Raw genomic sequence first — 57,671 nt, 5'->3', positions numbered from 1 at the left:
TCCGGTCGCAGTCGCGACCACCAGCGTGTCATGTCAGGCAGGCTCCTTGGCAGGCGCCCACGCGATCAGATGCGCAGGCTGGCGCGGGCCTTCAGCAGCTCGCGCATTTCGAATTTGTCAGTATCGTCCAAGCCGTGTTGTCGCTGCTTGGCGTTAAGGTCTTCGATGCGCTGGAACAGCAGCTGTTTTTCCAGTTGGCCCACCGCATCGTGCAGCTCTTCGGTCCATTTTGCTTCGTCGCCGGCCAGCGTCTGCGCCGCCAGTGTGTGCAGGGACGCCTGCTCTTCGCGGCCATCGAAGTGTTCCAGCAGCGCGCCGGTGCTGATGTCCGGGCGTTGTTCGACCAGCGCCAGCAGCTCCAGCAGCAGCTCCACGCCGGGTAGGCGCAGGCCGTGGAAATGGTGCTGTCCACCCAGCGACATCGCCAGCGAGGGCTGCTGCAGCAGGATCGCGATCGCCGCGCGGACCAGGCTGCGTTTGGCCACCGGCGTGACCGGACGGCCCGACGTCGCGCGCGGGCCCTGCTGCGGACGCTGCGCGGGTTGGCCGCCCAGCCCGGTCAGCACGCCCAGCTGCTGCTTCATCAGGTCACCGAAGGCCCCGTCGGGAATCTGCGCCAGCATCGGCTTGGCACGCTCGGCCAGCCGGGCCTTGCCATCCAGGGTGCCGAGGTTGATCTCGCGGGTCAGCTCGTCGAAGAAGAACTGCGACAGCGGCGTGGCCTGCTTCAGGCGCTCGTCGAAGGCTTCGGCGCCTTCCTTGCGCACGATGGTGTCGGGGTCCTCGCCATCGGGCAGGAACAGGAAGAAGGCCTGGCGGCCATCCTTCATGCGCGGCAGCACCGATTCCAGCGCCTTCCAGCCGGCACGCCGGCCGGCCGCATCGCCATCGAAGCAGAAGAACACATCCGGGGCGTTGCGGAACAGCAGCTCGGCATGGTCCGGCGTGGTCGCCGTGCCCAGCGTGGCCACCGCCTGGGTGACCCCGAACTGGAACAGCGACACCACGTCCATGTAGCCTTCGACCACGATCAACCGCTCGATCTTCTGGTTGGCCTGGCGCACCTGCCACAGGCCATACAGTTCGCGTCCCTTGTGGAACAGCGCGGTTTCCGGAGAGTTGAGGTACTTCGGGCCGTCGTCCTTCTCGAACACGCGGCCGCCGAAGGCGATCACCCGGCCGCGGCGGTCGAAGATCGGGAACATCACCCGGTCGCGGAACTTGTCGTAGACATGGCCGCGGTCGTTCTTGGAGAACAGGCCGGCACGGTCGAGCAGCTTCATCCGACGCTCGTCCTTGCCCAGCGCGTCGCGCAGCCCGCTGTAGCCATCCGGCGCATAGCCGATCTGGAAACGCGTGCGGTTGGCTTCGTCCACGCCACGGCCGTCCAGGTAGGTGCGGGCCTTCTCGCTGTCTTCCAGGTTCTTCTGGAAGAAGCGCGCGGCCGCATCCAGCGCCGAATACAGTTCGCGGCCTTCGTCCTGCTGCTGCGCACTGCGCGGGTTCTCGCTGCGCGGCACTTCCATGCCGACCCGCTTGGCCAGTTCGTCCACCGCATCGAGGAATTCGAGGCGGTCGTAGTTCATCAGGAAGCTGATCGCGGTGCCGTGCGCGCCGCAGCCGAAGCAGTGATAGAACTGCTTGGTGGGCGATACGGTGAACGAGGCCGAGCGTTCGTCATGGAACGGGCAACGCGCCGCGTATTCCTTGCCCTGTCGCTTCAGCGGCACGCGGCTGCCCACCACCTCGACGATGTCCGAGCGGGCCAGCAGGTCGTCGATGAAAGCGTCTGGAATGCGGGCCATGGCAACCGGCAGGGCACCGCCGGAAGGCAGTGCGGGCGAACGGGAAGTCCGCCTAGTTTACCCGTTGCCGGCGGTCGCGCCCGGCTTGGGCGGCACGATGCCGGCTGCAGCCAGGTGGTTCTGCGCGCGCAGGCGTTCGTCGATCACCGAGGTCATCAGCGCGCCGACGAAGAACACCACCATGGCGTAGTAGATCCAGACCAGCGAGATCACCAGTGCGCCCATCGAACCGTACGCGCTGCCCGGTGCGACCTGTGCGATGTACACGCCGATCCCATAGCGGCCAAGGGCGAACAGCGCCGAGGTGATGGCCCCGCCGATGAAGGCCTGGCGCCAGGCCACGCGCCGGTCCGGCAGGTAGTGGTACATGAAGGCGAAGGCCACTGTGTACAGCAGCAGCGTGCTGAGGTAACCCAGCGCCGGCAGCAACGAAGGCAGCTGCGCGAACGCGACCTGCAGCATGGTGGTGGCGGTCATCGACACCACCAGCAGCAGGCCCAGCGCCAGTACCACGCCGAAGGAAAACACGCGCTTGCGCAGCCAGGCGGCCAGCCCGTCCAGGCGCTCGCCGCTGGTGCGGAAGATCAGGTTGAGCGCGCCCTGCAACTGGGCGAACACCGCCGTGGCACCGATGAACAGCAGCAGCGTGCTCCAGATACCGGCAAGCGAGCCGATGCTGGGTTGCTGGTCGGCGTTCTTCAGCACGGTTTCGGCCACCACCGCTACGCTGTTGCCGGCGGCCGTGCCGATCTGCTCGACCAGCGCCTGCTGCGCCGGCGGGTACAGCGATGCGGTCAGCCACAACAGCAGCACCAGCAGCGGTGCCATCGACAGCAGGGCGTAGAAGGACACGGCAGCGGCCTGGCTCAGCACGTCCACTTCGATGAAGCGGTTGAGCACGGCCATCGGGAAGCTGCGGTTGAGCCGGTCCATGTACTTGCGCATGGGATGCGGGACGCCGCGGTGCGGATCGGTGGCGGCGGGGGCGGTGTTCGGATCTGGCATGCGGGCTGTTTTACCAGCCGCAGGCCGAAGAAAGGGTGAAGCGTGGGACAGGGTGGTGCCGGGACGCGCCCGGCGGCTTTGCTTCAAGGCGGTCTGCCCCTGTCCGCCGAGCGTGGCCCGGCGCTGCCGGGGCAGGTGTTCGCGTCAGCCTGCGAGCTGCTGCTTGACCAGCTTGGATACCAGGCCCATGTCCGCCTTCCCGGCGACCTTCGGCTTCAGCGCGCCCATCAGCTTGCCGATGTCGGCCGGGCTGGTCGCACCGGTTTCCGCCACGGCGGCCTGGATGGCGGCGATGATCTCGGCTTCGCCCATCTTGGCCGGCAGGTAACGCTCGATCACGACCATTTCCTCGCGCTCGATCTGCGCCAGGTCCTCACGGTTGGCTGCTTCGTACTGGCTGATTGAGTCCTTGCGCTGCTTGACCATCTTGTCCAGCACGGCGACCACGGCGGTGTCGTCCAGTTCGATGCGCTCGTCCACTTCCTTCTGCTGGACGGCGGCCTTGATCAGGCGGACCACGCCCAGGGTGTGCTTGTCGCCGCTCTTCATGGCGGCCTTCATGTCGTCGGTCAGCTTCAGCTTCATGCTCATGGGGCACCTCGTATGTCGTGGGTCAGGCTAATTGGTGGGCGCCGTGGCGGCAGCCCGGGAACGCAAAAAGCCGGCGACGCTTGCGCGTGCCGGCTTCTTCCCCACCGCGACAGGCAGAACCTGTCGCCATGAGTGCGTCCGATCAGTACAGGCGCTGACGCTTGGTGACGTCGCGCGACGAACGGCGCAGCTGACGCTTCACTGCAGCAGCAGCCTTGCGCTTACGTTCCTGGGTCGGCTTTTCGTAGAACTCGCGCTTACGGGTTTCGGCCAGCACACCGGCCTTTTCGCAAGTGCGCTTGAAGCGGCGAAGAGCAAACTCAAAAGGTTCGTTCTCGCGGACTTTGACGCTGGGCATGGAATCTCCGGACACTGTGTAGAACCGGGTCTATACCCGGCGAGCCGCACATTATAGCGGCGCTTCGACAAACTGCAAGCATCCCGGCCTGAATACGGGCCGGTTTTCTTGCATCTCAAGGGCCTGCATCGCCCCTGAGGAGCACGCAGGGGGCGCATAATACACCACATGCGAGTCCTTGGTATTGAATCATCGTGCGATGAGACCGGCGTGGCGGTGTATGACACCGACCTCACCGGCATTGAAGCCCTGCGCGCCCACGCGGTGTACAGCCAGATCGCGCTGCACGCCGAATACGGCGGCGTGGTGCCGGAACTGGCCAGCCGTGACCATGTGCGCAAGCTGCTGCCCCTGATCCGGCAGACGCTGGACGAAGCCGGCATGACCGTCGGCGACATCGACGGGGTGGCCTACACCGCCGGTCCCGGCCTGGTCGGTGCGCTGCTGGTCGGTGCCGGGGTGGCGCGTTCGCTGGCCTGGGCGCTGGAAGTGCCGGCCGTGGGCGTGCACCACATGGAAGGCCACCTGCTGGCACCGCTGATGGAAGACGACCCGCCGCAGGCGCCGTTCGTGGCCCTGCTGGTGTCCGGTGGGCATACCCAGCTGGTGGCGGTGGAGGCCATCGGCCGCTACCGGCTGCTGGGTGAGACGCTGGACGATGCCGCCGGCGAAGCCTTCGACAAGACCGCCAAGATGATGGGCCTGCCGTATCCGGGTGGCCCGCAGTTGGCCGCACTGGCCGAACAGGGCCGTCCGGGCGCCTACCGTTTCTCGCGCCCGATGACCGACCGCCCCGGGCTGGATTTCAGCTTCTCCGGGCTGAAGACCCAGGTGCTGCTGGCCTGGCGCGACAGCGACCAGAGCGAGCAGACCCGTGCCGACATCGCACGCGGCTTCGAAGATGCCGTGGTCGAGACGCTGGTGATCAAATGTGGACGCGCGCTGGAAGCGGCCGGCACCAATGTCATCGTGGTGGCCGGCGGTGTGGGCGCGAACAAGCGCCTGCGCGTGCGGCTGCAGGAAATGGCCGCCAGGCTGGGTGGCAGGGCCTGCTTCCCGCGCCCGGCACTGTGCACCGACAACGGGGCGATGATCGCTTTTGCCGGTGCACTGCGGCTGCAGGCCGGCCAGCACAATCCGCCGCGCGTGGACGTCACCCCGCGCTGGGACATGGCGACGCTGCCGGCGGTGTGATCGGCAGCGCACTGGCCATTGAATATTCTGATAGTGGCCACTCTGACGCTGGTTGATTGTTGCTTGAGTGCAATACTCGTTCATGCCTGATCGAACCGAGGAAACCTCATGCTCATTGTCCATCCGAAATTCGTCGTGACACGGCAGATGGTGCGCGATGCCAATGCTCGCTTGATAGCACGATCTTCCCTTCGCGACGCAGAGGCGCCACCGCGGTTTCCCTTGAGGTTGAGCCGCGAGATGATCGATCGCGCAGGCAGGATTGCGCTCGGGTCGTTGAAGCGCGGTTGATACGGCGATGTCCGATCGTCTGACCTTCGCAAGGCTGGTCAACGATGAGGGCGATATGGCAGGGCATGTCGCCTATGCCCTGTACATGCGTGACAAGTTGACCTTCATCGAGACCTTTCGCCTGGACAAGGGGCGGCACCCGAGAGACGACGAGCTTGATGCATTCATCGTCACCGCCAACCTTGCCCTGCGCGTGTCAGCCTATCGGTCCGAGGCTGAGCGATCACTTGAAGTGTTCGTTCAGGAGGTGCTGGAAGAGTCGACAGGGGAGATCGCACGGCTATATCAGCGAGAGCTTTACCGCCAACTTGCCCGCAGCCGGTCGTTTGTCCGCGCTGTTGCCGAGAATCTTGCGGCCAACCTGTTGGCAGCGGCCTGTGTCGCACTGCTGGCCGTGGTTCTTTACGGGTCGCGTATTGGTTTCGGCAATCTCGTGGCCGATGTATTTGGATACCACGCCCTTCCAGCGCCCAACGACCCGCCCCTAAGCCCGGGAGCCGGGAATCTCCCAGCGGTGCCCGCGAACCACTGAGCAGGGACAGCCCCGCTGTTCATCCCACGTCCCTGCACCTCGCGGCTGCTCCCGTTACCATGACGGCCTCTTTCGTGCGGCAGGCATCATGGACAAGGTATTCATCGAAGGGCTGGAGATCGACGCCCTGATCGGTATCTACGACTGGGAACGACGGATCCGCCAGACGCTGGTATTCGACCTGGAAATGGGCTTCGACAACCGTCGTCCGGCCGCCACCGACAATATCGAGCACACACTCAATTACAAGGCCGTCAGCAACCGGCTGCAGGAATACGTGCGGGCCTCGGGCTTCGGCCTGGTGGAAACCCTGGCCGAGCGCTGCGCGGAGATCGTGCTGCAGGAATTCGACGTTCAATGGCTGCGGCTGAAGCTCAGCAAGCCCGGTGCCGTGCGCGGCGCGCGCGCCGTCGGCGTGATCATCGAACGCGAACGGACCCGGTAATCCGGCAGCGCCGGCCGCGGTCGGCAACCGGAACCCAATGAACGACCTACAAGAAGGAGGCAACCTGGTGGTGGATGCGGTAGTGGTGGTGAACTGGCTGGACAGCCTGCAGGAATCTCTGGCGCCGTATCCCGGTGCCTATCTCGCGCTGATGCTGTCGGCACTGGTGATCGCCGCCGGGCTGGCCAACTGGGTCACCAAGCGCATCCTGCTGCGTGGCCTGCGGCGCCTGCTCGCCCGCCTGCCGGGGGCCGATTCCGGCCGCGGCAGCAATGTGATGCGGGTGATCTCCCGGTTGTCCAACGTGGTGCCAAGCCAGGTCATCGCCTCCGGCATCGCCTACGTTCCGGACCTGCCGGTCGGGCTGGTGGCGTTCGTCGTCGCGGCCTGCCAGGCCTGGGCCATCCTGACCGTCTCGATGGCGCTGTCGCATGCACTGGATGCCGCCAACGATCTGTACGAGCGTCGGCCGGACGCGCGCAACAAGCCGATCAAGGGCTACCTGCAGGTCGCCAAGATCGTCATTTTCGCTATTGCCGGGCTGGCGATCGTGGCGACACTCGCCGGCGTGGAAATGCGCTACCTGGTGACCGGCCTGGGCGCGGCCACGGCGGTGCTGATGTTGATTTTCCAGGACACCATCCTGTCGCTGGTGGCCAGCGTGCAGATCAGCGGGGATGGCCGGATCCGCCTGGGCGACTGGATCGAAATGCCCAGCCAGAATGCCGACGGCGATGTCATCGACATCGCCCTGCACACCGTCACCGTGCAGAACTTCGACAAGACCATCACCACCATCCCGACCAAGAAGCTGGTCACCGAATCGTTCAAGAACTGGCGCGGCATGCAGGAGTCCGGCGGCCGCCGGATCAAGCGCGCGCTGTTCCTGGACCAGCACAGCGTCGGTTTCATGGATGACCAGGCACGGGCACGGGTCGGCCAGTTCGCCCTGCTGGCTGATTACCTGCGCGACAAGGACACCGAACTGGGGCAGTGGAACGCCGAACTGCGCGCCCGCGGAGCGGGCGACATCAACAGCCGGCGCGTCACCAATCTGGGCACCTTCCGGGCGTACGTGGAGCGCTACCTGGGCAGCCACCCCGGCATCAACCCCGACATGACCCTGCTGGTACGCCAGCTGCAGCCCACCACCGAAGGCCTGCCGCTGGAGCTGTACTGCTTCACCCGCAGCACCGCCTGGGGCGAGTACGAAGGCGTGCAGTCGGACATTTTCGACCACCTGTTGGCGATCCTGCCGGCGTTCGGTCTGCGCGTGTTCCAGGCCTCCAGCGACGCCATGCTGATGGAGGCGCGGGCCGAACGTGCCCAGCAACCGCCTGCCACCCCCAGCCCCGGCATGCTTTAAGCTGACCCCGGCCGCGCTGTCGCAATCCGCGCGGACGGAAAACATGAACGCAGAAGATGCGCACTTTTGTGCCCGGTACCTTTAGAATGCCGGCACTGAAAACGTTTACATCAAGGACACCCGGTGGCTTCCGAACGTATCGAATCCCTCATTGCGCAGATGACCGTGGAAGAAAAGGTCGGTCAGCTGGGCGTGTTCGCCGACATGGTTCGTCCCTTTGCCCCGGACGTGAACCCGGAAGCCAACGTCAGCAACGCCGACCAGGTGCTGCAGCAGGTGCGTGACGGCAAGGTCGGCTCGCTGTTCAACGGCGTCGGCGCAGAGCTCGGCCGTCGCATCCAGCAGGTGGCGATCGAAGAAAGCCGCCTCGGCATCCCGGTGATCCTGGCCGCCGATGTCATCCATGGCATGCGTACCGTGTTCCCGATCCCGCTGGGCGAAGCGGCCAGCTTCGAACCCGAACTGGCGCGCCGCACCGCACGTGCCACCGCCGTGGAAGCCACCGCGGCCGGCCTGCACTGGACCTACGCGCCGGCCGTGGATATCGCCCGCGATCAGCGCTGGGGCCGTGGCGCGGAAGGCGCCGGCGAAGACGTGGTGCTGGGCTGTGCGTTCGCGGCCGCCCGCGTGCGCGGCTTCCAGGGCGATGACCTGCGTGCGCATGACGCGCTGCTGGCCACGCCCAAGCATTTCGCCGCCTACGGCGCGGTGATGGCCGGCATGGAATACAACATGGTGGACATCTCCCCGCAGACCCTGCGCGATGTGCACCTGCCGCCGTTCAAGGCCGCCTTCGATGCCGGCGCGGTCACCGTGATGTCCTCCTTCAACGACATCAACGGCGTGCCGGCCAGTGCCAACGCCGAACTGCTGACCGACATCCTGCGCGGTGAGTGGAACTTCCCCGGCGTCGTCATTTCCGATTACACCGCGGACATGGAACTGGTCGCCCACGGCTATGCCGCCGATGACCGCGATGCCACCGCCAAGGCGTTCACCGCCGGCCTGGACCTGAGCATGCAGAGCGGCTTCTATGCCGAACACCTGCCGGGCCTGGTGGAAAGTGGCGAAGTGCCGATGGCGGTGCTGGATGAAGGCGTGCGCCGCATTCTGTGGCTGAAGGAAACCATCGGCCTGTTCGATGATCCGTACCGCTCGCTGGACCCGGCACGCGAAGCCGACGACTCGCATATCGCCGCGCATGACGAGCTGTCGCGCGACGCGGCGCGGCGCTCCATCGTGCTGCTGAAGAACGAACAGTCGGCGCTGCCGCTGCGCCGCGACGGCCAGAAGATCGCGCTGATCGGTCCGTTCGTGCAGGACCGCGAGAACATCGAAGGCTGCTGGACGCTGTTCGGCGACAAGAGCCGTTACGTGGACCTGGAAACCGGCGTGCGCGCGGCCATCGGCGATCAAGCGCTGCTGGAAGTGGTGCCGGGTTGCGATCTGGAAAGCGGCATCGCCGGTGGCATCGAAGCGGCCGTGGCCGCCGCGCTGCGCGCCGATGTGGTGGTGCTGGCGCTGGGCGAACCGCAGCGTTACAGCGGCGAGGCCCAGTCGCGCGTGGAAATCACCTTGCCGCCTGCCCAGCAGGCGCTGGCCGAAGCGGTCGCGATGGCCGGCAAGCCGATGGTGGTGCTGCTGCGCAATGGGCGCGCGCTGGCCCTGCAGGGCGCGGTGCGCAATGCGCAGGCCGTGGCGATCACCTGGTACCTGGGCACCCAGACCGGGCATGCCGTGGCCGATGTGCTGTTCGGCGATTACAACCCGTCCGCACGCCTGCCGGTGAGTTTCCCGCAGGTGTCCGGGCAGCAGCCGTACTTCTACAATCATCCACGCACCGGGCGTCCGGAGCTGCCGACCATGTCCGAGTTCAAGGCGCGCTGGCGCGAGATTCCCAACGAGCCGCTGTACGCCTTCGGCCACGGCATCAGCTACACCAGCTTTGCCTACGGCGTGCCGCAGCTGAGCAGTGCCAAGCTGGGCTGGGATGACACCCTCACCATCACCACCACGCTGACCAACACCGGCAGCGTGGCCGGCGAAGAAGTGGTGCAGCTCTACATCCATGACCGCGTGGCCAGCCGCGTGCGGCCGGTGCGCGAGCTCAAGGACTTCCGCAAGGTGATGCTGCAGCCGGGTGAATCCACCGAAGTGAGCTTCACGCTGCACCGTTCGCAGCTGGCGTTCACCGGGCGCGATGGCGTGCTGCGCGCTGAAGCAGGCCTGTTCGACCTGTGGGTGTGCGCATCGGCGATCAGTGGTTCGCCGGTGCAGTTCGAGCTGCTGGCTGAGTGAGTGACGCGTCCGGCCTGTCCGGACGCGCGGGTCGTCGCCGCCACGGCTTGGCGCAGCGTCCCTGCACGCCTCATGCATGCCCGGCTCACGTTGGCCGGGCTAGGCTGGATGCCTTCGTTCCTGCCGGAGTCGTGCATGCGCCTGTCCCGTTCATTGAAGTTGCCGCTGTTGCTGGCGAGCCCGTTCTGGCTGGTCGCTTGTTCGCAGGCTGATGCGCCTGCCGCGCCTGCCGAGGCGGCACCTGCGCCGATGTCAGCCGCTGCGGGCCCGACCGACACGCCGGATGACCCGGTCACAGCACCGTCGCCGAACGGGTCGAGCGCGCCGTCCGTGCCGGCCGATGCCGACCAGGCAGCGCCGGCCGAATCCGGTCCGAACGCACCGGCCGATACCGCCGCAGCGGCCGCTGGCGATGCGCGCGGGCGGATCGAGCGCGTGCTTGGCGATGCCGATCAGTACGAAACCGTGTTCAAGGCGTTGCAGCAGGGGATCGCTGGCGATGACCGCGCCGCCGTGGCCGCGCTGATGCGCTATCCACTGCGCGTGGATACCGGCGGCAGCAAGCGCGAGGTGCCCGACGCGGCGACCTTCCAGCGCGATTACGAGCGCATCGTCACCGCGCCGGTGGCGCGTGCGATCAGCGCGCAGTCCTTCGATACCGTGTTTGCCAACCAGCAGGGCGTGATGATCGGCAACGGCCAGGCCTGGTTGAATGGAACGTGCCTGGACAAGGCTTGCAGCCGCACCGAGGTCAAGGTCGTCGCCCTGCAGGAATGACCGGTATGCCGGTAGCGCCGAAGGCATGCTCGGCGAGCGCAGCGGCAAGGGGAACGGCGTGACGACCACCGGTCGTCACCCACCGAGGCATGACGGCCAGCGGCCGTCACTACCGGGGTCAACCCTTCGGGGTCAGCTTCAGCAGCTTGCCGTTCTTGCCGTCTTCCAGGACCCACACCGCGCCATCGGGGCCCTGTTCCACTTCGCGGATGCGTGCGCCCATGTCGAAGCGTTCGGCTTCGCGCGCGCTGTCGCCGTCGAAGCTCACACGTACCAGCGCCTGCGATGACAGGCCGCCGATGAAGCCGCTGCCCTTCCACTGCGGGAACAGGTCGCCGCTGTAGATGATGAAGCCGGCCGGCGAAATCACCGGGTTCCAGGTCACCTTGGGCGCGGCGAATTCGGGACGGGTGGAATGGTCGGGTATCGACCGACCATCGTAATGATCGCCATTGGAGACGATGGGGTAGCCGTAGTTCCCGCCGCGGGTGATCAGGTTCAACTCATCGCCGCCAGCCGGGCCCATCTCGTGTACCCACAGCTTGTTGTTGGCATCGAAGGCGATGCCCAGCATGTTGCGGTGGCCCAGCGACCATACCTGCGCGGCCACGCCACCCTGCGAAGCGAACGGATTGTCGGCCGGCACCGAGCCATCGTCGTTCAGGCGGATCAGTTTGCCGAGGTTGCTGGCCATGTCCTGGGCCGGGTCGAACTTCTGCCGCTCGCTGGAGGTGATCCACAACTTGCCGTCGGGACCGAAGGCGATGCGGTGGCCGTAGTGGCCGTTACCGCTGACTTTCGCGTCCTGCCGCCAGATCACTGAAAGATCCTGCAGCGCGCCGGCGCCATCGGCATCGAGCACCAGCTTTGCGCGCGCCACGGCAGCGCCGCGGGTGTTGTTGCTGCCTTCTTCGGCGTAGCTCAGGTACACCAGCTGATTGCTGGCAAAGTCCGGGTGCAGCACCACGTCACCGAAACCACCTTGGCCGCCGTAGGCAACCTTCGGCCCGCCGGTGATTTCATGTTTGGCCCTGCTGGTGAGATCCAAGTGCTGCAATTTCCCGGCCTTCTCGGTGACCAGCACACTGCCATCGGGCAGGAAAGTCATCGCCCAAGGCTCGTCGAACGTGGCGAATTCGGTGGCGTTGAATGCGCTGAAGGATTTCTGCGCCGGAGCGGCGGCGGCGGGCGCGGCAGCCTCTGGACTGGCGGCGCCACAGGCAGTGGTGGCAAGCATCGGGGTCAGGCCGATGGCCAGGGTGAGAAGCAATTTACGGGTCATGGGTATCTCCAGGCGGGGATGCGGATGGCCAACCCCCTCTGTATACCATTGCGACCGTGCATGTCGCAGCCCTTCCCCCCTGGATGAGGGGACGCTAGAGCATGGGCAAGGATCAGATGCCGCGCGTTGGACCCTTGTCCAGCCGCGGATCGGCGAGCAGCGCATCTTCCCAGCCGCGCTTGACGGCATGCTGTGCCTGCAGCCATTCCAAGCGGCTCTCGCCGCGCTCGGCCGCCCAGCGCGTCTGCAGCTCGCGCTCCACTTCCTCGTAAGCGCGGATCACATCCTGCGCACGCGACTGGTGCCCCAGCCGGTAGGCCGGTTCATAGTCCTCGAAGGACGAGCTGGCGTCGTAGTAGGGCTCGCTCGGGTAACGTTCGCGCCAATAAGCGGCGAACGCATCACGCTGTACACCGTCTTCGGGCACGCGGCCGGGGATCTGGTAGTCAGGGCTCATTCGTCGGCTCCGTGTCGTCGTTGTTCGAGATTCCATCATGACGACCTGCCGGTTAACGGCCCGGGCCCGGCGCGTGAGCGCAGCGTAGAGCCGATACGCGCGCGTGCGCCCCATCATCCGTCCTTGCGCGGGAACAGGTAGATCACCGCGCCCACCGCGAATGCGGCCAGCGCAGCCAGGATGTTGGCCCAGCTGGCGCTGGCAAACAGCGCCAGACACAGCACCAGCGCCAGCACCGGGATCAGCGGGCCGCCGGGCAGCTTCAACGCACCTGGGCGGTCGGCATAGCGCTTGGCGAGCACCAGCACCGCGGCAGCCGTGCCGATGTAAGCGAACAGCCGGGTGGTCATCGACAGCAGCGCCAACTGCACGAACGAACCACTCAGCGCCAGCAGCAGTGAAATGATGCCCTGGCACAGGATCGCTGCGGCCGGGGTGCGGAAGCGCGGGTGCACGTGTGCCAGCACTTTCGGGCCGTAGCCATCGGCGGCCAGTGCGTACAGGAAACGGGGTCCCATCATCATCGTGTTGCTGTTGGTGCCCAGGATGGAGATCGTCGCGCCCACGGTCAGGATCAGCGCCAGCGCCTCGCCGCCGAAGCCTGCGGCGGCATCGGCCAGTGGCGTGGCCGAGCCGGCCAAGCCGGGCAGGGTGCCCTGCGCGACGACCTGCACCGCAGCGTAGATCACGGTGACGGTGATGATCATGGTGATCAGCGCGAACGGGATGTCTCGCCGTGGATTGCGGTACTCGCCCGCCGCGGCCGGGATGTTCTCGAAGCCGGCGTAGGCATACAGCAGCAACAACGCCGCCTCGCCCATGCGCTGCAGGTCATGCGGGTCCGGACGCTGGCCGGAGAAGGCCAGCTGCGGATCGATGTACAACGCGCCGATGGCCACGAACAGCAGCAGCGGCACCAGCTTGCCGATCACCAGCACCACGCCGGTACGCGCCGCCGAGCGTACGCCGATGATGTTCACACCGGTCAGGAAGGCGAGCGACAACACGATCACCGCGATCCGCCCGCCGCCGCTGCCGGCCAGCGGCCAGAAGCGCGCCACCGCATCGGCCAGCGCGTTGCTCAGTGCCGCTGCCGAACTGATGCGGGTCAGCCAGATCATCCAGCCGATCTCGAACCCGGCGAATCGGCCGAATGCCTCGCGGGCATAAAGGTAGCTGCCGCCGGGTTCGTCGAAGTAGCTGGCGGCCTGCGCGTAGCACAGCACCAGCAGCGCGACCACGATGCCGGCAGCAAGCACGCCCCACAGGCTGAAGGGGCCAAGCAGCATCACCGTCGCGGCCGGCAGCAGGTAGATCCCGCTGCCGATCACATCGTTGATGGACAGGCCGACGATCTGCCAGCGGCTGACCGCACGCTGCAGGCTGGGCGTGGGTTGGGTGTCCGGTGCGCTCACGGTGTGGGGCCGTGGGCGGCGGCCAGGGCCGGCAGCTGCCATGCCTGCTGCAGGCGCGCGTACTCGACACGTGGAAGCAGTACGAACAACGGGCCTTGGCGCGGATCCAGCCAGGCCAGCAGCTGCTGCATGTGCGCGGCGGTCATCGCGGTGCAGCCGGCGGTGGCCTCACCTTCCCTGCGCCACAGGTGGGCGAAGATGCAGCTGCCCTGGCCCGGCACATTGTGCGGATTGTGGTTGATGACGAAGCCCTGCTGGTAGCGCACATCGCCCTTGTTGTGCAGGTCCAGCCGCATCGGTTCGGTGGAGCCCTCCACCGCCTCGGCACCGACCCGTTCGGCATCGACGATGCGGTTGTAATACGGCGAATCCGGCACGTCCATGCAGTAGCTGCTTTCCTGCATCGGCTGCCACGGCAGGGCGGTGTCGGCCTGCGCGGCGTAGCCGAACGCGGTGCCCAGCGCGAACACCCCGGCCGGGCTGCGGCCATCGCCTTCGCGCTTGCGCGGGTCGCCGATGGCCTGGCCTGAGGCATGTGCCGCATCTGCGGCGACAGCCGGATGCAGGCCGATGCCCCAGGCGCTGCCGCTGCGGCCCAGGGCGACGTCGAACGCGGTGCCTTCCGGCTTCCAGCCACCGTCGGTGCGGGTGAACGCCTGCAGGCGTCCGTGCGTGCTGTCCCAGCCTTCACTGGTGACCACCACCACCTGCCCGGCACCGTCCAGCGGGCTGGCCGCCCATACCGGACCGGCCAGCGACAGGGCTGCAACGGCAAGGCAACGCAACAGCGACTTCATGGGCGGCTCCGGTCAGGTATCCAGCAGGTGTTCGATGCGTTCCAGGTTCACCGCCAGCTGGCGGTTGCGATCCGGGTTGGCGTCGCACAACAGCACGAAAACAAAATCCAGCAGGGACTGCAAGGAAGCACGGTACAGCACCTGTGCCATGTGCGGCGCACGGTCCTCGGCGCATACCGCCAGCGCGGCATCGGCATGCGCGCGCAGCGGGTTGGCGGTGTGGCGGGTAATGGAGACCACCTTGCCGCCGAGGTCCTGGAACTGCCGCGACAGCATCGACAGCTGTGGCAGCTTGCCGAACTCGGAGAACACCAGCATCACGTCACCGGGGCGTGCGGCAGACAGGTTGGCCAGCATCAGGATCGGGTCGGCATGGTGCACCACCAGCATGCCCAGCAGGGACAGCCGCATCGCGAACTCGCGCGCGTACAGGCCATCGTCGCCCAGCCCGTACACGAACAGCTTCGGCGCAGCATCGACCAAGGCGACGATCCGCTCCACGTCGGCCTGCGGATTGGCCGCGCGCGTTTCGTCCTCGGCGGCTGCCTTGCTGGCCTGCAGGGCCTGGGCAATGCGCAGGTAACCATCCCGCCCTTCGGCGACCGCAGGGGCTGAGGCCGGTGCGGCACCACTGCGCGCCACGTCCTGGCCGATGGAAAACTTCAGGTCCGGATAGCCTTTGAAACCCAGCTTCTGCGCGAACTTGACCACGCTGGACTGGCTGATACCCAGCGCGCTGGCCAACTGCTGGGACGAGTAATCGCGCAGCAGGTGGGCGTTTTCAAGGATGAAATCGGCGATGCGGCGCTCGATCGCCGACATCTGCCCGCGCTCGGCGCGGATCTTCAGCAGCGGCGGCATGCAGCAGCATCCAGCATGCGTGGTAGTGCCGAAGGCAGCGGCAGGAGCCGCTGCCAACGTCGCTTGCGGCGGCCCGCAGGGTGCCGGTCAGAACGACCGGCATAGCCATGCTCGGCGGACGCGCGGGCAGCCCTCAAGCGAGCATCTCCAGCCCACGCACCTCGGTGATGCCCAGCCCCGGCGCATCGCTGATGCTGATTTCCGATTCGTTGAACGTCACCCCGCCGCTGACCGGGTCGAACTGGCCCAGTGATGGCCCATCCAGGTCCACCTTGGTGATCACATCGCTCTTGGCAACGGCCAGATGCACGGCCGCGGCCACGCTGATGCTGGATTCGATCATGCAGCCGATCATGCACGGCACGCCATGGATGGCGGCGATGTCGGCGATGCGGATCGCATTGGACAGGCCGCCGGTCTTCATCAGTTTGATGTTGACGATATCCGCGGCGCGCTGCTGGATCAGGTCGATCACCTGGCTGGGATTGAACACGCTTTCATCGGCCATCACCGGCGTGTTGACCCGGTCGGTGACGTACTTCAGGCCGGCGATGTCGGCGGCCTTGACCGGCTGCTCCAGTAGCTCCAGCACCACCCCGGCCTCCTCCAGCGCACGCATCGCATGCACCGCCTGCTTGGCGGTCCAGCCCTGGTTGGCATCCAGCCGCAGCAGCGCGCGGCCTTCCACCGCCGCGTGGATGGCCTTGACCCGTTCGATGTCCAAGCCGATGTCCTTGCCGACCTTGATCTTCAGCGACTCGAATCCGCGGTCCAGCGCGGACAGCGAATCGGCCACCATCTTGTCGATGTAGTCCACGCTGATGGTGATGTCGGTGGTGATCACCGGATCGCCACCGCCCAGCATCTGGTACAGCGGTGCACCGTGCAGCTGCGCCCACAGGTCGTACAGGGCGATTTCCACCGCCGCCTTGGCGCTGCTGTTGCGCTCCATCGAGGACTGCACCAGCCCGCACAGGCGGTTGAGGTTGGCCACGTCCTGGCCGACCAGCCGCGGTTTGATGAAGTGGCGGATCGCTTCGATGATCGATCCGTGCGTATCGCCGGTGATCACCGCGGTCGCCGCCGCCTCGCCGTAGCCGGTGTGTCCGGTGTCGGTGCGGACCATCACCACCACGTCCTCGACGGTGTCCACGGTGCGCAGCGCGGTCTTGAACGGCGTCTTCAAGGGCACGCGCAGCATGCCCAGTTCGATATCGGTGATCTTCATCAAGGCGTCCGGGGCGTGCGCTGCGGGCGGACCCGCTGGATGTTGGTGATGCGGTCGATGTAGCGCAGGTCATCGCTGGCCATCATCGGTTCCAGGGGAGTGACCGACACGCCGTTCAGGTGCGCCTGGATGCGGGTGCCATCCTCGCCTTTCCAGCTGCCTCCGGCGGTGTCATGGATCACCCAGGTGCGGCCGTCTACATGGCCGATGGCCATCATCACGTGGCCCGGGATGTACACCAGGTCGCCCACCTGCAACTCAGCCACGGCGCGGTCGCGGCGGGCGGCGGTGTCCTTGTCGGTGAAGGCGATGCGGTCCAGCGCCGGGCTGATGCCCTGCGCGCTGGTATTGCGCGGCAGCAGCACCCCGGCACTGCGGTAGATCTCCGAAACGAAGCCGCTGCAGTCGCGGGCGTCGTAGTCGTGGCCCCAACCGTAGCGCTCGCCAAGGAACTTGTAGGCCTGGGTCAGCAGGGTGCGCGGGGTCAGCGGCAGGTAATCGGCACTGCTCTCCTGCGAACGCGGCAACAGTGCGGGCACCAGCTTCAGCGCACCATCGGCTTCGCGCACGGGCAGCTGCACCACCCAGCTGGCATGCGCCTGTTGGCCGTTGACCGCCTGTGCCGGCGACCACTGCGCCAGCACCGGCAGGCGCACGCCCATATCCAGTTGCAGGCGCGAAACGCGGGGCTCTTCGGGCGTGAAGGCGGTATGTGCCACTGCGCCGGTGATCACCCGGTACGGCCCCGTCGCGCCGTAACCCAGTACCGTCTGCTTGGAACCGGTGGCCACGTACTGCGCTTCGATCCACGCGCTGTAGCGCTCGCTGTGCACGAACAGCCACGCCCCGTCGGCGCTGCGGTGGACCACCGCGACCTTGTCGCCGGGGAACAGCGCCGATTCCTGGAAGCGGTCGATGTCGGCGTTTTCGGGGCTGCTGAAGACACGCTGCCGGGTCGGGAAGGTGCGCAGCGCGGCGCGATGCACCACCAGCCCGTACTGCGGCGTGGCGGCGGCGGGCAGTGCGTCCAATGCCAGGTTGGCTTCGATACCGGCGCGCTGGCCGGCGGGGATCGCGGTGCCGTGGGCGTCGTACAGCGTGCGCGTCGGCCAGTGCGACAGCGCGGTGATCGATTCGCGCAGCGCAGCGGCGGGCAGCGATGCGGGCAATGCCGCGATGTCCTGGATGTGCGGGTCTTCGGCGCGCATGCGCGCGTTCTGCGCGGCGATCTGCGCGCGGTCCAGGATCAGCGCATCGGCATCAGACAGCCGCGCGGCCCAGTACTGCGGCGTCAGGTAGGCCTCGTGCAGGCCGATGACATAGGGCAGGGCGGGGCCGGGATCCGGCGTGGCGGCCGGCGCGCGCGTGAGCGCCGACGCCGCGCTGCTTCCGAAGGCCAGGCACAGGGCCAGCATCAGAGCAGTGCGTGTGGGGCGGGAAGCCAGGATCATGCGGCGATTACCCTCATTGAAAGCTGATGGAATAGTTATTCCTTTCGCAGTGGAACGCAAGAATATATTATTGACCGGCTATCCCCTGCGTGTTACACAGCTGTTACCACCTGCGCTGGGGAAGTGTCGCTGTGGATACCGTCGTTCGCAAACTGTTGCTGCCTGCTGCTGCCTGCCTGTGCGCGGCGGTGGCGTGGGCGCAGCCGGCAGCGGATGCGAGCACGCCGATACCCGGTTCGGTGTCCGATGACGCGGTGATTGCAATGATCGACCAGGGGCGATTCGCCGAAGCGGGCACCCATCTGGATGCTTGGCTCGCAGGCGATCCGGGCGCGGCACGCCAAGCAGCATCCGCCTTCCAGAAGGAGCGCATGCGGCGCATCCGCCTGGACTTCAGCCTTGATGAAACCGCGGCCAAGGAAAAACTGCGCCACTGGATCCCCGACCTGCGCGATGACGAGTTCGCGCGCTGGGACGCGCAGGGACTGTTGGAGCATCTGGATATCGATGGCGAGCGGCGGTACTTCAACCGTGCGCCGTCCAACCTGTTCCGGCTCAGCAGCGAAGCCCGCGCACGCCGCCGTGCCGATGCCCCGATGCCGGCCGATGGCCCGTACGAAACGCTGACGCCGTACCACGCGCAGGTAGTGGCCGCCGGCGAACGCAGTGGCAAGGATTCGGTGCTGCCACAACGCGTTGAGGTCACCCAGTCACTTGTGGTGAAGGCTGATGCGGTGCCGGCCGGCGAAACCGTGCGTGCCTGGATCCCCTACCCGCGCGAGATTCCCGGCCAGCAGGAGCAGCTGCAGTGGATCGGCAGTTCACCGTCCGGCGCGCAGCTGGCCCCGGCCAGCACGCTGCAGCGCACGGCCTATCTGGAAGCGCCGGCCGTGGCCGGGCAGCCGACCCGTTTCCAGATCCGCTATGCCCTGACCATCAGCGCCCGCCATACCGCGATTGATCCCGCCGCAGTGCAGCCCACGCCCGACGAGCGAGCGCTGGCACCGTACCTGGCCGAGCAGCCACCGCATGTGCGCTTCAGCCCGGCACTGCGCGCGTTTTCCGAACGGGTGCTGCAGGGCGAGACGCGGCCGTATGAAGTGGTGCGGCGGCTGTTCAACGCGGTCGACCAGATCCCCTGGGCCGGCGCGCGCGAATATTCAACGATCAGCAACATCAGCGAGTACGCGCTGCAGGCCGGCCACGCCGACTGCGGCCAGCAGACCCTGCTGCTGATCACGCTGCTGCGCATGAACGGCATTCCCGCCCGCTGGCAGTCCGGCCGCGTGTTCTCTGACAACGCGACCGGCTACAGCAACCTGCATGACTGGGGCGCGGTGTATCTGGCGCCCTACGGCTGGCTGCCGATGGACGTCACCACCGGCGCGCTGGACAGTGATCAGCCGGCACTGCGCGACTTCTATCTCGGCGGCATCGACGGCTACCGGATCGCCTTCAACGATGATTTCGGCCAGGCCTTCGTGCCGGCCAAACAGCACTTCCGCTCGGAAACGGTGGACTCGCAGCGCGGCGAGGCCGAGTGGGCAGGCGGCAACCTGTATTTCGACCAGTGGGACGACCGGTTCCAGTGGACGGTACGGCCTGCAGGCGGCAAACCCAGCGCGACACCCTAGTCAACCACACCGTTCAATTTCTGCAGGAGAGAGCAGGGGATGAAGGCAATCAGCATCAAGCAGGCGGCGTTGACCGTCGCCCTGGGCGCGTGCCTGGGCATGATCGTGCCCAGCGTCGCAACGGCACAGAACGTTTCCGGCGCGGTTGCCGGCCGGGCCACCGCCGGTGACCTGGTCACCGTGGTCAACCGCGGTACCGGGCTGACCCGCTCGGCCACTGCCGGCAGCGATGGCAGCTATCGGCTCGGCCAGCTGCCGGTCGGTGACTACACCCTGCAGCTGAGCCGTGACGGTGCCGCTCTCGGCGAGCCGGTCAGCGTCAGCGTGGCCGTCGGTGGCACCACCACGGTGAACCTGGCCAGCGGCGGCGGGGTGGTCAACCTGGATGCGCTGCAGGTGGTCGGTTCGCGGGTGATCAACCGGGTGGACGTGTATTCCACCGAGACCTCCTTCAACGTCAACCGCCAGGAAATCTCGCGGCTGCCGGTGGCGCAGGACCTGTCCGCGGTGGCCCTGCTGGCACCGGGCGTGGTGGGCGGCAATTCCTCGTTCGGCGGGCTGTCCTTCGCCGGCTCCTCCGTGGCCGAGAACGCGGTGTACATCAACGGCCTCAACGTCACCGACATGTACACCCGGCGTGGCTTCTCCAGCGCGCCGTTCGGCTTCTTCCAGGAATTCCAGGTCAAGACCGGTGGTTATTCAGTGGAGTTCGGCCGCTCCACCGGCGGTGTGATCAACGCCGTCACCCGCTCGGGCAGCAACGAGTTCGAAGGCGGTGCGGAAGTCACCTTCGAACCGAATGCCTGGCGCTCGGCCGCCCGCGATCATTTCCACCGCGATGGCTCGCCGCACTCCTACGCCAGCACCGACGCCACCTCGTTCACCAAGACCAACGTCTGGGGTTCCGGTGCGCTGGTGAAGGACAAGCTGTTCCTTTTCGCGATGTATGAAAAGCGCGATACAGACGGCAACAACACCTCTTCAGATGGCCGCACCTGGTTCGACAACACCGGCGACGACGATTTCTGGGGAGCAAAGCTGGACTGGAACATCACCGACAACCACACCCTGGAACTGCTGGCATTCTCCGACGAAACCGAAACCACCCAGGCCTCGTCCGGTTACAACTGGGACACGCAGACCCTGGGCCAGTGGGGCGGTGACACGCTGACCGATGGCGGCGGCAAGAACTGGTCGGCGACCTATACCGGACGCTTCGGCGAAAGCTTCACCGCCAAGGCGATGGTCGGCCAGAACAACCAGCGTGCGTTCTCCAACTCCACGCTGGACCTGTATTGCGATGCCGTGTTCACCGATGCCACCTACGCGCCGTACCTGGGCCAGTTGAACGGCCTGCGCGCCGGCTGCCATCCCACCGGCACCGCCATCGCCGAACGCGACGACACCCGCGATGCCGCGCGCCTGGACTTCGAATGGGCGCTCGGAAGGCACCTGCTGCGCTTCGGCGTGGATCGCGAACTGATGACCACCGAACAGTCCACGCGCTATCCGGGGCCGAGCCAGATGACCTACACCGCGTACGCGGCACGGCCCGGCGATGAAGTCTGGGACGGGGCCAACGCCTACGTACCGGCGGGGGTCAACCAGATGCTGCGCGCGCGCAACCGCGTGTCCGGCGGCACCTTCGAAACCGAAGCAAACGCCTTCTACCTGGAAGACATCTGGAACGTCACCTCCACCCTGATGTTGAACCTGGGCGTGCGCTGGGACCGCTTCGAGAACCGCACCGCCGATGGCGATGCCTTCATCAAGATGGACGACCTGATCGCCCCGCGCGTGGGCTTTGCCTGGGACATCAAGGGCGACGGCAGCACCAAGCTGTTCGGCAATGCGGGCCGCTACTACCTGCCGGTGACCAACAACATCAACGTCAACTTCGCCGGTGGGCTCACCGACGAATACAGCTACTACGTACTCAACGGCTGGCAGCAGCAGAGCAACCCGGTAACCGGTGCGCCGTACATGGCGCCGGTGATCGGCCAGCAGGTCGGTCCCACCGATACCCGCATGAACACCGGCGCGGCCGATCTGCGGCAGAGCGTGGACAAGGACCTGAAGGCGGTCTACCAGGACGAGTACATCCTCGGCTTCCAGACCATGATCAACCAGGCCTGGTCGTGGGGCGTCAACGGCACCTACCGCCGGATGACCCGCGCGCTGGACGACATGCGCCTGAACCATACGCCGTGCGGCCCGACCGGCAGCACGCTGTGGCCGATCGCCAATCCCGGCGAAAGCCTGACCATCTGGGGCGATTCCAGCATCGGCTGCGCCGAGGAAGGCTGGATCACCATCGACACCGCCAACAGCGGCTACCGCAAGGGCGGCAGCGGCGAAGTGGTGGGCTACTCCAAGCCCAAGCGCACCTACAAGGCGCTGGAGTTCCAGCTGGACCGCGCGTGGGACGAGAAGTGGATGTTCAACGCGTCCTATCTGTGGTCCAAGAGCGAGGGCAATTTCGAAGGCCCGGTGAACTCGGACACCAACTACGGCGACACCGGCATGGTCCAGCACTGGGACCATCCTTCCAACAACGAGCGCTACGGCGCGCTGTTCAACGATTTCCGCCACCAGTTCAAGTTCCGCGCGGCCTATGCGTTGAACGAGCAGTGGTCGTTCGGCAGCACGCTGCAGGTGCAGTCTGGTGGCCCGGTCACCGCCTTCGGCGTGATGTGGCCGGGCGACACCGTGGCCGGCGGCAGCACCTCCAGCGAGGGCAGCGGTGGCGGCACCGGCTGGCTGTGCGTGGCCAACTGCACCGGCACCTACGACCAGCGCGTGTTCGAGCCCACCGCCCGCGGTGCGTTCGGCAACCTGCCGTGGACGTGGACCATGGGCGCCAACGTCACCTGGCGCCTGCCGGTGGACGGCATCGACCTGAGCGCACGACTGTCGGTCTACAACCTGTTCAACAACCAGACCGTGATCAACGTGCACCAGCGCTACGAAAGCCAACCGGGTGTCTATCGCGAAGCCACGTTCAAAACCGGCACCCGCTGGCAGGCACCGCGCTACGCACAACTGGTGGTGGCCTGGAACTTCTGACCCGGTAGTGACGGCCGCCGAACCTGGTAGTGACGGCCGCTGGCCGTCAGCTATCGCTCCTGGTGGGTGACGACCGTTGGTCGTCACGCGGTTGCTGTTCCTGCTGCGCTTGCCGAGCATGGCTATGCCGGTCGTCCTGACCGGCACCCTGCGGGCCGCCGCAAGCGACGTTGGCAGCGGCTCCTGCCGCTGCCTTCGGCGCTACCTCCCCTCGTTCAAAGGTTGATCGCCATGTACGCGCCCCTGCTGCTGTTCGCCCTGGCCGCGTCCCCGTTCGATGCCATGCTCGAACGCACGGTGCAGCGCGAGCAGTTGCCCGGCATCGCGATGGGCGTGGTGGAAGACGGCAAGGTGGTTTACCGTCGCGCCGAAGGCCGCCGCGGCGACACCCCGGACGCGCGCATCGATGACGAAACCCTGTTCAAGATCGCCTCCAACAGCAAGGCAATGACCGCCGCCCTGCTCGCCCGCCTGGTGGAACAGGGCAAGCTGCGCTGGGATGACCCGGTCCGCCGCCACCTGCCTTCGTTCACCATGTTCGATCCCTGGGTGGGCGAACAGATGCAGGTACGCGACCTGCTGATCCACAACAGCGGACTCGGGCTGGGGGCCGGCGACCTGATGCTGTGGCCTGAGCCAAACCACTTCACCCGCGCCGACATCATTGCCGGGCTGGCGCACCTCAAGCCGGTCACCAGCTTCCGCAGCGGCTATGCCTACGACAACCTGATGTACGTGGTGGCCGGCGAAGTGGCGGCGGCGGCAGGCGGAAAGCCATACGACCAGCTGATGCGCGAAGAGGTGTTCGTCCCGCTCGGGTTGTCGCGCTGCCAGGTAGGCGAATGGTCCACCGTAGCGGTCGGCAACATCGCCCAGCCCCACGTGCGCCGGGAGGGGCGCAACGTGGTGGTCGCCGCGGACGGCGATACCAGCCCGGATTCACCCTCGATGGCAGCCGGCGGCATCCGCTGTTCCTTGAACGACATGCTGCGCTGGATGCAGGTGCTGCTGGATCCGTCGCGTGCGCCGGGCTGGCTGGACACCGAGCAGCGCCGCCAACTGTGGACGCTGCAGATGGCGATGCCCCTGGGCGAGCGCCAACGACGCTGGGACAACGCGCACTTCGCCGGCTACGGCTACGGCTGGCGCCTGTCCGACCTGGACGGGCAATGGAAGGTGGCCCATACCGGCACGCTGTCCGGCATGTACTCCTCGCTGGCGCTGCTGCCGGAGCGCAAGGTCGGTGTGGTACTGCTGATCAACGGGGAAGGCGAAGACGCACGCACCGCGCTGATGCAGGCTGCGTTGAAATACTACACCGCCCCCGGCGGCACGCAGGGTGTCGATGGCTGGCTGGACGACCTCGCGCAGGCAGGCGCGCCATCACCGAAAGAGGCCGGCCCGCTGCCGGATACCCGCACCACAGCACCCGCGTCGGCAACCGCACTGGTGGCCCTGCAGGGCCGCTACCACGACCCGTGGCTGGGCGAGGCCTCGCTTTGTCCGGTGCGGGGCCGGCTGCGTTTCAGCGTGGACAAATCGCCGCGCCTGCAGGCCGACGTGCTGCAGGCAGGGGCGCGCTGGGTGCTGCGCTGGGATACGCTGGAACCAGCCGCCCAGGCGTGGCTGCAGCCTACTGCTGCAGCCGTACCTACGCTGGACCTGCGCGCCATCGACCCGGATATCGACTTCAGCTATGACTACCAGGACCTGCACTTCACTCGTACTGGCGATTGCCCTGGCAACGAGCGCGCGCGCCGCTGAAGCGCCCACCGTTTCGCCCGCGCGCAGCGCTGCCGAAGCCGGGCTGGTGGAGATCCGCACGCTGTCGCCCGGCATCGCGCTGGATGTCCGCTACGCCACTGCCAACAACTTCACCGGCCGCCCGGTGACCGGCTACGCGGCACCTGCCTGCTACCTGCTGCCGGCGGCAGCCGACGCGCTGGCCAGGGTGGAACGCACGCTGCGCAGCCAGGGCCATGCGTTGCAGGTGCATGACTGCTACCGCCCGGTGCGTTCGGTGCAGGCCTTCGTGGCATGGGCACGGGATCCACACGAAACCTCGCGCAAGGCCACGCAGTACCCGGACGTGGACAAGTCCCGCCTGTTCGCCGAAGGCTACATCGCCGAGCGCTCCGGCCACAGTCGCGCGGCCACCGTGGACGTGGGCCTGATGCAGTGCGAGGCCGGTCGCTGCACGCCGCTGGACATGGGCACCGACTTCGACTTCTTCGGCACGCGTGCGCATACCGCTGCCGATGGGCTCACCCCGTCGCAGCAGGCCAACCGGCAGCGCCTGTTGCAGGCGATGGCCGCCGCAGGCTTCGTCAACTATCCGCAGGAATGGTGGCATTACACCTTCCAGCCCGAGCCGGATCCGCACACCGCCTACGACGTGCCGGTGCTCTAGGTGGAAGGGGTCAGAGTCCTTTTGCCACGGCAAAAGGACTCTGACCCCTCTCCCCGGCCATTACACTGTGGCCATGAACCTTCCTCTCCACTTCGGTCTGCTGGGCACCCTGGAAGCCGCTGGCATCGCCCTTCTGGTCGGCCTGCTGGTGTATTTCCTGTTCCATCATCTCGCCCGCGCGCTGCGCTGGCCGCACGGCCACGCACTGGGCTGGGCCAGCGGGATCGCGGTGGTCATCTCCGCGGGCATCGACATGTGGAAGCTGTTCTACATGGGCATCGTGCGGATGGAATCGCCGTTCTACGCGCGTCTCTATCTTTCCACCATCCACGATCCCAACGAACTGGGCAGCCGGGTGGTGCTGGAGATCATCGGCGCGTTGTCCGGTGTCGCGCTTGGATGGCTTTTGTTCAGTTCGCGGTCAGCGGCGGAGCAGGGCAGCGCGGACTGATTTTCGTTTGCGGAGGGTTAAAATCCGGCCCGCTGAATGCGCGCCTTACTTCCTGCTCACCGGCTTCTAACCAAGCCGGTAGCCGATGGCCGCCGTGTAGTGGTTAATGCCGCGTGTGAGGGCCGCTTGCGCCCCAATTTGTGTTCATCGGCACGCTGCCAACGTAGGCCCCGTACGGAATACATGGCCGTGCAACATCACATCCAAGGAGACCACCCAATGACTCTTCGTAACCGCAAGCCGCTGATCGCCCTCCTCGTTGCCGCTGGCAGTGTGTTCACCCTTCCGGCCATGGCGCAGAGCGCCGCACAGGATCAGGCGGCAACTGCGCAGGCGCAGGCCGTGCAGGCACAGCAGGCGGCAGCTGCGGCCGGCAACCAGGCAGCCGAAGCCGGTAACGCCGCAGACCAGGCCACGCATGCTGCTGGCCAGGCCGCAGCGCAGGCCAACGGCGGCGGCGGCCAGACCTGGGCCAGCATCGATACCGACGGCAACGGCACCATCAGCAAGACCGAGGCACAGGTGAATGCCGGCCTGGCGCAGGTGTTCGACCAGGCCGATAGCAACAAGGACGGCGAGCTGTCCGCCGATGAGTACAAGGCCTTCGTGCAGGCCCAGCAGGGCGCCGCCGGCGCACAGGGCAACTAAGTCCCGAGATGGTGGCCCGGTAGCGCCAAGCCATGCTCGGCGAGCGCACCGCGCGGCACCATCAGAAGTCGCCGCGCATGGCTCGGCGCTACCGTAGGTGCCGACCTCGGTCGGCACGACCCATCAGGGCGGCCCACGCAGGCCAGTGCGTGGGCCGCCCTGTTATTCTTCACGCATGAAAACATCCACGTCCGGGCGCGGCAGCGCCATCGGCCTGGTCGGTTTTGACGGTGACGATACGCTGTGGAAGAGCGAGGATTACTACCGCAAGGCCGAACAGGATTACCTCGACCTGCTCTCGCACTACATCGATGTGCACGACACCCGCACTGCGCGGCATCTTCTGGACGTGCAGCGGCGCAACCTTGCGCTATTCGGGTACGGCGTCAAGGCAATGACCCTGTCGATGATCGAAGCGGCCATCGAGATCACCGACAGCCGGGTCAGCGCGAAGCACATCCAGCGCATGCTGGACATCGGCCACGACACCCTGCGCCACCCGGTGGAGCTGATCGACGGTGTGCGCGAATCGGTCGCGAAGATCGCCGAGGATCATCCGGTGGTACTCATCACCAAGGGAGACCTGTTCCATCAGGAGGCCAAGATCAAGGTCGCCCAGCTGCACGACCTGTTCCCGCGCATCGAGATCGTGTCGGAGAAGGATCCGGAAACCTATGCCCGCGTGCTGGCCGAGTTCGATCTGCCGATCAACCAGTTCGTGATGGTGGGCAACTCGCTGCGCTCGGACATCGAACCGGTGGTGACGTTGGGCGGTTGGGGCGTGCATACCCCGTATGCCGTTACCTGGGCCCACGAAACCGAACATGGCGTGGCCGATGACGAGCCGCGCATGGTCACCGCCGATACCGCGTGGGACTGGCCGGCCGCGCTGCAGGCCATCGAAGCCAAGGCGGCGTCCGCGCGCGGTGCGTGACCTGACACGACGGCCCCGCTGCGTCACAATCGCGGCATGAACCGCCCGCTGACAACGCTGCTGTTGCTGTCCCTGCTGCTGGTGCCTGCGATCGCGCCGGCCCAGCAGACGGCGGAGAAATCGGCCACCTACGCGGTGGATACCGGTGATGCGTGGATCGATACCTGGCTGGCGGACATCAACCACTACGCGGAGCGCTATCCGGACAGCTTCCTGGACGAGGTGGCGCGCTACAGCGGCGTGGATCGCGGCTATATCGCCGCGCTGGTCAACAACCACGGCTGGCATGCCGCGGACGTGTACTTCGCCTGTTTCTGGGCAAAGGCCATCAAGGTCAGCTGCCGCGAGGTGGTGAGGGCGTTCAGCGCGCACCGTGACGGGGGTTGGCAAGCGGCCGTGGAGGCCTTGCCGGTGCCGCCGGACAACCTGCACAAGCGCGCGCTGCGCCACGCCATCGTGGCCAGTTACCGGCATTGGGATCGGCCGATCACGTTGGATGCCACGCTGCGCCGCCAGCTGGGCACGGAGCGGTAACGCCGAAGGCGGCGGCAGGAGCCGCTGCCTCAGCCGCTACCAAAGCGGGCAGGGCCCGGCGACAATGCCAGCCAACGCATTTTCCGTGTTCCTTGCTGGGTATCCCATGAGCGCTGCTGAATTCGTTTCGCCCGATGCCATCCGTCGCCTGTTCGCCCAGGCCATGTCCCGCATGTACCGCAGCGAAGTGCCGCTGTACGGCGACCTGGTCGACCTGGTCGCGCAGATCAACGCGCAGGTGCTGGCCGAAGACACCGCCCTTGCCGAGCAACTGCAGCGCAACGACGGCCGCGGCCGGCTGGATGAAGAGCGCCACGGCGCGATCCGTGTCGGCACCGCTGAAGAACTGTCGACCCTGCGCCGCCTGTTCGCGGTGATGGGAATGTACCCGGTCGCCTACTACGACCTCAGCGTGGCCGGTGTGCCGGTGCATTCCACCGCGTTCCGCCCGATCGACGCCGTGGCGCTGGCCGCCAATCCGTTCCGCGTGTTCACCTCGCTGCTGCGGCTGGAGCTGATCGAAGATGAGTCACTGCGTGCCCAGGCGGCAGACATCCTGTCCAAGCGCCGCATCTTCACCGACGCCGCGCTGGCGCTGGTCGAACAGGCCGAGCGCGATGGGGGACTGCACGCCGCAGACGCCGAGCGCTTCGTCAACGAAGCGCTGGAAACCTTCCGCTGGCACAGCGATGCCACGGTGGCGCTGGACACTTACCACGCGCTGGGCAATGCGCACCGGCTGATCGCCGACGTGGTCAGCTTCCGTGGCCCGCACATCAACCATCTCACCCCGCGCACGCTGGACATCGATGCGGCGCAGGCGGCGATGATCGAACGCGGCATGGCCGCAAAGGCGGTCATCGAAGGCCCGCCGCGCCGCGCCTGCCCGATCCTGCTGCGGCAGACCAGCTTCAAGGCGTTGGAAGAGGCCGTGCATTTCCCCAAGGACGGCGGCGGCGATGCCGGTACCCACACCGCGCGCTTCGGCGAGATCGAGCAGCGCGGCCTGGCGCTGACCCCGAAAGGCCGCGCGCTGTACGACCAGTTGCTGGCACAGGCGCGCGAAACCGAAGGCGCCGGCAGCACCAGCGGCGATTACGGCCAGCGGCTGCAGGCAGCCTTCGCCGGCTTCCCGGACGACGATGCCACGCTGCGCAGCGAAGGGCTTGGCTACTACCGTTACCAGCTGACCGACGCCGGCCGTGCAGCGCAGCCGCGCGTGGCCGAACTGCCGGCCGAAGTGCTGATCGCCGAAGGCCTGGCCACCGCCGATCCGATCATCTACGAAGACTTCCTGCCGGTCAGCGCGGCGGGCATCTTCCAGTCCAACCTGGGCGGCGGCGAACAGCGCGCGTATGCGGCGCACGCCAACCGCGATGCATTTGAAGCCGCACTGGGTGCGCGGGTGCACGACGAGTTCGCGTTGTACGAACAACTGCAGCAGGACTCACTGGTCGCGCTGCGGAGCTGAGCCTGGCGCTGGGTCGCCCGCTGCGGCGGGCGGGGCGGGTGCAGCAAGCAGCGCCAGCCGGACCTCGGTGCACAGCGCGCTGTCATCATCCAGTGCATAGGCCAGATGGGTCGGCCGCAGTGGAGTGTCGCCGACACGTGCGCGCAGGTTCGGGTCTGAGGTACAGGCAGCCAACGCGGCCCACTGCCAGTTCAGCCAACCAATCAGTGCCCGACGTACCTGGTCTGCATTCACGGCTGTGCGTAGCGCTGATTCGCAGGCGATGGACCGCTGCAGGAAACCATAGGTTCCCGGCAGGACGACCTTGCAGGCGCGTACCGCTTCGTGCAGCCTGCTCAATGCGGTCTGATAGCTGGCGTAGCTGGGCGGCTCCGGGGGAGCCGCCAGCCTGTAAGTGTCGCAGGCATCTGCGCGCAGATTGACCGGGCCCGCGGGCGAGTCGATGCGACGGTCATCGGCCAGCGCCAGCGTCAGTCGCTGCAGCAGCAGGGCGCGATGCGTGGCGCACGGCTGCTGTGATGTGATCTGCAGACATCTATCGATGGTGGCAGGCGCACCTCGCTGCATGCAGCGCACGCGGAGTGAATCGAGGAGGCTGCTGCTCCCGGCCGGGCCGGTGCTCGCTGCGGAGGTGGGCGCATTGCGCGGCACCACCCGGGCAAACGCAGAGCGTCGGGGGGCATCGGTGACCGTCGCCGGCGGGGCGATCGGCAGCGCGGGGAGCGGCGAAGTGGAGGGCGGGATAGGCATAGGGGCATTACGCCCCCGGACCGGCCCGGTTGCTTCCAGATTGCGCTCGCGCCGTTGACCATCCCGCCGCAGGCTCAGGCTTTCATCGTGCCGGTATCCAGCCAGCGCTGGTGCCAGCTCAGCGCCTCGGGCAGCAGGTGCGGGGTGTGCTTGCCGTAGCTCTCCCGGCTGGCGCGGTCGAAGTAATCCTGCAGCTGTGCGCGGAAATCCGGGTGCGCGCAGTTGTCGATCACCACCTGCGCACGTTTGCGTGGCGTCAGCCCACGCAGGTCGGCCAGGCCCTGTTCGGTGACGATCACCGATACATCGTGCTCGGTGTGGTCGACATGGCTGACCATCGGCACGATGGCCGAAATGCTGCCGTTCTTCGCGGTGGACGGGCTGAGGAAGGCCGACAGGAAACCGTTGCGCGCGAAGTCACCAGAACCGCCGATGCCGTTCATGATCCGCGTGCCCATCACGTGGGTCGAATTGACGTTGCCGTACAGGTCCACCTCGATCATGCCGTTCATGCCAATGCAGCCGAGGCGTCGCACCAGTTCCGGATGGTTGGAGATTTCCTGCGTGCGCATGATGATGCGCTCGCGGTAGAAATCGATGTTCTCCTTGAAGGTCTCGTTGGCCTGCGGGCTCAGCGCGAAACCAGTGCACGAGGCGTAGCTCAGCACGCCATCGCGGAGCAGGTCGAGCATGCCGTCCTGGATTACTTCGGTGAACGCGGCCAGGTCGCGGAAGCCGCTCTTGGCCAGCCCGGCCAGCACCGCGTTGGGGATGTTGCCCACCCCGCTCTGCAGTGGCAGCAGGTTGGCCGGCAGGCGCCCCTTGGCCACTTCGTGCTTGAGGAATTCGATCAGGTGCGCGGCGATCTGTTCGCTGGTGGCGTCGATCGGACTGAACGGACTGTTGCGGTCCGGCCCGTTGGTGCGCACCACCGCCACGATCTTGTCCGGGTCGCAGCGCAGCGTGGTCTCACCGATGCGGTCATTGGCCTGCACCAGCGGGATCGGCTTGCGGTGTGGCGGCAGCGCGGTGCCGTAGTAGATGTCATGCATGCCGTCCACGCCGGCCGGCTGCCACTCGTTGACCTCGATGATCACCTTCTTGGCCAGGTCCAGCCAGGTCTTGTTGTTGCCGACCGAGGTGGACGGCACCAGCGAGCCGTCCTCGCGGATGGCCGACACTTCCACCACCGCCGTATCGATATCGCCGTAGAAGCCGAACCACACATGCTGGGCGACGTGGCTGAGGTGGATGTCGATGTAATCCAGCTTGCCTTCGTTGATGCGGTTGCGCGCATCCGGATCGCTCTGGAAGGGCATGCGCATGGCGATGCCATCGGCCTTGGCCAGCGCCCCGTCCAGTTCCGGGGCGGTGGAGGCACCGGTCATCAGGCTGATCTGGAACGGCAGCCCCTGCGCGTGCACCGCTTCGATGCGGCGGGCCAGTTCCACCGGCACCGCCTTGGGGTAACCGGAGCCGGTGAAGCCGCTCATGGCGACGGTTTCACCCGGCTGGATGAGCGCGGCTGCGGCCTCGGCGGAGACCACGCGGTCACGGAGACGCGCGTTGGCGATGCGATCTGCAGGCATGACGACGATGTTTCGTGGGGGAAACCCTGATTATCGGCCAAACCCACCCGTACGGGCCCTGCGACCTTGGTGGGATGGCGCTTCCGGCGTGAAGGCTTCTGTACCCTCCGGTATTGTTTTGCAGTGCAGCGTGCAATGTGGTTTTGCAGTCGGCACGATGGACCTGCATCCCGACGTGGGGGAGGGAGCAGAGCCCGCTGGCAGTTCGCTGCAAGCGGGCTTTTTTACGTCCGCAGCGTACAGCTGAATAGGCGCCCGGCTGCGGTAGTGACGGCCGCTGGCCGTCAGCTCTCGCCTTGGGTGGGTGACGACCGTTGGTCGTCACGCTGCTGCCTGCCGCTGCGCGCGCCGAGCACGGCTCGGCACTACCGCTGCCTCCTTCGGTAGTGACGGCCGCTGGCCGTCAACAGGCCGCAGCGCCCTACAATCCTCCCATGACCCAACCCTTCGCGCCGCTCCCCGACGACCTTGTCCCATTGGCTGACCGTGCCCTTGCGCGCTTGGCCGTCGCATTGGGCACCGCGCCGGACCCCGGCCTGCAACCCTTCCTGCGCCAGCTGGCCGTCGCCAGCGACTTCGCCATCGACACCCTGTGCCGGCAACCTGCCTTGCTGTCGCATCTGGCCCAGGACGGCTGCCCGCCGCTGGCTCCGCCGGTGCTGGAACCGCAGCAGCCGGCCGACTGGCCGGGCCTGCTGCGACGCTACCGCGCGGCGATGTCCACCCGTCTGGTGTGGCGTGACCTGGCCGGGATGGACAGCGTGCAGCAGACCCTGGCCGGGTCCACCGGACTGGCCGAACAGTGCCTGCAGCTGGCGCTGGGCGCGCTGGAAACCGAGTTCGCCAGCCGCCACGGCGTGGTCCGCGATGACGCCGGCAACGCGCAACGGCTGGTGGTGTTCGGGCTGGGCAAACTGGGCGGCGGCGAACTGAATTTCAGTTCCGACGTGGACCTGGTGTACGCCTTCGCGCAGCGCGGTGAATCCGATGGCGCGCGCCCGCTGGATGCCGATGAATACTTCGCCCGGCTCGGCCAGCGGCTGGCCAAACTGCTCGATGACACCACCGCCGATGGCTTCAGCCATCGCGTCGACCTGCGCCTGCGCCCGTTCGGCCGGGCCGGCCGGGTGGCGATGTCGTTCGCGGCGATGGACCAGTATTTCCAGCGCGAAGGCCGCGACTGGGAACGCTATGCCTGGCTGAAGGCGCGCACCGTGGCCGGTGACATCGAAGCGGGCGAGGAGTGGCTGGCGTCGCTGCGCCCGTTCGTATACCGGCGCTACCTGGACTTCACCGCGCTGGATGGACTGCGCGACATGAAGGCGGCGATCACCGCCGAAGTGGCGCGGCGTGACATGCATGAAGACATCAAGCGCGGCGCCGGTGGCATCCGCGAAATCGAGTTCCTGTGCCAGTCGCTGCAGTTGATCCGTGCCGGCCGCGAACCCGTGCTGCGCGAGCGGCGGCTGCTGCATGCGCTGGCCGCCTTGGTGGACGCGGGGCAGATCGCCGCCGAAGACGGGGCGGCGCTGCACGAGGCTTACCTGTTCCTGCGCCGGCTGGAAAACCGGCTGCAGATGCTGCGCGACGCGCAGACCCATACCCTGCCGGCCGATCCGCTGGACCGGCTGCGGATTGCGATCGGGCTGGGCTACCCGGACTTCGACAGCCTGCGCGATGCGTTGGCCGTGCAGCAGCAGCGCGTCAGCACCGAATTCGGTGCGCTGCTGGCCCCGCGCAAGGGCAAGGCCGCGCCGGATGCGGTGGCCAGTTACTGGCGCGGCCTGCCCGAACACGGCGACGCGCAACTGCTGGTGGAAGCCGGCTTCGCCGATGCCCACGGCGCCGACCAGATGCTGCGTGATTTCGCGCAGTCTTCCGGGGTGAAGTCACTGTCCGATGGCGCGCGCACGCGACTGGACCGCGTGCTGCCGGCGCTGCTGCATGCCGCTACCCGGTCACCGCAGCCCGATGCCGCGCTCAAGCGCGTGCTGGGCCTGCTGCAGGCGATCCTGCGCCGCACCAGCTACCTGGCGCTGCTGGACGAACAACCCAGTTCGATGGCGCGGCTGGTTGACGTGCTGGCACGCAGCGCGCTGCTGGCCGAACGGCTGGAAGCCTACCCGCTGCTGCTGGATGAACTGCTGGACGTGCGCGTGTCCGGGCCGCTGCCCAGCCGTGAGGAAATGCAGGCCGAGTGCGCACAGGTGCTGGCGGTGGAAGACCCCGAATCGGCGCTGCGCTGGCTCAACGAGATCCGCCTGGCACTGAGCTTCCGCCTGGCGATGGCCAGCCTGGATGGCCGCCAGGGTGCGGTGGACAGCACCCGCCAGCTGGCCGAACTGGCGCAGGTGGTGGTGGATGTCGTGCTACAGCTGGCACAGGCGGACATGCGCCGCGCACACGGTGACATCCGCGGCGGGCGCTTTGCGATCATCGGTTACGGCAGCCTGGGCGGGCTGGAACTGGGCTTCGGGTCGGACCTGGATCTGGTGTTCCTGCACGACAATCCCGCCGACGTGGAGGCCAGCGATGGCGCCCGTCCGCTGGAGCCCGGGCGCTGGTACGCCCGGCTTGCGCAGAAGGTGATGGCCCTGCTGGGCGCGGTGACCGCCGGCGGACGGCTGTATGACATCGACGTGCGGCTGCGCCCGGATGGTGGCAAGGGCGCGCTGGTGTCATCGCTGGCCAGCTACCGCGAATACCAGCGCGAACGCGCATGGACCTGGGAACACCAGGCGCTGGTGCGCGCGCGCGGCGTGGCCGGTGATGCCGGCCTGCTGGAAGCCTTTGAAGACGTACGTGCGCAGACGGCGGGCCGCGCGCGTGACCGCCAGGTGCTGCACGCGGACATCGTCAAGATGCGCCAGCGCATGCGCGCCGAACTGGACCGCAGCGATGCTGCGCGGATGGACCTCAAGCAGGGCGCGGGCGGCGTGGTGGACCTGGAGTTCCTGCTGCAGGCCGGCGTGTTGGGGGCAGCGTCCGCGCATCCGGCGCTGCTTGCACCCCGTGATACGCGGGGGCTGATCGAGGCACTGGCTGCCAGCGGCTGGCTGCCGTGCGAACGGGCCACTGCACTGCAGGCCGCGCACGCCACCCTGCTGGAGTTGGGACTGGCTTGTACGCTGGACCGCCGCCCGCGCATGGCCGCGCCGAGTGATGCGCTGGAACAGGCACGCGCGAGCATCAGCGCCGCGTGCGTGGAAGCAGGCCTCCCGTTCGACGCCTGATGCCGGGGTGATGACGGCCGTTGGTGGGTGGCGACCAAGGTCGCCACTACGGCGCCCGGCTCTGGTGGGTGACGACCGTTGGTCGTCACGCTGTTGCCTGCCGCTGCGCTCGCCGAGCACGGCTCGGCGCTACCGGGTTACCTCGCGCCGTGCACCGGCGCCATCTTCCACAACAACGCACGGAACGGGGCCAGCAGGCACACGCCGATCGCCAGCTTCACCGCCAGGTCGCCCAGCGCCCAGCTCATCCACGGCAGCGTCGAACCGGCAAACGCGATGCTCCAGAAGATCGCGGTATCCACCGTGGCACTGCAGGTGGTGGCCACCATCGGCGCGCGCCACCAGCTGCCCCGACGCAGCCGGTCGAACACGGTGATGTCCAGCAGCTGCGCCACGATGAACGCCGAACAGGACGCCACCGCGATGCGCGGCGTAGCCACCCAGAACGACAGCACCACCGCCAGCGCGAAGCCGGCCCACGCCACCCGGCGGGCCGGGCCCGGGCCGAAGCGGCGATTGATCAGGTTGCTCACCAGGAACGCGACCGGATAGCTGAAGGCACCCCAGGTCAGCCAGTCGTTGATCGGGTACTGCACCAGCACGTTCGAACCCAGCACCACCGCGCCCATCGCCAGCACCGCCAGCAGCAGCGCGCGCAGGGTCATCGGGGCAAACACAGGGGCAGGACGCACAGGCATGGCGAGCCACGGATTCAAAGGAAGACGCGCATTATCCGCCCGGGCAGGGCACGCGGCCAACCGGGCGCGTTCAGCCGGCAGCCATTACCAGGTGGTGCTGGTGCTGTCTGCCGCGGCGTAGGCAGTAGGTACGTAGGCCAGCTGGCGGCCGGCGGCATCGTGGATGTTCCAGCCGGCCCCGGCCGGGGTCGGCACGAAGGCCACCGTCTGCCCGACTACGAAGCCCGCACCGGGATCATCCGCGCGCGCCGGCCATTCCAGGGTGGCGGTCTGGTCGTTCTTGCCCGGTACCTGCAGCTGCACGGTGCGGCCGCCTTCGGTGTTGGTGGTGACCGCTTTGACTTCCATTTCCGGCAGCGGCTTGGCCGGCACCCGCTTGGCGGCGTTGCGCTTCGCGCTGGCCTTGAACGGGGCGGCGGACAGTTCGGCCAGGCCCACCGACGCGGCGAACGGCACCGATACGGTGAACACGATGGAGATCAGCATCGTGGTTTCGCTGCTGTTGAGGTCGCCGGCGCGTGCAGGCGGGGCCAGCAGCGACGAAGCGAGGATCAGGGCAAGGGCCGGCGTGGCAAAGGAACGGGACATGCGTGTCTCCTGCGGAAAAGGGGTCAGGGCGTAGCGGCCGTGGCACCGGCCACGGGAACATGCGGAATGGAAAGTTCCTGCGGCAGCTGCTGGCGTGCGCGCAGGAAGTCGAACACCGATTCCACGGTCACCACCGAATAGTTGCCGGACACGCGCTCGGCCAGCGGATGGTCGGTGGTAGTGGCATTGGCCACCGCCACGCGCGCACCCACGCGCTTGCCCAAGCTGATATGCAGCACGCTGGGCAGGTAACCGTTGGCGAGCAGCCACTGCTGCACCTGGGCGCGATCCTGCAAGGGTGCGGCACCATCGGTGCTGGCCATCGCGGCGGCCAGCACCTCCAGCACCCAGCCGTTGGAGTTCTGGAAATCGGTTCGGTATGGATAGGCCACCACGTTGTAGCGTGGTTCGTGCAAGGCGTGCGCGGCGGTGGCCGGCGACTGCAGCATCGCCTTCAGGCGGGCCGCCAGTGCGGGCTCCAGCAGGCCGATGCGTAGATCGGTATGGCCACCGGTTTCGCCGATGAAGTTGGCCAGCCCTTCGTAGTACAGAAGCGAGCGGTCGGTCTTGCAGCGGTTGAGCAGGTGCACCGCGCGCCAGCGCCCGTCGTCGTCGCGCAGCAGGATGGCCAGGTGACTGTGGCGCAGGCCGTAACGGCTGAGGTCCTGTCCGCCGCGCGCGGCGATCACCACGTCCACGTCGGGCAGGGTGTCCAGGCGCTCGGCGGTGGTCCAGGCCACGTCGAACATCGCCGCCTCGGCGGCGGGGGTGGGATAGCGTTCGCGGCAGGTGCCGCTGTCGGCCCGGGCGGTGGCCGGAGCGAGCAGCAGGAGCAGGGCGAGGGATAAGAAAGGACGGTCCATGTCGAGGGCATCATAGACTGAAGCAGGTGGCGCGGAGCCGTGCTCGGTGGGTGCAGTGCTGACGGCGTGACGACCAACGGTCGTCACCCACCGGGTCTTCGGTAGTGACGGCTGTGGTGGGTGATGACCGTTGGTCGTCACGCTGCGCTGCGCTCGCCGAGCATGGCTCGGCGCTACCCACGTCACAGGCCCAGGCGCTGCTTCACTTCGGCGGCTACGCGCGTGGTCTCACGCAGCGGTTCGATGGGCCCGTGGTCCCAGTCCAGCCAGCGCGGCTGCAGCCGGCCGCGTTCGTGCAGCGCCTGCTGGAAGTGCTGCATGCGGCCCTGCGCGGTGGCCGCCAGCGCCACCATCACCGGCGCGCGCGTGGCGCTGGCTTCGGACAGCAGATTCACCGAATCCGGTGATACCACCACCCGGTCGGCCCAGCCCAGCAGCCCGGCATACGGATTCACCCCGTCGCCGCCATCGCCCCAGATCACGTTGGGGATGTCGGCGAAGGTGTCACGCAGCGCATCGGACAGTGCCGGCGGCGTGCGCCGCGACGTGGTCGCCAGCAGGCTGCCACCCTCTGCGCGGATCTGCGCGGCGAGCTGCGCGAACACCCCGCGCATGTCCTGTTCGTCCCATGCCGCATGGGCGGTCGGCCCGCCCACCAGCAGCGCGGTGCGCGGGCCGGGCAGGCTGCGGAAATCGGCAAAGGCGGCGCGCCCCAGCGTCAGCCAGTCATCATCCACCGGGTTCAGGCTGCCCAGCAGGGTCAGCACGTTGCCGCCACGCAGGCGGTCATGTTCGGGCACGATCACCAGGTCCCAGTGGCGCGCGCTGATGCGCGGATCCAGGATCTGCACCACCCGGCTTCCCCGCGCACGCAGCACCCGCAATGCCCCGGCGGCCTGTCGGCCACAGCCTATTGCCAGCGTCGGGGGAGTCTCGGCCAGCGCCGCGAATGCCTCGCCGTACCCGTGCCGGATGTCACCGGGCAGGCGCCGGGGCGACAGCCAGCGCCAGGGCGCCTGCGGCACCAGCATCAGGGGTTGGTGGGTGCCCAGACGCAGCGCGCCGGCCAGCGCCACGGCCTGCCGGACGTTGCCGGCGCGGCCATCGGTAATCGTCGAGGGCGCACTCGATCGTTTCACGATTGGCATTAATTCGTTTCAGCCCTGCTGGGTGTTGCAACAGACGCGACACTCTACACTGCCCCGCATGGACCCGGCTGCAGGCCTGTTGGCAGGCAGCACCGGGCTGACGCTCTTTACCTGGAGGATGCATGTCGCACGAACTCGACGCTGCCGCGCTTGACCAGTTGTTCCGCACTGCCCGCACCGCGAATGACTTCCACGACAAGCCGGTGGACGAATCCACGCTGCGCGCGCTGTACGACCTGGTGAAGTTCGGCCCGACCTCGGCCAATTCCAGCCCGGCCCGTTTCGTGTTCGTCACCTCGAAGGAAGGCAAGGCCAAGCTGGCCCCGGCGCTGTCCGAAGGTAACCTGGCCAAGACGATGGCCGCCCCGGTCACGGTGATCATCGCCCACGACCTGGACTTCCACGAAAAGCTGCCCTACCTGTTCCCGCACACCGATGCCAAGGCGTGGTTCGACGGCCCGCAGGAAAACCGCCAGAAGCCGGCCTTCCTCAACGGCAGCCTGCAGGGCGCGTACCTGATCCTGGCCGCACGCGCGCTGGGCCTGGACGCCGGCCCGATGACCGGTTTCGATCCGGCCAAGGTGGATGAGGCGTTCTTCGCCGGCACCTCGCTGCGCAGCAACTTCCTGGTGAACCTGGGCTACGGCGACACCGCCGGCCTGTTCCCGCGTTCGCCGCGCCTGTCCTTCGACGAAGCCGCTCGCATCGTCTGAACCGTGTTTATGTTTGAATCGGCCGGTCCCGTGGACGGGTCGATGTTTGCAGTCCATTCCCTTAGCGAAACAATCGAGAGAGAGTCCTGAACATGACCAAGACCACCAAGCTGCTGCTGCCGCTGGCCCTGACCCTGGCGATCGCCGCCTGCTCCAAGCCGGCCGACGAAGCCACCCCGGCCGCCGATGCCGCCGCGACCCCGGCCACGACCGAACCGGCCGCCACCCCGGCTGCTGATGCCGCCGCTGCCGCTCCGGCTGCCGAGGCGATCCAGATCGCTTCGGGCACCTACAAGCTGGACCCGAGCCACACCGACGTGCTGGCGCAGTGGAGCCACTTCGGCTTCTCCAACCCGACCGCGCACTTCGGCAGCGCCGAAGGCACCCTGGTGTATGACGCGGCCGACGTGACCAAGTCCACCGTGGAAGTGAAGCTGCCGCTGTCCGGCCTGAACAGCTTCACCGCCAAGTTCGACGAGCATCTGAAGAGCGCCGACTTCTTCGACGCGGCCAAGTTCCCGGCGGCTTCGTTCAAGAGCACCAAGGTGGAATCGGCCGGCACCAACAAGCTGACCGTGACCGGCGACCTGACCATCAAGGACCAGACCAAGCCGGTCACCCTGGACGTCACCATCAATGGCGGCGGCGAGCACCCGATGGCCAAGGTGCCGGCGGCGGGCTTCGATGCCACCACCACCATCAAGCGCAGCGATTTCGGCGTCGGCGCGTACGCCCCGAACGTCAGCGATGAAGTGAAGATCCGCATCACCACCGAAGCCACCGGCGAAAAGCCGGCTGCCTGATCCACGGTGCGTTGAATGAAAAAACCCGCCGGCGACGGCGGGTTTTTTTTTGCGGGCAATCACCCCAACTGCGTCTGCATCCAGCGGTCGGCCACGGCGATCGGGGTCAGCCGCGGGGTGATCTTCAACGACAGTGCCCGCACGAAATCCTGCGCGGCGCGGCCGTACGCCTGGCGCGCGATCAACGCCGCCTGTTTGGCACTGGCCTGCTGCTTGCGCAGCTGCACCAGGTGGATGGAAGGACGGCCCGGCGGGGCGAATTTCTGGTCGCGGCGCAGCATGTCAGCCACCAGGCCGACATCGGCATCGGCCTTCAGCGCCAGCTGGCGGGTTGCCAGCAGCTCGCGCAGCGTGGGGCGCAGTGCGCCGGCCTCGCCATGGGGGGCGAGCACGGTGTCAAAGGCGGAAGGGTCGGTCTGCAGGCGCGAAAGCGCCGCGGCGACGGTGGCAGCAAAGAGGTCGGTCATGCGGCCATTATCGCGTCAATTCGGTAGCGACGGCCGCTGGCCGTCAAAAGGCGCAATGACGGCCAGCGGCCGTCACTACCGGACCGACGATTGCCGCTCCTGGTGGGTGACGCCCGTTGGTCGTCACGCCCTTGCTTTGGAGTTTCAGTCGCCGTCAGTCTCGTCCGCGTGCGCTTTCCAGTACCCGGTGGACCGGATCCAGTCGCGCGGCACCGCATGGTGGCCTTCGAAGAACTTGCGCATCATCCGCGCGCGGCGTGATTCGGTGGCGATCCAATAGAACACATCGCCCTCCGGCGCCTCGAAGTCCACCAGCGCGTCTTCCAGCAGCGAACTGCTTGCGGCCGGGAACCCATTGCGCTCCAGCCACTGGATGCGCACGTTGTCACCCTGCGGCAGGTCCTGGCGCTCGGCCTCGTCGGCCACTTCGATCAGCACCTGCACTTCGGCTTCTTCCGGCAGGATCTCCAGCCAGCGGGCAATCGCCGGCAGCGCGGTTTCATCGCCGATCAGCACATAGCCATCGTAATCATCGGCCACCTGGAACGAACCACGCGGACCGCCAACCGCCAGCGTATCGCCCGGCTGCGCGCGTGCGGCCCACGGGCCGGCCACGCCGTGGTCGCCGTGCAGCACGAAGTCGATCGCCAGCTCGCCAGCCTCGTGGTCCCAGCCGCGCGGGGTGTAATCGCGGGCGGGCGAAGGTTCCTTGCCTTCCGGGTAACGCGGGCCTTCGGGGGTCATGGTCGGCAGCACCATCTCGCCGCTGCGGTTGGGGAAAAACAGCTTGATGTGGTCATCCGGGCCGGGTGAATCAAAGCCGGCCAGGTCGGCGCCACCCAGCACCACGCGGCGCATGTTCGGAGTGACTTCTTCGGTGCGCAGCACGGTCAGTTCGCGGAAGCGGACATCCAGGCGCAGGCGCTTGTTTTCATGGGAAGACATAGGGGATTCCTGAAGAGGGAGGGGGCGCGACAGGCGCGGGGCGACCGGGCTGGCTCAGGCGGGCGGGGTCGCAGGTTCGGGGGATTCGGCCGGCGCAGGCGGCTGGCCGTTCAACAGCGCGGCCGCCTGCAGCAGCAGGGCGGACACCTGGGTGGTTTCGCCTTCCTGCCAGCGTCCGTGGTGGCGCACCAGCGCACTCTTGAACTGGCGCAGGGCATCGCGCAGGTCCGGCGGCATGTCGGCCTTGGCGATCTCGCGGGCACGGTGCCAGGCGCGGTGCTGGGCGGCTTTCACTTCATCGCGGCGGGCCAGCAGTTCGGCGCGGCCGCTGTCGGTGATGCGGAAGCGGCGGCGCCCGGCGTCGTCTTCGGCGAGCACCCAGCCGGCCTGTTCGAAGCTGGCCAGCAGCGGATACATGGTGCCAGCGCTGGGCGTGTAGGCGCGCACGAACAGCTCGCTGACGTGCTGGATGAGTTCGTAGCCGTGGCGGGGTTGATCGCCGAGCAGCGCCAGCACCAGCAGGCGCAGGTCACCGCGGCTGAGCAGGCGGGTGGTGGCGGGGGCGGGGCGCGGCGGGGTCATTTCGATATATCGGTATCGGGTTGCGAAACGATATATCGATAGGGGATTGGGTGCAAGGGGTGGGGCTGTGACGACCAACGGTCGTCACTACCGGGTGTGCTGGCTTACAGTTCGCCGTTGGCTACTTTGTGCTGGATCACGGACAGGTAGTTGTCCAGTTCTTCCTGGGAGGCGAAGACCTCTTCCACCGGGACTGCCTTGACCAGCTCGAACACCTTGCGCACGCCCGGGCGGGGCTGCATCACCAGCAGGCGGCCGGCGTGCGGGTGCAGGGCCTTGCGGGCGCGGAAGATGGATCGCAGCCCGGCGCTGGATATGTACTCCAGCCCGGCCAGGTTGAGTTCCAGGATGTGGGTGCCATCGTGCAGCAGCGGCGCCAGTGCGGCGTCCAGTTCGGCATGGGTGCTGCCATCGAGCCAGCCGGACACGAACACGCGCTGGTACGGGCTGTCACCGGGATCGATTCGCAGGGTCAGGCGGGACATGGGCAACTACTCCGTACGCGCTGCCGGCGGCAGCAGCAGAAGATGGACGTGATTGCTGCCATCGCGACGGCAGTACTCGATGTGGTCGCTCAGCGAGCGCACCAGGTGCAGGCCCCAGCCCCCGATGGCGCGGCGTTCCATCGCCTCGTCCAGGTCTGGTACGGGCGCAACGGTGGGGTCGAATGCCTGCCCGTCATCGCGCACGTCCAGTGCGAGGCCATCCTCATCCAGGGTCGCGAGGACGTCGAGAGTCACATCCGACACAACGCGCTGATACGCCATGGCATTGGTGCCCAGCTCTTCCACGATCAGCCGCGCCAGGCCGATGCGTGTGCTGTCCAGGTGCATCCCGTGCAATCCCGCCACCAGCCGCTGCAGCAGGTAGGCCAGCCCATCGGGGGTGGCCGCCGCACGCAGCCGCAGCGGTGCCGCCAGCGCCTGCCGCCCCACGCTGACCAGCGCCAGGTCGTCCGGGTTGCCGGCGCCTTCGCAGAACGCGTGAAGGGTATCCACCACGCGGGCGCAGACGCGGCGGTCATCGGGCTCGGCCGCCAGCACCTCGCGCAGCCCCTCCAGCCCGAACCAGCGCTGGCGCGGACACTGCGCCTCGCTGATGCCATCGGTATAGGCCAGCAGGTAATCGCCCGGCGCCAACAGCCCGCGCGCGCACGGGTAGCCGGCATCGGCGCTGATGCCCAGCGCCGGGCCGCTGTGCATCGCCTGCACCCGCACGCGGCCATCGGCCTGGCGCAGCAGCGGCGATTCATGCCCGGCGCTGGCCAGTTCGAAGCGGCCACTGGCTACATCCACCACCCCGCACAACACCGTGGCGAACATGCAGGCCTGGTTGCGCTCGGCGATATGCCGCCCGGCTTCGGCCAGGATGGTCGGCGGATGGCGATGGCGCAGCATCGAAGCTTCCAGCACGGTCAGTACGCGGGTCATGAACAAGGCCGCCGGCACGCCGTTGCCGGATACATCGCCGATGACGAAGCACAGCGTGGTGCGGTCCAGCTGGGCGATGTGCTGGAAATCCCCGCCGACCTCACGCGCGGGTACCAGCAGCGCCGCACTGCGCAGCTGGAAGCCATCGGCCTGCAGGCGCGGCGGTGGCGCCAGCATGCCCTGCTGGATGCCATGGGCGATGCGCATTTCGCTTTCGGTGCGTTCGCGCGCGCTGGCCATCCGCGCGATGGTGTCCATCTGCTGCAGGATGGAACGGCGCGCACTTTCGAATGAGCGGGCCATCTCGCCAACCTCATCATCGTGGCGTGGTACCGGCAGCGGTTCGTGGAACTGGCCGGCACTGAAACGGCGTGCGGCCGCGGTGAGCGCTTCCATCGGCTGCAGCAGCCGCAGCGCATGGCGGCGCACCAGCAGCAGCCACACCGCCACGCCCAGCAAGCCCAGCCCGATTGCCCAATGCGCCACGCGGCGCAGGTCTGCCAGCAGCAGCGCACGGTCCGCCGACAGCACCACCTGCCAGCCGGGCTGCTGCAACGGGGCGACCCGGCTGAGGAAGCGCGTGCCGTCGCTGCCGCGGTGTTCCAGCCCGCGCTCTGGCTGGAGCAGGGGGCGGCGCAGGTCGAACAGCGGCGCCAGGTCCGGACGCAGCTGCAGGTACTGCTGCAAGGACATCCCCGGCTCGATTTCCGGCACCGAACTGAGCACCACGCGGTGGTCCGGGCCGAGCAGGGTGGCGCGCAGGCCGACGCTGCGCGGCAGTTCGCCCAGATCCTGCTGCAGCCGTGCCAGTGGCACGTCCACGCTGACCAGCCCGGCCGGCAGCAGCTCGCCGGCCAGCCGCAGCGGATTGCTGTAGGTGATGAACAGGCGCCCTTCGGCCTGCGGGTTGGTGTACGGCGCCGACCACCACGGGCCACTGGCGCGCAGCGCATCGCGGTACCAACTGCGCTGGTGCGTATCAAAGCCCAGCTGGCCGCTGCAGGACTGGTGCACGCTGCCATCGTGCAGCATGTCATTGCACGCGTAGCCATCGGGCAGGCCGGCCACGCGGTCCGGTTCGATGATCACCGTGGCCCCGTCCACGTTGGGGTCGGCCACCACCGCCGCGCGCAGCAGGCCATCCAGCTGGATGGCATCGAAGGCCTGGCGGCCCAGCGGGGACAGCAGCATATCGCCGGTGATTTCCGCCGAACGCAGCGAATTGCCCAGGCTGCGGGCGGTCTGGTCGGCCAGCGAGCGCAGCTGTTCGGTGGCCTGCTGGTGCACCAGCGTTCGCGCACCCAGATAGAACAGTGTCACCAGCAGCAGCAACAATGCGGCCTGCACGAGGCTTGACCACAGCATCAGCCGCGTGCGCAGGCTGCGGCCAGCGGGTCGGGTGGGGGCAAGCGGCGTAGGGCGACCAACCACGGCGTGATCCTTGGTTTTCCGTCCCGGATCAATGGCATGGCCGGGGCCGGCCGGGCAAGGAACAGGTTCCGCCGCGCGCGTAACACCTTGGAAACATTGGCCGGGACAACTTCGGACAGTCCGCAGGGACACAGGCCATTTACGACCATACGCAGGCGTAGCCAAGTGATGGAAGCCACTGGTGCGCTACACTTTGCGGTCTAGAAATCAATAACAGTCGCGCGCGTGCGTGCGGTAATGGGAGCGCTAATGAACTGGTTGAACGAGCTGCTGAACAACGACCCGAACCCGGTGGAAAGCCAGGAGTGGATCGAGTCGTTGAAGGCCGTGATTGATGTCGAGGGCCCCGAGCGCGCGCATCAACTGTTGGAAGGCATGGTGGAGCTGACCCGTCGTTCGGGTGCGTACCTGCCGTTCTCTCCCACCACCGAATACGTGAACACCATCGCGCCGAACCTGGAGGCCAAGAGCCCCGGCGACGCCGACCTGGAATGGCGCATCCGTTCGATCATCCGCTGGAATGCGATGGCCACCGTGGTGCGCGCCAACCGCAAGCCGGGCGACCTGGGCGGCCACATCGCCAGCTTCGCATCGGGCGCCACGCTGTATGACGTCGGCTTCAACCACTTCTGGCGCGCCCCGAGCGACAACCATCCGGGCGACCTGTTGTTCATCCAGGGCCACAGCGCCCCGGGCATCTATGCGCGTTCCTACCTGGAAGGCCGCATCGACGAAGCGCAGCTGGACAAGTTCCGCATGGAAGTCGACGGCGGTGGCCTTTCCAGCTACCCGCACCCGTGGCTGATGCCGGATTACTGGCAGACCCCGACCGTGTCGATGGGCCTGGGCCCGCTCGCCGCGATCTACCAGGCGCAGTTCCTGCGTTACCTGGAGAACCGTGGCCTGATCGAAAAGTCCGACCGCAAGGTGTGGTGCTTCATCGGCGATGGCGAGAGCGACGAGCCGGAAACCCTGGGCGCCATCGCACTGGCCGGCCGCGAAGGCCTGGACAACCTGATCTTCGTGGTGAACTGCAACCTGCAGCGCCTTGATGGCCCGGTGCGCGGCAACGGCAAGATCATCCAGGAACTGGAAGGCGTGTTCCGTGGCGGCGGCTGGAACGTGATCAAGCTGCTGTGGGGCGGTTACTGGGATGCCCTGCTGGCCAAGGACACCGATGGCGTCCTGAAGAAGCTGATGATGGAAACCGTCGACGGCGAATACCAGAACTGCAAGGCCTTCGGCGGCGCGTATACCCGCGAGCATTTCTTCGGCAAGTACCCGGAAACCGCTGCGATGGTTTCGGGCCTTTCCGACGACGACATCTGGCGCCTGAACCGTGGTGGCCACGACCCGCACAAGGTGTTCGCCGCCTACCACCAGGCCGTGAACACCAAGGGCATGCCGACGGTGATCCTGGCCAAGACGGTGAAGGGCTACGGCATGGGCAGCGCCGGCGAGGCACTGAACCCGACCCACCAGACCAAGAAGCTGGACGACGAAGCGGTGCGCCACTTCCGCGACCGTTTCAACATTCCGGTGACCGACGAGCAGCTGAAGGACGGCCAGGTGCCGTTCTACCACCCCGGCCCGGATTCGCCGGAAGTGAAGTACCTGCAGGAACGTCGCGCCGCGCTGGGTGGTTACCTGCCGCAGCGTCGCCGCAAGGCCAGCAAGAGCTTCAACGCACCGAAGCTGGAAACCTACGAGCGCCTGCTGAAGAGCAGTGGCGAACGTTCGTACTCCACCACGATGGCCTTCGTGCAGAGCCTGAACATCACCCTGCGTGACAAGGAACTGGGCCCGCACATCGTGCCGATCGTGGCCGACGAAGCGCGTACGTTCGGCATGGAAGGCCTGTTCCGGCAGATCGGCATCTACGCCCCGTTCGGCCAGAAGTACAAGCCGGTGGATGCGGACCAGCTGATGTTCTACCGCGAAGACCAGAGCGGCCAGGTGCTGCAGCAGGGCATCAGCGAGCCGGGTGCGATCGCATCGTGGATGGCCGCCGGTACCAGCTATTCGGTTTCCAACGTGCCGATGCTGCCGTTCTACATCTATTACTCGATGTTCGGCTTCCAGCGCGTGGGCGACATTGCCTGGCAGGCCGCCGACATGCGTACCCGCGGCTTCCTGCTGGGTGGCACCGCTGGCCGCACCACGCTGAACGGTGAGGGCCTGCAGCACGAAGATGGCCACAGCCATCTGGCCGCTGGTGGCATCCCGAACGTGCGCAGCTATGACCCGACCTTCGGTTTCGAAGTGACGGTGATCCTGCAGCACGGCACCAAGGCGATGATGGAAGACCAGGTGGATGAGTACTACTACATCACCCTGATGAACGAAAACTACACCCACCCGGAAATGCCGGAAGGCGCGGCCGAAGGCATCGTCAAGGGCATGTACCTGCTGACCGACGCCGGCAAGCCGAAGAAGAACGAGCTGCGCGTGCAGCTGCTGGGTTCGGGCACGATCCTGCGCGAAGCGATTGCCGCGGCCGAGCTGCTGGACAAGGACTTCGGCGTAACCGCCGATATCTGGAGCTGCCCGAGCTTCAACGAACTGCGTCGCGATGGTTTCGATGCCGAGCGTTACAACCGCATGCACCCGGAAGGCGAACAGCGCAAGGCGTACGTGACCGAGCTGCTGGAAGGCCGCCAGGGTCCTGTGATTGCAGCGACCGACTATGTGCGGGCGTATGCGGATCAGATCCGTGCGTTCATCCCGGGGCACTACACCGTGCTGGGTACGGATGGCTTCGGCCGTTCGGATACGCGTGCGAACCTGCGTCGTTTCTTCGAGGTAGATAGGTACTACATCGCGCATGCGGCTATTGCGGCGCTGGCGAAGGAAGGGAAGATGACCGGGAAGGATGTGGCCCGGGCTATCAAGCAGTACAAGATTGATGTAGAGAAGTCGAACCCTGTTGGGGTTTGATGGGGCGAAGTACTTGCGCTCAGTCAGGAAATCTGGCGAGGCGGTATGCAATCGTAGGCAAGGCGAAGACCCTCCTCTAAGATGTTAGAGGGGGGTTTCGTTTGATTGGAGTGCGCGAGCATGGGCCATTCTGAGCTGGATCCAGAAATTAAGAACTCAACGTGCCGAAGTTCTTAAAAGAATGCCTTTCAAGTGCGCAACCGAACGCGCCAATCACCCATTCCGCTCTCGTTTCGTTTGTATAGTTTTTGTCAGGATAGTCAAACATGTATGACAATGGGCCCGTCGCGTTGGACTTGTTCTGTGGATCAGGTGCAGTTTCACTTGGCCTAAAACAGGCCGGCTTCAATGTGGTTGGAGCCGTGGACTACGAGGTAGGCGCGTGTCGTACTTATAGAGCGAATCACCCCGCCGTTCGTCTGATTGAGAAGGACATCAAGAAGGTCGACCCAAACGAATTCTCTGACCTAATCCCAGAGGGTCTCGACCTCCTCGTAATTTGTGCGCCTTGCCAACCGTTTAGTAGTCAGAATAGAGCCAAATCTAGTGCTGATAAGAGAGCAGGATTGCTGGATGAAGCAAAAAAGTTCATCACGCGCTACGAGCCGCGGATTGTTTTCCTTGAGAACGTGCCAGGATTAGCATCAACTTCGATATTTGGTGAATTCACCGAGTGGTTGCATCGCGAGTTTGGCTACCAAGTGGGAGAGCCAATGCGCATAAATGCGGCAGACTCCGGTGTGCCACAACGTAGAATGCGCATGATTTTGGTCGCCACTAAGGGTGTAGTGCTGCGAGACGCTCTCAATATAATGCTGCATCCGAAGGTGACGGTTGGAGACGTCATTGGCGATCTTCCGGTGCCGCCTATTGGCCGTTCCGAAGATTTGGAGGATCCACTTCATTTCGCAAGACGGCACTCTGCCCTCAATCTAGAGAGGCTAAAGCACATTCCGCTCAACGGCGGGGGAAGAAGCTCTCTACCTGCGCGATTGAGGCTCGCATGTCACAAAAACGCCAAAAGCTCTGCTTTTTCTGATACTTATGGGCGAATGTCTCTCGCAGACGTCGCGCCCACGCTGACGACCGGCTGCACTGATATAACGCGTGGAAGGTTTGCGCACCCGGTGCAGAATAGAGCAATAACATTGCGCGAAGCTGCCCGGATTCAGTCATTTCCTGATGATTATATTTTTCACGGGAACGCAAATCAAATTGCGATGCAAATCGGAAACGCCGTCCCTCCAAGGATGATGTTCAATATCGCACTTAGTATGATGGCGGCGCTCCAGCCGCTGTCCAACTCTAGTGTAGCCATCGATGCGGAAAGTTGAAGGTGTGATGGTGAAACGTTTCTGATCTGCTCTGCGGTGTAAGCGCGGAGCATTGAAAAAGCCAGTGAGCTGATAGGAGGGCGACTGTGACAAAGCTCAAGGTAAGAGCCAGAGCGGTTGATATGCTGGGCCGCCAACAGATTGCAGGCATACCAAATGCAATCCACGAGCTCTTTAAGAACGCGCATGACGCGTACGCTGATCGAGTTGAAGTTGATTACTTCAGAAATAATCATGTGCTTGTCATTCGAGATGACGGCTATGGCATGACTAGGTCTGATGTCGAGAATCGTTGGCTCACGCTGGGTACAGAGTCACGTCTAAATGCGAACAGCGCAGTAGAGGGCGCGGATCAGGAGTGGCGTGGGCCTCGGCATCCAACAAGGCGATCGATTATGGGGGAAAAAGGCATTGGTCGCTTGGCGATTGCTGTCATAGCCCCAATCACTCTGCTGCTCACTCGCGCGGCCCGCCCTGAAGGCCTGCACAATCTGGTCGTGGCGCTTGTCCACTGGGGAATATTCGAGCAGCCTGGCCTAGATATTGGTTTGATTGATATCCCCATTGAGGAGTTTAGCGGGGGCAAGGTTCCGACGCAAAAGGATGTCTCTCAGCTTGTCGATCGGGTTGAGGCGAATCTGGACTCTCTTGCTGACCAGATTGATCCAAAGGCACTCGTCTATTTGAAGAAAGACCTGGCACGGATGCGGCTAATAGGTCCTGATCTAATCGATAATTCCTTAAATCAGGATCTTGCGCCCGATAAGAAACTCACTCTATCGGGAAGCGGCTATGGAACAACCTTCATAGTTATACCCGTTGCTCCGGAGCTTGACGATGACATTGATGGCGCGGGCGATGGTGAGTCCTCGAAGCTTGAGAGAAATTTGCTTGGCTTCTCTAACTGGATGGCATTGGAAAAGTCGGTAATTAGAACGGAGTTCCGTGATCACGGCATCGAGGGGGTCACCGAACGTATTGGCCCCAAGAGTTTCTTTAGTGCCGATGACTTTAACAAAACTGACCAGTTATTTGAGGGTGAGTTTAATTCTGATGGTCAATTTGTTGGGTCGGTTTCGATCTACGGTAAGTCGCGCAGCTTTGTGTGCAATTGGATTGATGGGAAGGGCCGTGCCCCACGGTGCGGGCCGTTCCGATTGAAATACGGGTATGTTCAGGGGCGGGCTAACGAATCTCGGCTCGCTCCCGCCGACTGGGTAGAAATGACTTCAAAAACACAACGTGTTGGGGGTCTATATATTTACAGGGACGGTATTCGAGTTCTGCCGTATGGAAATTCTGATGTGGACTGGCTCGACATTGAGAAGAGAAGAACCTATTCAGCCAGGGATTGGTTCTTCTCATATCGCCGCGGGTTCGGATATATCGAGATAAGCCACCAGGATAATTCATCGTTAACCGAGAAGGCCGGCCGTGAAGGTTTCAGGGAGAATCTCGCCTATCGAGATTTTCGTTCCATTCTGGTCGGATTCTTCAAGCAGCTCGCGTACGAGTTCTTTCGCGCAACCTCTCCTCAAGGGGATGATTACTCGAGAGCTAAGGAGGAGTTGGTCGCTCAAGCTGAAATTCTCAAGAAGCAAAGTGCTCGTGCGTCTGCAAGACGGGCCGCGTTTGAAAAGGAGATTGATTCCTTCTTTTCTAGGCAAAGCGCTGGATATTTTGAGAAAGAGGCAGACGAACTTAAGGTCGTGCTGAGAGAAAGAATAGATAACCTGTCCGACATAAAGGAGCCAGCCCCCGCTGCGCTGAAATTTAGACAGCTCGAAGTGGAGGCGCGTCAGCGACTGAGGGATATTTATCAAAAGGTACAGGTATCGCTGCCCAGAGGACTTGCCTTAACAAAAAATCTATCGAAAGATTGGGCTGCTTATCAGTCTGTCTCCCGCCAGATTGCTGAGGATGTCCTCCAGCCTCTGCAAGCGATCGTGGATGAGACATTGGCAGACTACGCTAAGGGGACCATTCCAGAAGCGGAGCGCCGGGAATTTGCGCTTCGGGATATGGAGGACTACAAGGCAGATGTTATTAGAGAGTTGGCGATTCTTAGGAAAGAAGCGGCGGATGCTAGCGAGAAAATGACCGCTGCCGTAGCCGACACACTAAAGAAGGAATTCTCACAGCTCAGAGTTCAGATTGAGAATGCCACTGGGGATTTTGCGGTGCGATCTGTCCAAAATCCTCATCTTCTCGACTCTTTGAGGGCCGGCGCTCAGGAATATATCAGGGAGCTTGTCAAGTCGGAAGCGAGCCTCTTTGGCTCCCTGAAGCGTCAGATGATTGATCTGACCGAGGCGATAGAGGCAAAGGAAACACTTGATGATCGTCTTGGCGCGATTGAAGCAAGAAATCAGGTCCTGGAAGAGCAGTTGGGCTTCTACTCGGAATTTGCTCAAATGGGAATGTCGGTTGGTATTCTTCAGCACGAGTTCGAAGGTGCCGCTCGAGGCATACGTGGCGCCATTTCGAATCTGAAACCCTGGGCAGACAAGAATGCTCCACTTCAGCCCATTTACAAGAACTTGAGAACTCATGTCGAGCACCTTGACGGGTACTTAAAGGCGCTTGATCCGCTAGGCAGAAGGCTACATCGTTCGAGGGTAACGATTTCGGGTAGCGAGATCATCGAGATTGTTCGGAACGTCTTCCAAGATCAGCTTTCGGCAGAGACAATTGAGCTGGAGGCCTCAATGGAGTTTAGGGCTTTCAAAGTTGAGGCGAGATCGTCAGCTCTCGTGGGCGCATTCATTAACATAATAGACAATGCCATTTATTGGCTAAATGTCGGTGGGCTTCAGAGGAAGGCCATAAAACTGGACGCTGACCGCAGGGGCTTTCTTTTGTCCAATAATGGGCCAGCTATCGAAGCCAGGCTGCGTGATCGCATCTTTGAACTCGGGGAGACGCAGCGGCCCGGCGGTAGGGGGCTTGGTCTAGCTATCAGCAAGGAAGCTCTTGGTCGCGAAGGGTTTGAACTGATTCTCGTCTCTTCTGATAGGGACTCTACCGTGTTCGGGATATTTGAGAAGGAATCAAATGATGGATAAGACGGATCTCCAGGGCGCGCAGCAGCAGGATGCGGATGGTCGATGCGTAGACGCGCATTCGGAATGGGATATTCATGTCGACCTCGCGGTCAAAGAATTCTTGAAGACTGCTGTCGTCATCGACAACGAGCCCGAGCTTGTAACTTCACCGAGAGCAGAGATGTCTGGTGAGATTGCAGCCGATAGTGGTCTTGGTGATGAAGCTGCCACATTAGAGGTTCCCGAGCCAGTCGTTGAGCTAAGCGCTCACGGGCTAGATGTTCGCGGCATCTCAGATGATTTTTCGTCCAGGGGTATTGCATGCGCTTTCGTTCTCCCGAATGATGCTGATGGTAATGTTGCGCAGAAAATCGAGCGAGCTGTCTCTGCATCAATGGTTTCGGACTTGGTAATCATCGACTGGTACCTGCAGCCGCAAGATTCATCCGTGACGATAAAAGTGGTTGAAGAAATAGCTCGTCGTGATCATGGCGAGAATGGACGGTTGCGGCTTGTCTGCATCTACACAGGTGAGGTTCTGAGCCACGGCATATTTGATGATGTGAAGAGTGCCATGCTGCGTGGTGGTATTTCCTTGGCGGACGTGCCAGGTCAGGACTTTTGCGCGGCGGGAGAGAGTACTGTCGTAGTAATGAAGAACAAAACATCCACGCCGGTTTCGCTTCTGCCATCCGAGTTAATTAGGGCTTTCGGTTATTTCGCAGATGGTCTAGTTCCGTCATTCGCTTTGGCTGCAGTGGGGGCGATTAGGAAAAGCGCCCATCATATGCTGACAAGATTCGGAGCATGGTTGGACCCAGCCTATGTTGCGAATTACACGATAACTAATCCCAGAGAGGATGTGCCTCAGATGATTCGCGAGTTGCTCGTTTCTGAGTGCGATTCTGCGCTGGGGTTGGAGCGTGTTGCCGATCGATTTCTCGATAAGCGGCCCGTGATGGGGTGGCTAGAGGCAAAGAAATCTCAGGTCACCGAGCAGAAGAAGGGAGATAGCATTGTTGACTTTTCCTTGCTCAAGGAGATAGTTGAAGGTGGCGTAAAAGACGATAAGGTGTTCAGAGGAATTGACCGGGACGTGCAGCTGCTCCGTGAGCGGCGCTGGTTGATTTCTTCCTCCCTTGCTGGATCGATCGAGAAATCAAAGCAGTCGGAGCATGAATTCGCGCGATTGGTTGCCCTAAAACGCGAAGCGCATGGTCGATCAAAGGTTCCAAGTGACGAGCATTGGAGGCCATCCCTAACGACAGGTAGCCTTGTAACATATAGGCCGGGTGCTGGAGCTGACATTGAGTATCTCATCTGCCTAACCCCCGCTTGCGATACGTTGAGGCTCAAAGAGGACGCAGCATTCGTGTTCCTAAGAGCTAGGGTGAACGCCGAGAAGTACGGACTGGTTATTCGTGAGGCCGGCGCGGTCGAGAAATGCCTGGAGATTGATTCAAAAAGACCATTCATCAGGTCCTTCAACTTCGCTCCGGATAATTCTATGCAGCGAGTTCTGGCCGGGCGTGAGAATAATTCGTTTGTCTTTTGTGACGTTGAGAATGCGAAGTTCGAATGGATAGGAGAAATCCGCTATACGCGTGCAGTGAGTGAGGCGGCCGCCATGCTCGGTAGTTGGATGAGAATTGGTGTAAGTGACTCGGAGTACTTGAGGCTTAGCTCCTTGGGAAAGATTGGGAAGTAGGCATGCAACGATCTCATGTGGCGCACTTGTTTTACCTCATGAGGAAGATTTGTGCGCCGCATGCCTTCCCTGTATTGAACTCACTGAATTGATGTGTGCGTAAACGCAGGTGGCTTTCCCTGCCTACTTTGGATCTGTCGAGAAGCGCGGAGAGTCTCCTTTTTTTGGGTTCGGGCGACGATGGCCGCCGGCAGGCGGCCTGGGTTCTCAGTAAGGCGAGCGGATGAGCCTGTCTCCCTAGAGGACCGCAAACTGGCTCATCGCCTCTTTCCGTCCATGGCTGTTGCCGGTCCAGTTGGCCGTGATGTTGCGTGGACCCAACCAGATCAGCTTGGTCGCTGCCTCATCGGTGGGGAAATGCCCTCAGGTCTTGATGGCTTTGCGCAACTGCGCATTGACGCTCTCGATGGCGTTGGTGGTGTGGATGACCTTGCGGATTCCCATAAGGAAGACGAAAAATGGGGCGACGCGGTCCCGAACTCACCGCCAGGGCCATTGTCAGGGTGGGTACCGGAGGCCCAGGCGGGCCGGCCTCAAACGCCGCGAGCGCCTGTTCTGCGGCCTCGGCATGGGTCGCCTGGTAGATCGGCTGGGAGGGGCGCTGCGAGCGGCTTATGGTTTTCCAGTCCGCGCAGTCGAGGGCGTTCCGAGTCAAATGCACGATGCAGGTCTGCGGGGCGGTGGCCGGGTACGCCGCCGCCAGTGCGTCGGGCATGCCCTTCAGGTCGTCGGTCACCGCGATCAGGATGTATGGCCGGTCTAGTCTTCCACGCCGCGCGCTTTGAGATCGTTGAACACCCTCATCCAGAACTTGGCGCCCTCGGTGGTCTCAATCCAAATGCCAAGGATGTCCCGCGTGCCACCAGGCGGTACGCCCAGCGCCAGGTAGACCGCATTGCTGAATGCCAGGCCTTCTTCGCGGATCTTCACACGCAGTGGGTCGAAGGTACTACCGGATACATCGGCTCCGATGGGCGTTGCTGCCACAGGGCCACTTCTTCAAGAACTCCGTCGGTTACCGAGCTGATGAAGTCCGGCGACACCTCCGTGGCGTACTGCTCGGCCAGGAACGCATGGACATCCCGGCCGCTCATGCCTCGTGCGGACATGGCGATGATCTTGTCGTCAAAGCCGGCAAAGCGCCGCTCGTGCTTGGAGATCAGGATCGGCTGGAAGCTGCCGTCGCGATCAGGGGCCATATCCAACCGCTGCGGGCCATGGTCAGTCAGTACCGTCTTGCTCTCTTTCCGTTGCGCTGGTTGCGCGCCTCGGGCCGGAGCTTTGCGCCTGCGGAGTAGCCCAAATGGTGCCCAGGTTCGGCCCCCGGTGCACGCTTGATCAGTGCCATCTTCAGGGCTGCCGAGATGTCCTCGATCTTCCCGGCGCTCATCGTCCCAGTGGCGAGCTGATCAATCCGCTCCTTCGGCAGCCTTGGCAGGTTACGCGCTGTCTGGCGTGGCGTCTTCTTCTTCTTGGTTGGCATACATGTTCTTCTTCAACATGCTATGTCCGAAAACAAAGTTTATGAGATTCCCCGAATCCCTCAACGAGAACTTGTTCCCGACATTGCTCCATAGCCGTACCAGCATCTAAAGCTGGTGGGGCGACCTACTACGAAGAAAGACCCAAACGAGCGCTTGGCGGGCTCTCCTCCGCCAGAACGCCGCGCAGTTGGCGGCGAAGAAAGATAACACCGGACTCTAAACCAACCCACTATCCAGGCCAAGGGGCCGTCGACGGCGGGCTCCATCGCCCGAACACAAAAAACCGAACACCTTCTTCGATCCTAGCTCTTTACTCGATTCGATATCTGTACGCAATCGGCTGGAGCCGCTCCTGATCTACTCGCCAAGGCATCTGCACGTTGGATATCCCTCCGTTCGCGATGGGTCCAGAGGTGCTGTCGCTAAGCTTTATGCCGTGCAGCACAAACAACGCGTTGTTTGGATAGCAGGCCAAATGATGGTCAACTTCGTTGCGAGTGAGGACAACATCTCCGAGTTGGCCGGTAGTGCCCTTCACCTCTACAAAAGCAGTCTCTAGCCCCCGTGTAAGCTTCAGATCATAGGATTGGTGAGAACTGGTGTCCTGAACTTCGTAGCCCTGCGACGAGAAGTACTTAGTTGCTGCTGCCATTGCCTGTAGCTCAACGACTCGGCGCTCGGCAGGTGTGAGGCCATATCCTTGGCCCCTAAACGCTCGGCCCGATGTGGCCAGCTCGATTGCATCCAAGGCGGATATGACATCTAGGGAGGTCTCCCCCGTCTGGATCTGTGCGGACCTACCGGCGTAGATGCGTCCAAGACGCCCCGCCATAGCACGCAGATCGCTCGAAATTTGAAGCTCGTTGGGCAGATCGTGCGAGGGGTAATAGTAGCTAGTTGCGGTAGTACTTTCATACGCGAGTGCAAGATCGCCTTGGCCGAGTTCCATCTGATTCGAGAGACGGTCGTCGGTACCGATCTCATCGATCAGCAGATCCCTAGCCCACCTTACTAGTCGTCGCCTTTCACTCTCCGATCGTGCAACAAAACCGCCAGCTGCGCCCTCTTTGGAGGCATGCGCCAGTGCGAGGTAGACGCCTGCGCCGTCCTCACGGAACAGGAAAACCACGTACCAACCCAACGTGGCGCGGGGCGAAAGATTCTTGGAGGCAAAGCGCACCCAAGGAACCAGCGATCGGCGTCCTAGGCCATCACGACCCTCTATCAGGAGATCGCCGGGTTCCAGCCCGATACCGACGCGCATATCTTCCGAATAGAGAGCGAGGGAGGCCGGCAGAGAGTGCCTAATCAATTGACCGCGGGCTCTCATTGCCTCGTTTAGGTCAGAGCTGTACTCCCTCTGCAGTGCGAGAACGCTTCCAAGTTCTTCCTTGATCCCCATTGCGACGCTTCCGAACATTTCCGATAGCCGCTATCTATACCTCGTGTCGCAAACGGCTGCAATCCGGTGCTGGCGTTGGCTTGCAGTCGCCCACCTAGCTACCTTCCGAGAGCGCAACTGCTAGCTATCCGTAGAGCCCCTGTCAGCGGTCAAAACCTATCCACCCGACAGCGATCAAATCCTCCCGCAAGCCAGCGAAGCATCTTTCGCCGGAAGGTCGCAGTACTAGCCCAGCTCCTTCCGATCCATCCCAGCGTCCGCATGGTCGATGGCATAGAAGCTCAGCCTGACTCATCAAAGTCCCGCAGCCGATCCCGATCAACTCATAACGCCGTCTGCTCTCCCAAAGATCGGATCAGGATGCGTGCACGCCGTCCCAGCCGCTAAGACTCAAGAGAGACTCGAGGCCGCCCGAACTGAGTCTGCCGCATGGGAAGTTCAGTGCCGCTGCAAGGGCCAGATCCTCCGCGCATCAATCGAACTGGCTCGCTACGGGCGCCCAGGTTAATCTGTCCCGCAGCAATAGCCCGATTTCACACGGATAGGATCCCTTGAATGGCAAACACCAATCAACCGAGGAAAGGCGAGTTCTTCCAGCTGCAGCCTGACGCCACGCGAGGTGGGAAGGGCCACGGGGTGATCTTCGAGAATGAGCAGGAACTGCTGACGCCACCGCGTCTCATCCTTCAGCCCAAGACGGGTGGATTTCCACCGCTGCGTGAGACTCCTCGCTTGGTCTATCACCCGCGAGAGGGTGTGCTCCCCCAGGACCTCGAAGGTGGTATGAGCGGCTACTGGCTTGTCTCGGATCGTCTACGCCAAGTTATGGAAGCGGTTGATCCTGAAGCGTTTGTTTTCGCTGAAACCGATTACCGACTGGCTGACGGCTCTCCGGGGCCGACCTATTTCCTGTGCGATGTGATCCGTACGGTAGATGCCCTCGACGAGGAAGCTTCCACTCTCGATCTTGTGGTAAGTGACGATTACGAAGAAGGGAAGTACTACGGTCTCACGGGTGAGGTGCGCTTGGCCTTCAAGCGCGACGTGCTGGGCTCGGCGCACGTCTTCAGATTGCCGTTCCATGGCGGGGTCTTCTGTGATCGGGTGTTTAAGGACGCCGTAGAGGACGCAGGCATCGTCAACGCAAAGAATTCCAACGGTCTCTGGTTCTACGACGTGGTCAACCGTTAAGCCAGAAGCATAGGCGACAGGAAGGAGCCT

The 57,671-nt window shown here is 64.8% G+C and carries 47 protein-coding genes and 1 pseudogene (1 of these 48 only partly in view); 23 read left to right on the top strand and 25 right to left on the bottom strand.

The features are described 5' to 3' along the window. The 5 genes from H9654_RS11200 to rpsU all read right to left on the bottom strand — a co-directional run. Window positions 1-32, bottom strand: the beginning of a protein-coding gene (locus H9654_RS11200) for a bile acid:sodium symporter family protein (protein ID WP_191770899.1). It extends 940 nt beyond the left edge of the window; 32 of the gene's 972 nt are visible here — the first part of the coding sequence; its start codon is at window positions 30-32; its stop codon lies beyond the left edge, outside the window. Window positions 33-65: 33 nt separating this feature from the next. Next, a complete protein-coding gene (gene dnaG / locus H9654_RS11195) occupies window positions 66-1,805 on the bottom strand; it encodes a DNA primase (protein WP_191770898.1) in 1,740 nt (579 codons plus the stop codon). 57 nt (window positions 1,806-1,862) lie between these two features. Next, the gene (locus tag H9654_RS11190) at window positions 1,863-2,750 is read right to left on the bottom strand and encodes a YihY/virulence factor BrkB family protein (protein WP_455233761.1); all 888 of its coding nucleotides are present in this window, start codon (window positions 2,748-2,750) and stop codon (window positions 1,863-1,865) included. A gap of 204 nt (window positions 2,751-2,954) precedes the next feature. Further along, window positions 2,955-3,401: a GatB/YqeY domain-containing protein gene (locus H9654_RS11185; protein WP_101098659.1), complete on the bottom strand. Its 447-nt coding sequence runs from the start codon at window positions 3,399-3,401 to the stop codon at window positions 2,955-2,957. 142 nt (window positions 3,402-3,543) lie between these two features. Further along, window positions 3,544-3,759 carry a 30S ribosomal protein S21 gene (gene rpsU, locus H9654_RS11180; RefSeq protein WP_002808376.1) on the bottom strand — a complete coding sequence of 72 codons (216 nt, stop codon included), beginning with the start codon at window positions 3,757-3,759 and terminating at the stop codon, window positions 3,544-3,546. Window positions 3,760-3,927: 168 nt separating this feature from the next. On the opposite strand from rpsU, the gene tsaD reads away from it, so the two are divergent. The 6 genes from tsaD (at window position 3,928) to H9654_RS11150 (ending at window position 10,662) form a co-directional block, all read left to right on the top strand. Continuing rightward, complete coding sequence (tsaD, locus tag H9654_RS11175) at window positions 3,928-4,953, top strand: tRNA (adenosine(37)-N6)-threonylcarbamoyltransferase complex transferase subunit TsaD (protein WP_101098660.1); 1,026 nt, start codon at window positions 3,928-3,930, stop codon at window positions 4,951-4,953. Window positions 4,954-5,251: 298 nt separating this feature from the next. Further along, window positions 5,252-5,776, top strand: coding sequence for a hypothetical protein (locus H9654_RS11170; protein WP_191770896.1), 525 nt, complete (start codon window positions 5,252-5,254; stop codon window positions 5,774-5,776). Window positions 5,777-5,864: 88 nt separating this feature from the next. Further along, window positions 5,865-6,221, top strand: coding sequence for a dihydroneopterin aldolase (gene folB / locus H9654_RS11165; protein ID WP_191770895.1), 357 nt, complete (start codon window positions 5,865-5,867; stop codon window positions 6,219-6,221). A 67-nt stretch (window positions 6,222-6,288) separates the two neighbouring features. Then, the gene (locus tag H9654_RS11160) at window positions 6,289-7,587 is read left to right on the top strand and encodes a mechanosensitive ion channel family protein (protein WP_191770916.1); all 1,299 of its coding nucleotides are present in this window, start codon (window positions 6,289-6,291) and stop codon (window positions 7,585-7,587) included. A gap of 123 nt (window positions 7,588-7,710) precedes the next feature. Continuing rightward, entirely contained in the window at window positions 7,711-9,885 is a 2,175-nt protein-coding gene (locus H9654_RS11155; protein WP_191770894.1) for a glycoside hydrolase family 3 N-terminal domain-containing protein, read from the top strand. 135 nt (window positions 9,886-10,020) lie between these two features. Further along, window positions 10,021-10,662, top strand: a complete 642-nt coding sequence (locus tag H9654_RS11150) for a hypothetical protein (protein ID WP_191770893.1) — start codon at window positions 10,021-10,023, stop codon at window positions 10,660-10,662. A gap of 118 nt (window positions 10,663-10,780) precedes the next feature. Here the strand turns inward: H9654_RS11150 and H9654_RS11145 are convergent, their stop codons facing one another. The 7 genes from H9654_RS11145 to H9654_RS11115 form a co-directional block, all read right to left on the bottom strand. After that, on the bottom strand, window positions 10,781-11,944 hold the full coding sequence (locus H9654_RS11145) for a PQQ-dependent sugar dehydrogenase (protein WP_191770892.1): 1,164 nt from the start codon (window positions 11,942-11,944) through the stop codon (window positions 10,781-10,783). 112 nt (window positions 11,945-12,056) lie between these two features. Continuing rightward, on the bottom strand, window positions 12,057-12,401 hold the full coding sequence (locus tag H9654_RS11140; RefSeq protein WP_191770891.1) for a hypothetical protein: 345 nt from the start codon (window positions 12,399-12,401) through the stop codon (window positions 12,057-12,059). A 113-nt stretch (window positions 12,402-12,514) separates the two neighbouring features. After that, entirely contained in the window at window positions 12,515-13,858 is a 1,344-nt protein-coding gene (locus H9654_RS11135) for an APC family permease (RefSeq protein ID WP_406833471.1), read from the bottom strand. Further along, window positions 13,813-14,613 carry a L,D-transpeptidase family protein gene (locus tag H9654_RS11130; protein WP_191770889.1) on the bottom strand — a complete coding sequence of 267 codons (801 nt, stop codon included), beginning with the start codon at window positions 14,611-14,613 and terminating at the stop codon, window positions 13,813-13,815. Before H9654_RS11130 ends, H9654_RS11135 begins: the two co-directional genes overlap by 46 nt. Window positions 14,614-14,625: 12 nt before the next feature. Beyond that, window positions 14,626-15,474, bottom strand: a complete 849-nt coding sequence (locus H9654_RS11125; RefSeq protein WP_191770888.1) for a MurR/RpiR family transcriptional regulator — start codon at window positions 15,472-15,474, stop codon at window positions 14,626-14,628. A gap of 133 nt (window positions 15,475-15,607) precedes the next feature. Beyond that, complete coding sequence (locus H9654_RS11120; RefSeq protein ID WP_101098693.1) at window positions 15,608-16,702, bottom strand: dipeptide epimerase; 1,095 nt, start codon at window positions 16,700-16,702, stop codon at window positions 15,608-15,610. Next, the gene (locus tag H9654_RS11115) at window positions 16,702-18,153 is read right to left on the bottom strand and encodes a C40 family peptidase (protein WP_191770887.1); all 1,452 of its coding nucleotides are present in this window, start codon (window positions 18,151-18,153) and stop codon (window positions 16,702-16,704) included. Before H9654_RS11115 ends, H9654_RS11120 begins: the two co-directional genes overlap by 1 nt. Before the next feature lie 131 nt (window positions 18,154-18,284). On the opposite strand from H9654_RS11115, the gene H9654_RS11110 reads away from it, so the two are divergent. The 9 genes from H9654_RS11110 to hglS all read left to right on the top strand — a co-directional run bounded on the left by H9654_RS11110 (window position 18,285) and on the right by hglS (window position 29,301). Then, window positions 18,285-19,787: a transglutaminase-like domain-containing protein gene (locus tag H9654_RS11110; RefSeq protein WP_191770886.1), complete on the top strand. Its 1,503-nt coding sequence runs from the start codon at window positions 18,285-18,287 to the stop codon at window positions 19,785-19,787. 39 nt (window positions 19,788-19,826) lie between these two features. Next, on the top strand, window positions 19,827-22,853 hold the full coding sequence (locus H9654_RS11105) for a TonB-dependent receptor (RefSeq protein ID WP_191770885.1): 3,027 nt from the start codon (window positions 19,827-19,829) through the stop codon (window positions 22,851-22,853). A 231-nt stretch (window positions 22,854-23,084) separates the two neighbouring features. Next, on the top strand, window positions 23,085-24,617 hold the full coding sequence (locus tag H9654_RS11100) for a serine hydrolase domain-containing protein (RefSeq protein ID WP_191770884.1): 1,533 nt from the start codon (window positions 23,085-23,087) through the stop codon (window positions 24,615-24,617). After that, complete coding sequence (locus H9654_RS11095) at window positions 24,550-25,263, top strand: M15 family metallopeptidase (RefSeq protein WP_191770883.1); 714 nt, start codon at window positions 24,550-24,552, stop codon at window positions 25,261-25,263. Before H9654_RS11100 ends, H9654_RS11095 begins: the two co-directional genes overlap by 68 nt. A gap of 73 nt (window positions 25,264-25,336) precedes the next feature. Further along, window positions 25,337-25,714, top strand: coding sequence for a hypothetical protein (locus tag H9654_RS11090; protein WP_191770882.1), 378 nt, complete (start codon window positions 25,337-25,339; stop codon window positions 25,712-25,714). Window positions 25,715-25,933: 219 nt separating this feature from the next. Next, window positions 25,934-26,362, top strand: coding sequence for an EF-hand domain-containing protein (locus H9654_RS11085; protein WP_191770881.1), 429 nt, complete (start codon window positions 25,934-25,936; stop codon window positions 26,360-26,362). A gap of 175 nt (window positions 26,363-26,537) precedes the next feature. Then, a complete protein-coding gene (locus H9654_RS11080; protein WP_191770880.1) occupies window positions 26,538-27,296 on the top strand; it encodes an HAD family hydrolase in 759 nt (252 codons plus the stop codon). A 36-nt stretch (window positions 27,297-27,332) separates the two neighbouring features. Continuing rightward, window positions 27,333-27,830 carry a hypothetical protein gene (locus tag H9654_RS11075; protein WP_191770879.1) on the top strand — a complete coding sequence of 166 codons (498 nt, stop codon included), beginning with the start codon at window positions 27,333-27,335 and terminating at the stop codon, window positions 27,828-27,830. Between the two features lie 106 nt (window positions 27,831-27,936). After that, window positions 27,937-29,301: a 2-oxoadipate dioxygenase/decarboxylase HglS gene (gene hglS, locus H9654_RS11070; RefSeq protein WP_191770878.1), complete on the top strand. Its 1,365-nt coding sequence runs from the start codon at window positions 27,937-27,939 to the stop codon at window positions 29,299-29,301. Here hglS and H9654_RS11065 read toward each other — a convergent pair. After that, window positions 29,278-30,051 carry a hypothetical protein gene (locus H9654_RS11065; protein ID WP_191770877.1) on the bottom strand — a complete coding sequence of 258 codons (774 nt, stop codon included), beginning with the start codon at window positions 30,049-30,051 and terminating at the stop codon, window positions 29,278-29,280. The genes hglS and H9654_RS11065 overlap by 24 nt on opposite strands. 74 nt (window positions 30,052-30,125) lie before the next feature. Then, window positions 30,126-31,640, bottom strand: a complete 1,515-nt coding sequence (locus H9654_RS11060) for an acetyl-CoA hydrolase/transferase family protein (RefSeq protein WP_191770876.1) — start codon at window positions 31,638-31,640, stop codon at window positions 30,126-30,128. A gap of 434 nt (window positions 31,641-32,074) precedes the next feature. Here H9654_RS11060 and glnE point away from each other — a divergent pair, with 434 nt between their 5' ends. Beyond that, the gene (glnE, locus tag H9654_RS11055) at window positions 32,075-34,873 is read left to right on the top strand and encodes a bifunctional [glutamate--ammonia ligase]-adenylyl-L-tyrosine phosphorylase/[glutamate--ammonia-ligase] adenylyltransferase (protein ID WP_191770875.1); all 2,799 of its coding nucleotides are present in this window, start codon (window positions 32,075-32,077) and stop codon (window positions 34,871-34,873) included. A 137-nt stretch (window positions 34,874-35,010) separates the two neighbouring features. Here the strand turns inward: glnE and H9654_RS11050 are convergent, their stop codons facing one another. From H9654_RS11050 to H9654_RS11035, 4 genes are all read right to left on the bottom strand, one after another. After that, window positions 35,011-35,571 (bottom strand): queuosine precursor transporter, encoded by a 561-nt coding sequence (locus H9654_RS11050; protein ID WP_182657266.1) that lies wholly within the window; start codon window positions 35,569-35,571, stop codon window positions 35,011-35,013. Window positions 35,572-35,655: 84 nt separating this feature from the next. Beyond that, on the bottom strand, window positions 35,656-36,159 hold the full coding sequence (locus H9654_RS11045) for a hypothetical protein (RefSeq protein ID WP_191770874.1): 504 nt from the start codon (window positions 36,157-36,159) through the stop codon (window positions 35,656-35,658). Between the two features lie 23 nt (window positions 36,160-36,182). Next, window positions 36,183-37,022 (bottom strand): DUF2145 domain-containing protein, encoded by an 840-nt coding sequence (locus H9654_RS11040; RefSeq protein WP_191770873.1) that lies wholly within the window; start codon window positions 37,020-37,022, stop codon window positions 36,183-36,185. A 182-nt stretch (window positions 37,023-37,204) separates the two neighbouring features. Next, window positions 37,205-38,164: a mitochondrial fission ELM1 family protein gene (locus H9654_RS11035; RefSeq protein WP_191770915.1), complete on the bottom strand. Its 960-nt coding sequence runs from the start codon at window positions 38,162-38,164 to the stop codon at window positions 37,205-37,207. 128 nt (window positions 38,165-38,292) lie between these two features. Between H9654_RS11035 and H9654_RS11030 the strand changes: the two genes are divergently transcribed. Both H9654_RS11030 and H9654_RS11025 read left to right on the top strand, forming a co-directional pair. Next, on the top strand, window positions 38,293-38,883 hold the full coding sequence (locus H9654_RS11030) for a malonic semialdehyde reductase (protein ID WP_101098688.1): 591 nt from the start codon (window positions 38,293-38,295) through the stop codon (window positions 38,881-38,883). Between the two features lie 92 nt (window positions 38,884-38,975). Continuing rightward, window positions 38,976-39,686 (top strand): YceI family protein, encoded by a 711-nt coding sequence (locus tag H9654_RS11025; protein ID WP_191770872.1) that lies wholly within the window; start codon window positions 38,976-38,978, stop codon window positions 39,684-39,686. 59 nt (window positions 39,687-39,745) lie between these two features. Here the strand turns inward: H9654_RS11025 and H9654_RS11020 are convergent, their stop codons facing one another. The 5 genes from H9654_RS11020 to H9654_RS11000 all read right to left on the bottom strand — a co-directional run bounded on the left by H9654_RS11020 (window position 39,746) and on the right by H9654_RS11000 (window position 44,541). Then, entirely contained in the window at window positions 39,746-40,153 is a 408-nt protein-coding gene (locus tag H9654_RS11020) for a hypothetical protein (protein ID WP_191770871.1), read from the bottom strand. 144 nt (window positions 40,154-40,297) lie between these two features. After that, complete coding sequence (locus H9654_RS11015) at window positions 40,298-41,098, bottom strand: siderophore-interacting protein (protein WP_191770870.1); 801 nt, start codon at window positions 41,096-41,098, stop codon at window positions 40,298-40,300. Window positions 41,099-41,152: 54 nt separating this feature from the next. Beyond that, on the bottom strand, window positions 41,153-41,680 hold the full coding sequence (locus H9654_RS11010; RefSeq protein ID WP_191770869.1) for a PadR family transcriptional regulator: 528 nt from the start codon (window positions 41,678-41,680) through the stop codon (window positions 41,153-41,155). A gap of 104 nt (window positions 41,681-41,784) precedes the next feature. Next, the gene (locus H9654_RS11005; protein ID WP_191770868.1) at window positions 41,785-42,165 is read right to left on the bottom strand and encodes an STAS domain-containing protein; all 381 of its coding nucleotides are present in this window, start codon (window positions 42,163-42,165) and stop codon (window positions 41,785-41,787) included. Window positions 42,166-42,171: 6 nt separating this feature from the next. Next, entirely contained in the window at window positions 42,172-44,541 is a 2,370-nt protein-coding gene (locus H9654_RS11000) for a SpoIIE family protein phosphatase (RefSeq protein ID WP_191770867.1), read from the bottom strand. Between the two features lie 249 nt (window positions 44,542-44,790). Between H9654_RS11000 and aceE the strand changes: the two genes are divergently transcribed. The 4 genes from aceE (at window position 44,791) to H9654_RS10980 (ending at window position 53,564) form a co-directional block, all read left to right on the top strand. After that, a complete protein-coding gene (gene aceE / locus H9654_RS10995; protein ID WP_182657260.1) occupies window positions 44,791-47,478 on the top strand; it encodes a pyruvate dehydrogenase (acetyl-transferring), homodimeric type in 2,688 nt (895 codons plus the stop codon). A 266-nt stretch (window positions 47,479-47,744) separates the two neighbouring features. Next, the gene (locus H9654_RS10990) at window positions 47,745-48,812 is read left to right on the top strand and encodes a DNA cytosine methyltransferase (protein ID WP_191770866.1); all 1,068 of its coding nucleotides are present in this window, start codon (window positions 47,745-47,747) and stop codon (window positions 48,810-48,812) included. Between the two features lie 86 nt (window positions 48,813-48,898). Next, a complete protein-coding gene (locus H9654_RS10985; protein ID WP_191770865.1) occupies window positions 48,899-51,877 on the top strand; it encodes an ATP-binding protein in 2,979 nt (992 codons plus the stop codon). Then, window positions 51,870-53,564 (top strand): response regulator receiver domain, encoded by a 1,695-nt coding sequence (locus tag H9654_RS10980; protein WP_191770864.1) that lies wholly within the window; start codon window positions 51,870-51,872, stop codon window positions 53,562-53,564. The genes H9654_RS10985 and H9654_RS10980 overlap by 8 nt, the downstream gene beginning before the upstream one ends. 237 nt (window positions 53,565-53,801) lie before the next feature. Here the strand turns inward: H9654_RS10980 and H9654_RS10975 are convergent. After that, window positions 53,802-55,047: pseudogene (locus H9654_RS10975) on the bottom strand (IS256 family transposase). Between the two features lie 311 nt (window positions 55,048-55,358). Beyond that, window positions 55,359-56,450: an MrcB family domain-containing protein gene (locus tag H9654_RS10970; RefSeq protein ID WP_191770863.1), complete on the bottom strand. Its 1,092-nt coding sequence runs from the start codon at window positions 56,448-56,450 to the stop codon at window positions 55,359-55,361. A gap of 555 nt (window positions 56,451-57,005) precedes the next feature. Between H9654_RS10970 and H9654_RS10965 the strand changes: the two genes are divergently transcribed. Further along, a complete protein-coding gene (locus tag H9654_RS10965) occupies window positions 57,006-57,641 on the top strand; it encodes a DUF1629 domain-containing protein (protein ID WP_191770862.1) in 636 nt (211 codons plus the stop codon). The last annotated feature ends 30 nt before the right edge of the window (window positions 57,642-57,671 follow it).

The sequence above is a fragment of the Stenotrophomonas lacuserhaii genome (genome assembly GCF_014836545.1).
GTDB lineage: Bacteria > Pseudomonadota > Gammaproteobacteria > Xanthomonadales > Xanthomonadaceae > Stenotrophomonas > Stenotrophomonas lacuserhaii.
This window is presented reverse-complemented; position numbering and strand designations above follow the sequence as displayed.

What these genes read in the sequence shown, in the direction of transcription:
- dnaG (WP_191770898.1), bottom strand. Translation starts at nt 1,805, where the DNA reads ATGGCCCGCATTCCAGACGCTTTCATCGACGACCTGCTGGCCCGCTCG.
- H9654_RS11190 (WP_455233761.1), bottom strand. Translation starts at nt 2,750, where the DNA reads ATGCGCAAGTACATGGACCGGCTCAACCGCAGCTTCCCGATGGCCGTG.
- H9654_RS11185 (WP_101098659.1), bottom strand. Translation starts at nt 3,401, where the DNA reads ATGAGCATGAAGCTGAAGCTGACCGACGACATGAAGGCCGCCATGAAG.
- rpsU (WP_002808376.1), bottom strand. Translation starts at nt 3,759, where the DNA reads ATGCCCAGCGTCAAAGTCCGCGAGAACGAACCTTTTGAGTTTGCTCTT.
- tsaD (WP_101098660.1), top strand. Translation starts at nt 3,928, where the DNA reads ATGCGAGTCCTTGGTATTGAATCATCGTGCGATGAGACCGGCGTGGCG.
- H9654_RS11170 (WP_191770896.1), top strand. Translation starts at nt 5,252, where the DNA reads ATGTCCGATCGTCTGACCTTCGCAAGGCTGGTCAACGATGAGGGCGAT.
- folB (WP_191770895.1), top strand. Translation starts at nt 5,865, where the DNA reads ATGGACAAGGTATTCATCGAAGGGCTGGAGATCGACGCCCTGATCGGT.
- H9654_RS11150 (WP_191770893.1), top strand. Translation starts at nt 10,021, where the DNA reads ATGCGCCTGTCCCGTTCATTGAAGTTGCCGCTGTTGCTGGCGAGCCCG.
- H9654_RS11145 (WP_191770892.1), bottom strand. Translation starts at nt 11,944, where the DNA reads ATGACCCGTAAATTGCTTCTCACCCTGGCCATCGGCCTGACCCCGATG.
- H9654_RS11140 (WP_191770891.1), bottom strand. Translation starts at nt 12,401, where the DNA reads ATGAGCCCTGACTACCAGATCCCCGGCCGCGTGCCCGAAGACGGTGTA.
- H9654_RS11135 (WP_406833471.1), bottom strand. Translation starts at nt 13,858, where the DNA reads ATGGCAGCTGCCGGCCCTGGCCGCCGCCCACGGCCCCACACCGTGAGC.
- H9654_RS11130 (WP_191770889.1), bottom strand. Translation starts at nt 14,613, where the DNA reads ATGAAGTCGCTGTTGCGTTGCCTTGCCGTTGCAGCCCTGTCGCTGGCC.
- H9654_RS11125 (WP_191770888.1), bottom strand. Translation starts at nt 15,474, where the DNA reads ATGCCGCCGCTGCTGAAGATCCGCGCCGAGCGCGGGCAGATGTCGGCG.
- H9654_RS11120 (WP_101098693.1), bottom strand. Translation starts at nt 16,702, where the DNA reads ATGAAGATCACCGATATCGAACTGGGCATGCTGCGCGTGCCCTTGAAG.
- H9654_RS11115 (WP_191770887.1), bottom strand. Translation starts at nt 18,153, where the DNA reads ATGATCCTGGCTTCCCGCCCCACACGCACTGCTCTGATGCTGGCCCTG.
- H9654_RS11105 (WP_191770885.1), top strand. Translation starts at nt 19,827, where the DNA reads ATGAAGGCAATCAGCATCAAGCAGGCGGCGTTGACCGTCGCCCTGGGC.
- H9654_RS11100 (WP_191770884.1), top strand. Translation starts at nt 23,085, where the DNA reads ATGTACGCGCCCCTGCTGCTGTTCGCCCTGGCCGCGTCCCCGTTCGAT.
- H9654_RS11095 (WP_191770883.1), top strand. Translation starts at nt 24,550, where the DNA reads ATGACTACCAGGACCTGCACTTCACTCGTACTGGCGATTGCCCTGGCA.
- H9654_RS11090 (WP_191770882.1), top strand. Translation starts at nt 25,337, where the DNA reads ATGAACCTTCCTCTCCACTTCGGTCTGCTGGGCACCCTGGAAGCCGCT.
- H9654_RS11085 (WP_191770881.1), top strand. Translation starts at nt 25,934, where the DNA reads ATGACTCTTCGTAACCGCAAGCCGCTGATCGCCCTCCTCGTTGCCGCT.
- H9654_RS11080 (WP_191770880.1), top strand. Translation starts at nt 26,538, where the DNA reads ATGAAAACATCCACGTCCGGGCGCGGCAGCGCCATCGGCCTGGTCGGT.
- H9654_RS11075 (WP_191770879.1), top strand. Translation starts at nt 27,333, where the DNA reads ATGAACCGCCCGCTGACAACGCTGCTGTTGCTGTCCCTGCTGCTGGTG.
- hglS (WP_191770878.1), top strand. Translation starts at nt 27,937, where the DNA reads ATGAGCGCTGCTGAATTCGTTTCGCCCGATGCCATCCGTCGCCTGTTC.
- H9654_RS11065 (WP_191770877.1), bottom strand. Translation starts at nt 30,051, where the DNA reads ATGCCTATCCCGCCCTCCACTTCGCCGCTCCCCGCGCTGCCGATCGCC.
- H9654_RS11060 (WP_191770876.1), bottom strand. Translation starts at nt 31,640, where the DNA reads ATGCCTGCAGATCGCATCGCCAACGCGCGTCTCCGTGACCGCGTGGTC.
- glnE (WP_191770875.1), top strand. Translation starts at nt 32,075, where the DNA reads ATGACCCAACCCTTCGCGCCGCTCCCCGACGACCTTGTCCCATTGGCT.
- H9654_RS11050 (WP_182657266.1), bottom strand. Translation starts at nt 35,571, where the DNA reads ATGCCTGTGCGTCCTGCCCCTGTGTTTGCCCCGATGACCCTGCGCGCG.
- H9654_RS11045 (WP_191770874.1), bottom strand. Translation starts at nt 36,159, where the DNA reads ATGTCCCGTTCCTTTGCCACGCCGGCCCTTGCCCTGATCCTCGCTTCG.
- H9654_RS11040 (WP_191770873.1), bottom strand. Translation starts at nt 37,022, where the DNA reads ATGGACCGTCCTTTCTTATCCCTCGCCCTGCTCCTGCTGCTCGCTCCG.
- H9654_RS11030 (WP_101098688.1), top strand. Translation starts at nt 38,293, where the DNA reads ATGTCGCACGAACTCGACGCTGCCGCGCTTGACCAGTTGTTCCGCACT.
- H9654_RS11025 (WP_191770872.1), top strand. Translation starts at nt 38,976, where the DNA reads ATGACCAAGACCACCAAGCTGCTGCTGCCGCTGGCCCTGACCCTGGCG.
- H9654_RS11020 (WP_191770871.1), bottom strand. Translation starts at nt 40,153, where the DNA reads ATGACCGACCTCTTTGCTGCCACCGTCGCCGCGGCGCTTTCGCGCCTG.
- H9654_RS11015 (WP_191770870.1), bottom strand. Translation starts at nt 41,098, where the DNA reads ATGTCTTCCCATGAAAACAAGCGCCTGCGCCTGGATGTCCGCTTCCGC.
- H9654_RS11010 (WP_191770869.1), bottom strand. Translation starts at nt 41,680, where the DNA reads ATGACCCCGCCGCGCCCCGCCCCCGCCACCACCCGCCTGCTCAGCCGC.
- H9654_RS11005 (WP_191770868.1), bottom strand. Translation starts at nt 42,165, where the DNA reads ATGTCCCGCCTGACCCTGCGAATCGATCCCGGTGACAGCCCGTACCAG.
- aceE (WP_182657260.1), top strand. Translation starts at nt 44,791, where the DNA reads ATGAACTGGTTGAACGAGCTGCTGAACAACGACCCGAACCCGGTGGAA.
- H9654_RS10990 (WP_191770866.1), top strand. Translation starts at nt 47,745, where the DNA reads ATGTATGACAATGGGCCCGTCGCGTTGGACTTGTTCTGTGGATCAGGT.
- H9654_RS10980 (WP_191770864.1), top strand. Translation starts at nt 51,870, where the DNA reads ATGGATAAGACGGATCTCCAGGGCGCGCAGCAGCAGGATGCGGATGGT.
- H9654_RS10970 (WP_191770863.1), bottom strand. Translation starts at nt 56,450, where the DNA reads ATGGGGATCAAGGAAGAACTTGGAAGCGTTCTCGCACTGCAGAGGGAG.
- H9654_RS10965 (WP_191770862.1), top strand. Translation starts at nt 57,006, where the DNA reads ATGGCAAACACCAATCAACCGAGGAAAGGCGAGTTCTTCCAGCTGCAG.